This is a genomic window from Serratia sp. A07, assembly GCF_058725505.1.
This window is the reverse complement of the sequence record NZ_JBZXDO010000031.1, coordinates 1-51,038: the sequence shown is the minus strand read 5'-3', so window position 1 is coordinate 51,038 and position 51,038 is coordinate 1. Positions and strand designations below refer to the sequence as shown.

Annotated in this window: 50 protein-coding genes, 1 tRNA gene and 1 pseudogene; 28 read left to right on the top strand and 24 right to left on the bottom strand. The window is 58.3% G+C overall.

All coding sequences use genetic code 11. From position 1 onward, the window contains the following. Positions 1 to 65: 65 nt before the first annotated feature. From AC4PR2_RS22630 to AC4PR2_RS22620, 3 genes are all read right to left on the bottom strand, one after another. Entirely contained in the window at positions 66 to 314 is a 249-nt protein-coding gene (locus AC4PR2_RS22630) for a DinI-like family protein (RefSeq protein ID WP_046687465.1), read from the bottom strand. A 311-nt stretch (positions 315 to 625) separates the two neighbouring features. Beyond that, positions 626 to 814, bottom strand: a complete 189-nt coding sequence (locus AC4PR2_RS22625; protein ID WP_049200522.1) for a DNA polymerase III subunit theta — start codon at positions 812 to 814, stop codon at positions 626 to 628. A 54-nt stretch (positions 815 to 868) separates the two neighbouring features. Further along, on the bottom strand, positions 869 to 1,075 hold the full coding sequence (locus AC4PR2_RS22620) for a hypothetical protein (RefSeq protein WP_038877873.1): 207 nt from the start codon (positions 1,073 to 1,075) through the stop codon (positions 869 to 871). Between the two features lie 258 nt (positions 1,076 to 1,333). On the opposite strand from AC4PR2_RS22620, the gene AC4PR2_RS22615 reads away from it, so the two are divergent. Beyond that, complete coding sequence (locus AC4PR2_RS22615; protein ID WP_070914708.1) at positions 1,334 to 2,443, top strand: SDR family oxidoreductase; 1,110 nt, start codon at positions 1,334 to 1,336, stop codon at positions 2,441 to 2,443. Positions 2,444 to 2,477: 34 nt separating this feature from the next. On the opposite strand, the gene AC4PR2_RS22610 is transcribed toward AC4PR2_RS22615, so the two are convergent. Then, on the bottom strand, positions 2,478 to 3,224 hold the full coding sequence (locus AC4PR2_RS22610) for a S24 family peptidase (RefSeq protein ID WP_019453597.1): 747 nt from the start codon (positions 3,222 to 3,224) through the stop codon (positions 2,478 to 2,480). A gap of 176 nt (positions 3,225 to 3,400) precedes the next feature. On the opposite strand from AC4PR2_RS22610, the gene AC4PR2_RS22605 reads away from it, so the two are divergent. The 3 genes from AC4PR2_RS22605 to tmaR all read left to right on the top strand — a co-directional run bounded on the left by AC4PR2_RS22605 (position 3,401) and on the right by tmaR (position 5,808). Further along, on the top strand, positions 3,401 to 4,168 hold the full coding sequence (locus AC4PR2_RS22605; RefSeq protein WP_443014445.1) for an N-acetylmuramoyl-L-alanine amidase: 768 nt from the start codon (positions 3,401 to 3,403) through the stop codon (positions 4,166 to 4,168). Between the two features lie 94 nt (positions 4,169 to 4,262). Then, positions 4,263 to 5,330, top strand: a complete 1,068-nt coding sequence (locus AC4PR2_RS22600) for an FUSC family protein (RefSeq protein ID WP_033632575.1) — start codon at positions 4,263 to 4,265, stop codon at positions 5,328 to 5,330. 160 nt (positions 5,331 to 5,490) lie between these two features. Beyond that, positions 5,491 to 5,808, top strand: coding sequence for a PTS system regulator TmaR (gene tmaR, locus AC4PR2_RS22595; RefSeq protein WP_004935612.1), 318 nt, complete (start codon positions 5,491 to 5,493; stop codon positions 5,806 to 5,808). A 158-nt stretch (positions 5,809 to 5,966) separates the two neighbouring features. On the opposite strand, the gene AC4PR2_RS22590 is transcribed toward tmaR, so the two are convergent. Together AC4PR2_RS22590 and AC4PR2_RS22585 are read right to left on the bottom strand one after the other, a co-directional pair. Next, positions 5,967 to 6,755 carry an ABC transporter substrate-binding protein gene (locus AC4PR2_RS22590; protein ID WP_038877877.1) on the bottom strand — a complete coding sequence of 263 codons (789 nt, stop codon included), beginning with the start codon at positions 6,753 to 6,755 and terminating at the stop codon, positions 5,967 to 5,969. A 22-nt stretch (positions 6,756 to 6,777) separates the two neighbouring features. Beyond that, positions 6,778 to 7,959, bottom strand: coding sequence for a M20 aminoacylase family protein (locus tag AC4PR2_RS22585; protein ID WP_337046649.1), 1,182 nt, complete (start codon positions 7,957 to 7,959; stop codon positions 6,778 to 6,780). 137 nt (positions 7,960 to 8,096) lie between these two features. Here AC4PR2_RS22585 and AC4PR2_RS22580 point away from each other — a divergent pair, with 137 nt between their 5' ends. The 8 genes from AC4PR2_RS22580 to araD all read left to right on the top strand — a co-directional run bounded on the left by AC4PR2_RS22580 (position 8,097) and on the right by araD (position 17,025). After that, entirely contained in the window at positions 8,097 to 9,050 is a 954-nt protein-coding gene (locus AC4PR2_RS22580; RefSeq protein WP_060420262.1) for a LysR family transcriptional regulator, read from the top strand. Between the two features lie 285 nt (positions 9,051 to 9,335). After that, on the top strand, positions 9,336 to 10,403 hold the full coding sequence (locus AC4PR2_RS22575) for an erythritol/L-threitol dehydrogenase (protein ID WP_019453591.1): 1,068 nt from the start codon (positions 9,336 to 9,338) through the stop codon (positions 10,401 to 10,403). A 135-nt stretch (positions 10,404 to 10,538) separates the two neighbouring features. Then, a complete protein-coding gene (locus AC4PR2_RS22570) occupies positions 10,539 to 11,456 on the top strand; it encodes an ABC transporter substrate-binding protein (RefSeq protein WP_197659120.1) in 918 nt (305 codons plus the stop codon). 54 nt (positions 11,457 to 11,510) lie between these two features. Beyond that, a complete protein-coding gene (locus AC4PR2_RS22565) occupies positions 11,511 to 13,001 on the top strand; it encodes a sugar ABC transporter ATP-binding protein (protein ID WP_337046648.1) in 1,491 nt (496 codons plus the stop codon). Beyond that, complete coding sequence (locus AC4PR2_RS22560) at positions 12,998 to 13,987, top strand: ABC transporter permease (RefSeq protein ID WP_492175498.1); 990 nt, start codon at positions 12,998 to 13,000, stop codon at positions 13,985 to 13,987. The genes AC4PR2_RS22565 and AC4PR2_RS22560 overlap by 4 nt, the downstream gene beginning before the upstream one ends. An 8-nt stretch (positions 13,988 to 13,995) precedes the next feature. Next, entirely contained in the window at positions 13,996 to 15,483 is a 1,488-nt protein-coding gene (locus AC4PR2_RS22555) for an FGGY-family carbohydrate kinase (RefSeq protein WP_346420305.1), read from the top strand. Further along, positions 15,470 to 16,339, top strand: coding sequence for an L-ribulose-5-phosphate 3-epimerase (locus AC4PR2_RS22550; protein WP_197782681.1), 870 nt, complete (start codon positions 15,470 to 15,472; stop codon positions 16,337 to 16,339). The genes AC4PR2_RS22555 and AC4PR2_RS22550 overlap by 14 nt, the downstream gene beginning before the upstream one ends. Beyond that, the gene (gene araD / locus AC4PR2_RS22545) at positions 16,333 to 17,025 is read left to right on the top strand and encodes an L-ribulose-5-phosphate 4-epimerase (protein ID WP_337046646.1); all 693 of its coding nucleotides are present in this window, start codon (positions 16,333 to 16,335) and stop codon (positions 17,023 to 17,025) included. Before AC4PR2_RS22550 ends, araD begins: the two co-directional genes overlap by 7 nt. Positions 17,026 to 17,031: 6 nt before the next feature. Here the strand turns inward: araD and AC4PR2_RS22540 are convergent, their stop codons facing one another. Further along, positions 17,032 to 18,036: a substrate-binding domain-containing protein gene (locus AC4PR2_RS22540; protein WP_197803053.1), complete on the bottom strand. Its 1,005-nt coding sequence runs from the start codon at positions 18,034 to 18,036 to the stop codon at positions 17,032 to 17,034. A 580-nt stretch (positions 18,037 to 18,616) separates the two neighbouring features. On the opposite strand from AC4PR2_RS22540, the gene halA reads away from it, so the two are divergent. Both halA and AC4PR2_RS22530 read left to right on the top strand, forming a co-directional pair. Beyond that, positions 18,617 to 19,735: an anti-phage Hailong system effector protein HalA gene (gene halA / locus AC4PR2_RS22535; RefSeq protein WP_197803055.1), complete on the top strand. Its 1,119-nt coding sequence runs from the start codon at positions 18,617 to 18,619 to the stop codon at positions 19,733 to 19,735. A gap of 1 nt (position 19,736) precedes the next feature. Beyond that, complete coding sequence (locus AC4PR2_RS22530) at positions 19,737 to 20,396, top strand: nucleotidyltransferase domain-containing protein (protein WP_197803057.1); 660 nt, start codon at positions 19,737 to 19,739, stop codon at positions 20,394 to 20,396. Positions 20,397 to 20,791: 395 nt separating this feature from the next. Here AC4PR2_RS22530 and AC4PR2_RS22525 read toward each other — a convergent pair whose 3' ends face one another. Continuing rightward, positions 20,792 to 21,685: a LysR family transcriptional regulator gene (locus tag AC4PR2_RS22525; RefSeq protein WP_197803059.1), complete on the bottom strand. Its 894-nt coding sequence runs from the start codon at positions 21,683 to 21,685 to the stop codon at positions 20,792 to 20,794. A 107-nt stretch (positions 21,686 to 21,792) separates the two neighbouring features. On the opposite strand from AC4PR2_RS22525, the gene AC4PR2_RS22520 reads away from it, so the two are divergent. The 3 genes from AC4PR2_RS22520 (at position 21,793) to AC4PR2_RS22510 (ending at position 24,878) form a co-directional block, all read left to right on the top strand. Further along, positions 21,793 to 23,100 carry a serine hydrolase domain-containing protein gene (locus AC4PR2_RS22520; protein WP_089186200.1) on the top strand — a complete coding sequence of 436 codons (1,308 nt, stop codon included), beginning with the start codon at positions 21,793 to 21,795 and terminating at the stop codon, positions 23,098 to 23,100. A gap of 180 nt (positions 23,101 to 23,280) precedes the next feature. Further along, positions 23,281 to 23,487: a DUF6434 domain-containing protein gene (locus AC4PR2_RS22515; protein WP_060420857.1), complete on the top strand. Its 207-nt coding sequence runs from the start codon at positions 23,281 to 23,283 to the stop codon at positions 23,485 to 23,487. A 404-nt stretch (positions 23,488 to 23,891) separates the two neighbouring features. Beyond that, positions 23,892 to 24,878: a PDDEXK family nuclease gene (locus AC4PR2_RS22510; protein ID WP_141959742.1), complete on the top strand. Its 987-nt coding sequence runs from the start codon at positions 23,892 to 23,894 to the stop codon at positions 24,876 to 24,878. Between the two features lie 137 nt (positions 24,879 to 25,015). Here AC4PR2_RS22510 and lptG read toward each other — a convergent pair whose 3' ends face one another. From lptG to AC4PR2_RS22475, 7 genes are read right to left on the bottom strand one after another with little or no spacing between them, the layout of a single operon-like run. Next, positions 25,016 to 26,095 carry an LPS export ABC transporter permease LptG gene (gene lptG / locus AC4PR2_RS22505; protein ID WP_337046645.1) on the bottom strand — a complete coding sequence of 360 codons (1,080 nt, stop codon included), beginning with the start codon at positions 26,093 to 26,095 and terminating at the stop codon, positions 25,016 to 25,018. Continuing rightward, a complete protein-coding gene (gene lptF / locus AC4PR2_RS22500; RefSeq protein WP_337046644.1) occupies positions 26,092 to 27,162 on the bottom strand; it encodes an LPS export ABC transporter permease LptF in 1,071 nt (356 codons plus the stop codon). Before lptF ends, lptG begins: the two co-directional genes overlap by 4 nt. 28 nt (positions 27,163 to 27,190) lie before the next feature. Further along, positions 27,191 to 27,757, bottom strand: coding sequence for a YtfJ family protein (locus tag AC4PR2_RS22495; protein ID WP_197803222.1), 567 nt, complete (start codon positions 27,755 to 27,757; stop codon positions 27,191 to 27,193). A gap of 20 nt (positions 27,758 to 27,777) precedes the next feature. Beyond that, on the bottom strand, positions 27,778 to 28,647 hold the full coding sequence (locus tag AC4PR2_RS22490) for a hypothetical protein (protein WP_197803065.1): 870 nt from the start codon (positions 28,645 to 28,647) through the stop codon (positions 27,778 to 27,780). Further along, entirely contained in the window at positions 28,647 to 29,981 is a 1,335-nt protein-coding gene (locus AC4PR2_RS22485) for a lipopolysaccharide biosynthesis protein (protein WP_049200021.1), read from the bottom strand. Before AC4PR2_RS22485 ends, AC4PR2_RS22490 begins: the two co-directional genes overlap by 1 nt. Next, entirely contained in the window at positions 29,978 to 30,847 is an 870-nt protein-coding gene (locus AC4PR2_RS22480) for a nucleoside/nucleotide kinase family protein (protein WP_492175497.1), read from the bottom strand. The genes AC4PR2_RS22485 and AC4PR2_RS22480 overlap by 4 nt, the downstream gene beginning before the upstream one ends. Before the next feature lie 30 nt (positions 30,848 to 30,877). After that, entirely contained in the window at positions 30,878 to 31,603 is a 726-nt protein-coding gene (locus AC4PR2_RS22475; protein ID WP_197803224.1) for a nucleoside/nucleotide kinase family protein, read from the bottom strand. Between the two features lie 370 nt (positions 31,604 to 31,973). Here AC4PR2_RS22475 and AC4PR2_RS22470 point away from each other — a divergent pair, with 370 nt between their 5' ends. Further along, positions 31,974 to 32,705, top strand: a complete 732-nt coding sequence (locus tag AC4PR2_RS22470) for a nucleoside/nucleotide kinase family protein (RefSeq protein ID WP_060439468.1) — start codon at positions 31,974 to 31,976, stop codon at positions 32,703 to 32,705. Positions 32,706 to 32,775: 70 nt separating this feature from the next. Here the strand turns inward: AC4PR2_RS22470 and spt are convergent, their stop codons facing one another. Genes spt through AC4PR2_RS22450 form a run of 4 tightly spaced genes read right to left on the bottom strand, consistent with a single transcriptional unit; the run spans position 32,776 to position 36,877 of the window. Next, the gene (gene spt, locus AC4PR2_RS22465; protein ID WP_141959732.1) at positions 32,776 to 33,948 is read right to left on the bottom strand and encodes a serine palmitoyltransferase; all 1,173 of its coding nucleotides are present in this window, start codon (positions 33,946 to 33,948) and stop codon (positions 32,776 to 32,778) included. Then, positions 33,935 to 34,195 carry an acyl carrier protein gene (locus AC4PR2_RS22460; protein ID WP_019453571.1) on the bottom strand — a complete coding sequence of 87 codons (261 nt, stop codon included), beginning with the start codon at positions 34,193 to 34,195 and terminating at the stop codon, positions 33,935 to 33,937. Before AC4PR2_RS22460 ends, spt begins: the two co-directional genes overlap by 14 nt. 31 nt (positions 34,196 to 34,226) lie before the next feature. Further along, positions 34,227 to 35,141 carry an NAD-dependent epimerase/dehydratase family protein gene (locus tag AC4PR2_RS22455; protein WP_197803069.1) on the bottom strand — a complete coding sequence of 305 codons (915 nt, stop codon included), beginning with the start codon at positions 35,139 to 35,141 and terminating at the stop codon, positions 34,227 to 34,229. Next, complete coding sequence (locus tag AC4PR2_RS22450; protein WP_172906261.1) at positions 35,138 to 36,877, bottom strand: fatty acyl-AMP ligase; 1,740 nt, start codon at positions 36,875 to 36,877, stop codon at positions 35,138 to 35,140. The genes AC4PR2_RS22455 and AC4PR2_RS22450 overlap by 4 nt, the downstream gene beginning before the upstream one ends. A gap of 739 nt (positions 36,878 to 37,616) precedes the next feature. Here AC4PR2_RS22450 and AC4PR2_RS22445 point away from each other — a divergent pair. From AC4PR2_RS22445 to psrA, 3 genes are all read left to right on the top strand, one after another. Then, positions 37,617 to 38,741 carry an N-acetyltransferase gene (locus tag AC4PR2_RS22445; protein WP_492175496.1) on the top strand — a complete coding sequence of 375 codons (1,125 nt, stop codon included), beginning with the start codon at positions 37,617 to 37,619 and terminating at the stop codon, positions 38,739 to 38,741. Between the two features lie 218 nt (positions 38,742 to 38,959). Then, positions 38,960 to 39,325 carry a diacylglycerol kinase gene (locus AC4PR2_RS22440; protein WP_492175495.1) on the top strand — a complete coding sequence of 122 codons (366 nt, stop codon included), beginning with the start codon at positions 38,960 to 38,962 and terminating at the stop codon, positions 39,323 to 39,325. 91 nt (positions 39,326 to 39,416) lie between these two features. Further along, on the top strand, positions 39,417 to 40,316 hold the full coding sequence (psrA, locus tag AC4PR2_RS22435; RefSeq protein WP_197803073.1) for an L-proline-binding transcription factor PsrA: 900 nt from the start codon (positions 39,417 to 39,419) through the stop codon (positions 40,314 to 40,316). Here psrA and AC4PR2_RS22430 read toward each other — a convergent pair. Beyond that, on the bottom strand, positions 40,291 to 41,097 hold the full coding sequence (locus AC4PR2_RS22430; RefSeq protein ID WP_197803076.1) for a substrate-binding domain-containing protein: 807 nt from the start codon (positions 41,095 to 41,097) through the stop codon (positions 40,291 to 40,293). The genes psrA and AC4PR2_RS22430 overlap by 26 nt on opposite strands. 26 nt (positions 41,098 to 41,123) lie before the next feature. Next, positions 41,124 to 42,419, bottom strand: a complete 1,296-nt coding sequence (locus AC4PR2_RS22425) for an MFS transporter (RefSeq protein ID WP_084827422.1) — start codon at positions 42,417 to 42,419, stop codon at positions 41,124 to 41,126. 438 nt (positions 42,420 to 42,857) lie between these two features. Here AC4PR2_RS22425 and AC4PR2_RS22420 point away from each other — a divergent pair, with 438 nt between their 5' ends. Together AC4PR2_RS22420 and proR are read left to right on the top strand one after the other, a co-directional pair. Next, positions 42,858 to 43,211 carry a type II toxin-antitoxin system RelE/ParE family toxin gene (locus AC4PR2_RS22420; RefSeq protein WP_100396990.1) on the top strand — a complete coding sequence of 118 codons (354 nt, stop codon included), beginning with the start codon at positions 42,858 to 42,860 and terminating at the stop codon, positions 43,209 to 43,211. Between the two features lie 4 nt (positions 43,212 to 43,215). After that, positions 43,216 to 43,518, top strand: coding sequence for a transcriptional regulator ProR (gene proR, locus AC4PR2_RS22415; RefSeq protein ID WP_049200011.1), 303 nt, complete (start codon positions 43,216 to 43,218; stop codon positions 43,516 to 43,518). Positions 43,519 to 43,589: 71 nt separating this feature from the next. Here the strand turns inward: proR and AC4PR2_RS22410 are convergent. After that, positions 43,590 to 43,665: transfer RNA gene (locus tag AC4PR2_RS22410), tRNA-Asn, on the bottom strand. A 455-nt stretch (positions 43,666 to 44,120) separates the two neighbouring features. Between AC4PR2_RS22410 and AC4PR2_RS22405 the strand changes: the two genes are divergently transcribed. The 5 genes and pseudogenes from AC4PR2_RS22405 (at position 44,121) to AC4PR2_RS22385 (ending at position 48,072) form a co-directional block, all read left to right on the top strand. After that, positions 44,121 to 45,239 (top strand): branched-chain amino acid ABC transporter substrate-binding protein, encoded by a 1,119-nt coding sequence (locus tag AC4PR2_RS22405; protein ID WP_048234441.1) that lies wholly within the window; start codon positions 44,121 to 44,123, stop codon positions 45,237 to 45,239. Between the two features lie 125 nt (positions 45,240 to 45,364). Continuing rightward, positions 45,365 to 46,279: an ABC transporter permease subunit gene (locus tag AC4PR2_RS22400; protein WP_004928592.1), complete on the top strand. Its 915-nt coding sequence runs from the start codon at positions 45,365 to 45,367 to the stop codon at positions 46,277 to 46,279. 10 nt (positions 46,280 to 46,289) lie between these two features. Further along, a pseudogene (locus AC4PR2_RS22395) lies at positions 46,290 to 47,162 on the top strand (ABC transporter permease subunit); the annotation flags it as partial. Positions 47,163 to 47,329: 167 nt separating this feature from the next. Then, entirely contained in the window at positions 47,330 to 47,788 is a 459-nt protein-coding gene (locus AC4PR2_RS22390; protein ID WP_492175494.1) for an STM2901 family protein, read from the top strand. Beyond that, on the top strand, positions 47,782 to 48,072 hold the full coding sequence (locus AC4PR2_RS22385; protein ID WP_492175493.1) for a DUF1493 family protein: 291 nt from the start codon (positions 47,782 to 47,784) through the stop codon (positions 48,070 to 48,072). The genes AC4PR2_RS22390 and AC4PR2_RS22385 overlap by 7 nt, the downstream gene beginning before the upstream one ends. A 45-nt stretch (positions 48,073 to 48,117) precedes the next feature. Here AC4PR2_RS22385 and AC4PR2_RS22380 read toward each other — a convergent pair whose 3' ends face one another. Both AC4PR2_RS22380 and AC4PR2_RS22375 read right to left on the bottom strand, forming a co-directional pair. After that, positions 48,118 to 48,666, bottom strand: a complete 549-nt coding sequence (locus tag AC4PR2_RS22380; protein WP_492175491.1) for a tail fiber assembly protein — start codon at positions 48,664 to 48,666, stop codon at positions 48,118 to 48,120. Continuing rightward, the coding region (locus AC4PR2_RS22375) for a phage tail fiber protein (protein ID WP_492175490.1) at positions 48,663 to 51,038 on the bottom strand (2,376 nt) is incomplete at its 5' end. The genes AC4PR2_RS22380 and AC4PR2_RS22375, both read right to left, overlap by 4 nt.

Below are 51,038 nucleotides of genomic sequence, written 5' to 3'. Positions count from 1 at the left end.
GCTGTGGCTCTGGGTACCTGTCATTCTCATTGAGAACGAAAATCTGCCGCCCGGCTAGTGTAATGCTACCCATAGATGTCACTCATCAGCCATTGTTCTGACTCTTCAAACATATCTTCAAGAAGCCGATTTAACTTTTCTCTGTCGCTCTTGTTAGCGTCGCTAATGAGTCCGTTCGTTTGCATCGGCTTTACTTTCACCTCTGCATCAGGGAACACCCGATGTACCCGCCTTGTCAGTTCTGCTTTGATTATCTCTGCCGCGTCAGGCAAACCTTTAACATTACGTTGGTCAAATATCAGCTCTACGAACATTCGCACCTCTGAATTGCTGTATGTATATACAGTTATGTTGTTCGATGAACTCGTGTACGTCAAGCAATAACCGGTTTCGTGAGGTGAATTGAAGAAAGTGATGCGTACAAAATTGCGTACCACAGGAAATTTATTCAAATAAAAAATTAATAAAATCAGCTTATTGAATTCATTGTTTCGTAATCGTGAATATAAAATGTGGCCGTTGCCTTGCTGCTCAAAATCGCGTCTCTTCAGTGGCGGATACAAGATGCCCCTATTGTAACGGCGTGGGGAGCGATGCCAAGCGGCGGTTAGCGAAATGCGCGCAATTACGCACGGCGATAATAATCCAGCCGTTGATGAAAGTAGGGGAGCAGGTGGTCGGGGATCTGTTGTTCCGTTTCCGCCTGGGTCGAGGCGATGCCGTAGCGCTCGTTGTAGATCACGCTGATGGCCAGCAAATCGGTTTCTATTTTTTCGCGTTGTGCCTGCGGTAAGCTATCCAGCTTTCGAGCCATCGTTATCTCCCTGTTAACCTTAGGGCATAATAGGATCGTTAGCGGGTCTTGTCCCTACCCATTCCGGGGGGCGGTGGACGCCTGGGCGCCTTGCTGCGAGCAGGGGGCCAGGCTGTGGCGCGCGGCGAACTCGCTCTGCGGCTGGTGTGCATTGAGGCGATCCGCCCGGTTATACAGCGAACAGGCGCCGCCGATGACCGCCACCCAAAACAGGGTGCACAGCAGCAAAACCCCCAACCAGGCTTTTTGGTTATAGGTCATAAGTCCTCCACGGACGAGAAGAGAAATAACATTGACCGTTAAATTAAATCAGGGGCTACATCAATGGTATTTAAACAGTAGGGATTAATCGCAATGCGTGCCCGACTCTTTTGTTACGAAATCCATGATGGATGTTTCAAAAGATTCCTTAAGATAATATTAAGAAAATTGAGTAGGGGCGCCGTAATTCTATTTAATATTTGTTTAATTATCCGCAGATACAATCTTCCACATTCAATGCCAATGTGGGTGACAATTATGAAAACGCTACTGTTGACCGGCGCTACCGGCTTTCTCGGTGGTGCAGTTCTCGAAAAATTATTGATTGAAAATCAGTCTATTAATTATCTTTTGCTGGTGCGCGCCGATGATGCGCAGCAAGGGCTGGCCCGTATTCGCACGAATATGGAAAAGTTTAATATCGATGCGAACCTGCTGTCTAAAATTACGATAGAAAATATATTGTTGGGCGACCTTTCCGAGCCGGCCGACTTTTTAACTGACGCACGTATTAACAATGTCACGCACGTTATTAACTGTGCGGCCGTTGCTTCATTTGGTAATAACCCGCTCATTTGGAAGGTAAACGTAGAAGGCACTCTGGCCTTTGCCGAAAGAATGGCGCAGGTGCCGGGATTAAAACGTTTCCTGCACGTCGGTACCGCCATGTCTTGTTCGCCGGAGCCGGGTTCGCTGGTGGCGGAGAGCGGCGAGTTTGAGGAAGACGCCGAGCACCTGGTGGAATATACGCGTTCCAAATCCACCATCGAACAGCTGATGCGCCAACGCTGCCCGCAAATGCCGCTGACCATCGCTCGTCCGTCGATCGTGGTGGGGCACACCCGCCTGGGCTGCCAGCCTTCCAGCAGCATTTTCTGGGTGTTCGGCATGGCGCTGATGCTGCGTAAGTTCATGTGCTCGCTGCAGGACAATATCGACGTGATCCCGGCGGACTACTGCGCGGATGCGCTGGTGATGCTGATGAACAGCGAAACGCTGGAGAACGACGTGTATCACATCTCCGCCGGCGTGGAGAGCAGCGTCAGCTTTGCCGAAATTGACAACGCCATGGCGGCCGCGCTGGAAAAAGCGCCGGTGGGCGATGAGTATGCGCAGGTGACGTATGACGCGCTGGTGAAAATGCGCCGCCAGCTGAAAGACATTTTCGGCCCGTGCAACGAGCGGCTGATGCTGAAAGCGATGCGCCTGTACGGATCGTTCGCCATGCTCAACGTGCGCTTCAGCAACGAGAAGATCCTCAAGCTGGGTATGCCGAAGCCGCCGCGCTTCACCGACTACATCGCCGGCTGCGTGCAGTCGACCCGCGGGCTGTCTATCCAGCAGCAGATGGTGGTGGACTTCAAATAACCGCCGGGCGCAGCGGGCGCCCGAGGTTGTTCCGCTACCAGGACGAAGAGGACCAGAAGACGCGGCCGAGCACTACCAGTTGCTCTTTGCGCTGCTGATAGCTGAGGTGCTCGTCCTGGTACTCTTCCCGGTTGAGGGAGCGGATGATGACGCCGCCGTCCGGCTGCTCGATCAGCACCTTCACCCGCAGCAAATTGCCGTGGCGGATGGCGTAGGTCTTGCCTTCCCGGATGCGCGTGTCGTCGGTGTTGATGCCGACCACGTCGCCGTCCTGCAGGCGCGGCTCCATGCTGGAGCCGGAGATGCGAATAATACGCGCGGCGTTGACCGCCACCCCCATCTTGTGCAGGTAGTAACGGCGGAAGATCAGCGAAAACTCCTCGCGATCGACGATTTCGTAGCAGCCGTCGCCGGCGGAAAAATCAATATCCAGCAGCGGGATCTCCACAAACTCTTCCTTGTCCTGTTCGGTATCTTCCCATACCACCGGTTTCAAACGGGCGGGCTGGAAGTCCGACTCCGCCGCCACGTTGTCAAACGGGCGCACCAGCTGCTTTTCGTGAAACACGTCGAACCAGCCCTTGGGCAAATTCAGCCTGGCCTCGATCCGCCTGGCCAGATTGTCGCCAAGATTGCGGGAGGATTTTTCCCCGATGATTTGGCTCAGCGTCGGCGCGGAAGACTCAACCAGCGTGGCGAACTCATTCTGGTTGACGCCTTGCCGGGCGTAGCGGGCCATCAATTCGCGCAGATTGTTGCGCCTGATTTCTTTAGTTTCCATTGTTCGATGATCGCACTCTTTAGCAAAAAGGTAAATAACGGTTTTGCTAAAAAACGCTTGCGCATAATTTAGCAATTAGCTAAAACAAAAAGGGTGAGCCAAAGGTTCACCTGTGCGGAGCGGCCTGTCATGATGATAGGCCGCTCAGTGAAATCAAACGAGAGAGGGACTTTACGATGTACAAGATTGATTACAATAGCTACCGATCGGTCGCCAGCTTCGGCCACCGCGTGCGCTTTCTGGTGCTGCACTACACGGCGCAAAACTTTGCCGACTCGGTGAAGTCGTTGACCGGAAAATCGGTCAGCGCGCACTATCTGGTGCCGGATCCGACCGAGGCCACCTATCAGGCCGCCGGCTTTAGCGGCGTGCGCATTTTCAACCTGGTGGACGAGAACGAGCGCGCCTGGCATGCCGGTACCAGCCAGTGGGGCACCCGCAGCAATATCAACGACACCTCGATCGGCATCGAGATCGTCAACCTGGCGAGCGGCGACGGTGAAAACATCACCTTCCCGCCGTTTAACCCGCAGCAGATCGAGGCGGTCACCCAGCTGGCACAGAACATCCTGCAGCGTTACCCGGACATCTCGCCGGTGAACGTGGTGGCGCACTCCGACATCGCGCCGGGCCGCAAGAGCGATCCGGGCCCGCAGTTCCCGTGGCAGCAGCTGTATCAGGCCGGCGTCGGCGCCTGGTATGACGAGGCGACCAAGCAGCAGCGCCAGCAGGAATACTGTCACCAGGGGCTGCCGGCGCAGGCCGAGCTGCTGAAGCTGTTCGCCCAATACGGCTACAACACCTCGGCGGCCAATACCGCAGAAGGCTATCGCCAGCTGGTGCGCGCGTTCCAGCTGCACTTCCGCCAGCAGAAGTATGACGGCGTGATGGATGTCGAAACCGCCGCCGTGCTGCGCGCGCTGGTCGACAAGTACGCCGCCTGAGCCTGACCGCGAATGGGGGACGCCTCATTCGCCTTTTCCTTGCCGGGCTTCCTCCGCTAAAATAGCGGCCTGGCTGGTCTTTATCGGAGGCATTGTGCGCCTCGATCGAAAAATCTCTTCCCTTGAATTGCTAACCTACCGCCACTATCGCATTGTCCACGGCGTGCGCATCGGGCTGGCGTTTATTCTGACCTTTCTGCTGATCCGCTTGCTGGCGGTGCCCGAAGGCACCTGGCCGCTGATCACCCTGGTGGTGGTGATGGGGCCGATCTCGTTTTGGGGCAACGTGCTGCAGCGGGCGCTGCAACGCATTGCCGGCACGGTGTTCGGCGCCGCGTCCGGCCTGATCGCCCTGTATCTGGAACTCTATTCGCTGCCGCTGATGCTGGCTTGGTGCGGCGTGGTGATGTTCGTCTGCGGCTACCTGACGCTGGGCAAACGGCCGTATATGGCGCTGCTGGTGGGGATCACGCTGGCGGTAGTGTGCGGCGCGGGCGCCGGCGACATGCATACCGCGCTGTGGCGCAGCGGCGACGTGATCTTCGGCTCGCTGCTGGCGCTGTTGTTCACCAGCATCTACCCACAGCGCGCCTATATTCTGTGGCGCATGCAGATGGCGGACTGCCTGCAAACCGCCGCCCGCCTCTACGGCGCGTATTTTTCGCCGAACGTCATTGAGCGGCCGCGGCTGGAGCCGCAGCTCAAGGATCTGTTGAATCAGGTGGTGAAGCTGCGCAGCCTGATCGTGCCCGCCAGCAAGGAAACCCGCATCCCCAAAGCGGTGTTCGAGGCGGTGCAAACCCTCAGCCGCAATCTGGTGTGCACGCTGGAGCTGATGGCCGACGCCTACTGGGCCTCGCGCGAAACGCACTTCATCATGTTGAACGCCCGCACGCTGCGCAGCACCCAGCTGCTGACGCTGAGCTCGCTGGAATCGTTGGCGGTGCTGATGCGTGAAGGGCCCCAGGCGCAGCGGCAGGCGGCGGCGGGGCAGCTGGCGGAGATCGCCGGCGAGCTGAAAACGCTGATGCAAGAGGTCAGCCTCGGTCAACACGGCGAAGCGCCGATTTACGGCTATGTCTGGCTCAGCATGGAGCTGGCGCAGCAGCTGGAAGAGCTGGGGGATCTGCTCCAGGTCTGCACCGCCGCCGGGCGCGAATAAGGGGTCAGATCATGAAGGCGGCGCTTTGGGTTTTGGCCGCCGGGGCAAAGTGGGTAAGATAAGGCAATCACTGTTGTGCCGGACCGCCACAAACCTGTATCTTGGTGCCATGTGGCCGTAAGCAAATGAATCTGTGTATTACTAAAGCAAGGGTATAAAGATGGATAATGCAAATAAGCCGAGTTTCCAGGACGTGCTGGAGTTTGTGCGTATGTTCCGCCGCAAAAACAAACTGCAACGCGAGATCGTCGACAACGAAAAGAAAATTCGTGATAACCAGAAGCGCGTGCTGCTGCTCGACAACCTGAGTGAGTACATCAAGCCCGGCATGAGCATTGAAGACATTCAGGGCATCATCGCCAACATGCGCAGCGACTACGAAGATCGCGTTGATGACTACATCATCAAAAATGCCGATCTGTCCAAAGAACGCCGCGAGCTGTCCAAAAAGCTGAAAGCGATGGGCGAAGTGAAGTAACCCGCTTTAGCGGGCCGAGCGTCCTGCCTGGCCCGCATCCTTATCCCGCCTGATTTTCCGCTCTTGCCGATACTGCCGTTTCCGTTGGGGCGTTCCCCGGCGGCCGAAGGCGCCTCCCCGTCCTGCAGGATCTGCAGGTGACCGCCGGGGAACGCTTGTTACTGCTCCGCGCCGTACATGTCGAAGTCGAAATACCTGTCGTTGATTTTCTTGTACGTGCCGTTGGCGCGGATCGCCTGCAGCGCGGCGTTGAAGGCGTTCAGCAGCGCGGTATCGTCTTTGCGCACCCCGATGCCGTCGCCGACGCCGAAGTATTTGCTGTCGGTCAGCTCGGCGCCGATAAAGGCGAAATCTTTGCCGCCGGGCGTTTTGAAGAACTCGCTGGCGCTGACGCTGGCCAGCAGCGACGCATCCAGCCGGCCGTTGGCCAGGTCTTCGTTCACTTCCTGTTGGCTTTGGTAAGCCACCACGTTGACGCCGGCCGGGCGCCACAGCGCGTTGGCGTAGGCCTCCTGGCTGGAGCCTTGCTGCACGCCGACCGATTTGCCCTTCAGCGAGGCGACGGTAGGCTGCAGGTTGCTGCCCTTATGCGCCACCAGCCGCGCCGGGGCGTTCGAGACCTTGCTGGAGAAGGCGATCTGCTGCCGGCGCTGCGGCGTGATGGTCATCGACGAGGCGATGGCGTCGAACTTCTTCGCCTGCAGGCCGGGGATCATGCCGTCCCAGCTGCTTTCTACCCACACGCATTTGGCCTGCATCTGGTCGCACAGCGCCTGGGCGATATCGACGCCGAAGCCGGTCAGCTTGCCCTGCGGGGTTTTATATTCCAGCGGTGGAAAGGTGGGATCGATGCCCAGCTTGATCACTTTGCCGCTGAATTCACCGCTCAGCGCGGGAAAGCTCGCGGCCAGCGGCAGCAACAACAACAGCCCTTTGATGGTTTTCATGTCATTTCCTCAGCGTTGGCGATTAAACCGCAGGGCGAGCTAAAAAGCGCTCGACCAATTTGACCCAGTAGGTGGCGCCCAGCGACAGACTGTCGTCGTTGAAGTCATAACCGGGGTTGTGCAGAGAATTGCCCGGCGTGGCGGGGCCGTTGCCGATCGAGATGTAGCTGCCCGGGCACTTCTCCAACATAAAGGCGAAATCTTCGCTGGCGGTAAACGGCCGCAGCGTGGGGATAACCTGGCTCTCTCCGGCCCATTCCAGCGCCACCGCGCGTGCCAGCTCGGTTTCTGCCGGGTGGTTCACCAGCACCGGGTAGCCGTGCTGATAGTCGATCTCCGCGCGGGCGCCGAAGCTGGCGGCCTGCGCCGTGACCAGCTCGGTGATGCGCTGCTCCAGCCGCTCACGCACCGCCGCCGTCAGCGCGCGCACGCTGAGCGTCAGGGTGGCGGTCGCCGGGATCACGTTGGCGGCCTGGCCGGCCTGCATCGCCCCCACGGTGACGATCGCCGTTTCCTGCGGATCGATATTGCGCGCCACGATGGTTTGCAGGCTCATGACGATGGCCGCGCAGGCCACCACCGGATCGACGGTGCTCTGCGGCACCGCGCCGTGGCCGCCGTGGCCGTGCAGGGTGATGTGTACCGTATCGGCCGAGCACATGAAGGGGCCGCTGGCGAAGCCCAGGTGGCCGGTGGGAAAACCGGGCACGTTGTGCATGGCGAACACCGCGTCGCAAGGGAAGCGCTCAAACAGGCCGTCTTCAATCATCACTCTGGCGCCGCCGCCGCCTTCTTCCGCCGGCTGAAAGATCAGGTGCAGCGTGCCGCTGAAGTTCGGCTGCTGCGCCAGATAGCGCGCCGCCGCCAGCAGCATGGCGGTGTGCCCGTCGTGGCCGCAGGCGTGCATCACCCCGGAATGGGTGCTGGCGTGCGGCAAACCGGTCGTTTCGGCAATCGGCAGGGCGTCCATGTCGGCTCGGATGCCGAGCGATTTTCCTGGCCCGCGCTGCAGTGTGGCGACAACGCCGGTTTGTCCTACACCGCGCGTGACGCGGTAACCCCATTCCTCCAGCCGCTGCGCCACCAGATCCGAGGTGGCGAACTCCTGAAAGCCCAGCTCCGGGTGGGCGTGAATGTGGCGGCGAAGCGCGACCATCTCATCATGAACGGCGGCGATCTCAGGCAGTACGAGTGAAGGGCTCATCACGGTCTCCGGCAAAGGGTCCCGGCCAACGGGCGGGAATGGGGCAGAGGGATAGGCATCGAGACTAGCAAACTCCGTTTTTGCCGGGTAGCCGCCGTTCGGTTATGCTGACAACCAATGATTGTCAGGAGGTGAACATGAAACTGCACCAACTGCAGGCGCTGGTGGCCAGCGCCGACAGCGGCAGCATTCGCGCGGCGGCGCGGCATCTTGGGCTGTCGCAGGCGGCGGTGACACGCGCGCTGCGCGAACTGGAGCAGGAACAGGCGCTGCCGCTGCTGATCCGCACCCCGACCGGGCTGGGCTTTACCCCCTACGGCAAAACCCTGTTGGCGCACGCCCGGCTGGTGTTGAATCAGCTGGAGCAGGCGCAGGGGGAAATGGCGGCGCTGCGCGGGCGGGCGGCGGATCTGGTCAAGGCGGCGATCACCCCTTGGCTGATGCTGACGGTGTTGCCGCCGGCGGTGATGGCGTTTCGCAGCAAGGTGCCGGCGGTGCGGCTGGAACTGTCGGAAAGCCTGATGGCCAACGCCCAGTCGCAGCTGCGCGAGGGCACGATGGATTTCGCCATCACACCGCTGCCGGCGTCGTCGGCGCCGCAGGAGTTCCACTGCGAGCCGCTGCTGGAGTATGAAACGGCGTACATGGTGCGGCGCGGCCACCCGCTGGCGCACAGTACCTCGCTGCATCAGCTGCTGGAGCAGGATTGGGTGATGAGCTATACCCCGGAAAGTTTCGATGCGCTGCTCGACGAGGTGTTTCACCGCCACGGCGCGCGCCTGCCGCGCCAGCGCATTATCCAGGCGCATTCGTTCGGCATGCTGCAGGCGCTGGTGGAGTCCGCCGAGATGTGCACCTGGTGCCCGCGGCCGATCGTCGCGCTACCGCAGTTCGCCTCCCGTGTGCAGCCGCTGGCGCTGCGGGAGAGCTGCCAGCCGGCGCAGCTGAATATTGTCACCCGGCGCAACAGCATTCTGAGCGCCGCCGCCCATGCGTTTATCGACACACTGGTGCGCACCCTGCGCCAGCAGGCTCGATCGTCGCGGCCGGAAGATCGCCAGATCTACGATCGCGTGCGCCTGCTGATTTAGCGGATCCCCCCGGATCGCCGATCCCGTAAATGGGATCGCGATCCGCATTTGTAGCATTTTTAGCCGCAATGTTAACGATATGTGATTTCGCTCAAATAATTATTTTTGCAGCTTTGGTTATATGTTGCTCTATGTTCACGTTGTCATTTTGAGTTTTCCTGGGTGTTTGATGATTAATCAATTGAAATTTATCACTTTATAACGTTTGTTGTTTTTTGTTGGATAAAAATGACAACGTCAACATTAAGAAAATTCAAGCGTTTAACGAGTGTATTGGAGGAAAAGATGAGCCAGTTGCCGGAAAAAATGCGTGCGGTCGTTTGCCACGGCCCGCAGGACTATCGTTTCGAACAGGTGCCCACGCCGCTGCCGAAGGCGCGCGAGCTGGTGATCAAGGTGGAAGGCTGCGGCATCTGCGCCGGCGACTGCAAGTGCAAGAACGGCGCGCAGATGTTTTGGGGGGAGAACCCGTGGGTTAAACCGCCGGTGGTGCCGGGCCACGAGTTCTACGGCCGCATTGCCGCGCTGGGCGAGGGCGCGGAAGGCAAATACCAGCTCGGCGAGCGGGTGATCGCCGAGCAGATCGTGCCGTGCTGGGAGTGCCGCTACTGCAAATCCGGCAGCTACTGGATGTGTGAGACGCATAACATTTACGGTTTCCAAAAAGACGTGGCGGAGGGCGGCATGGCGGAGTACATGCGCTTTTCCGAGAACGCCATCGTGCACAAGATCCCGGAAAGCCTAAGCCATGAAGACGCGGTATTGATTGAACCGATGGCCTGCGCCATTCACACCGTGGCGCGCGGCGACATCCAGCTGGACGACGTGGTGGTGCTGGCCGGCGCCGGGCCGCTCGGGCTGTGCATGGTGCAGGTGGCGCGCCTGAAAACGCCGAAGAAACTGATCGTGATCGACGCCATCGACGAGCGGCTGGCGCTGGCGAAGGAATTTGGCGCCGACGTAGTGATCAACCCGCTGAAGGAAGACGCCGACCAGATCGTCAAATCGCTGACCGGCGGCTACGGCTGCGACGTCTACATCGAGGCCACCGGCGCGCCGATCGGCGTCACCCAGGGGCTGCAGATGATCCGCAAGCTGGGCCGCTTCGTGGAGTTCAGCGTGTTCGGCAAGGAAACCACCGTCGATTGGTCCATCATCGGCGATCGCAAAGAGCTGGACATCCGCGGCGCGCACCTGGCGCCCTACAGCTACGAAATCGCCATCGATCTGTTCGAGCGCGGGCTGGTGACTTCCAACGGCGTGGTTACCCACAGCTATTCATTGAACGACTGGGACGAAGCCTTCGCCCTGGCGGACTCGACCGACTCCATCAAGGTGATCCTGGTTCCCTGACCCTCCCGCCGTACCGCTGTTGCAGTCACGATCGCCGGCCCGCTCGCAATGGGGGGCCGGCCGGTCGGCCAAACGTAAAGACATGCTGTTGCTCTGATAACCACAACAAGAAGCTTCCCTACAGGAGAATTGGCTATGTTTTCATTATTCAAAAAGACCCTGCCTTTTATCATCGCCGGTGGAATGTTGGCGGCCAGCCATGGGGCGCTGGCCAAGCAAATCACTATCGGTATGTCGTTCCAGGAAATGAACAACGACTACTTCGTCACCATGAAGCAGGCGCTGGATCAGGCGGCGGCGGATATCGGCGCCAAGGTGTACGTGGCCGATGCGCGCCATGACGTCGCCAAACAGATCGGCGACGTGGAAGACATGCTGCAGAAGAAGGTGGATATCCTGCTGATCAACCCGACCGATTCGGTGGGGGTGCAGTCGGCGGTGATCTCCGCCCATAAGGCCGGCGCGGTGGTGGTGGCGATCGACGCGCAGGCGGAAGGGCCGCTCGATTCGTTCGTCGGCTCGGAAAACTACGACGCCGGCTTCCAGGCGGGTGAATACCTGGCGAAAGCGCTGGGCGGCAAAGGCAAGGTGGCGATCCTCGACGGTATCCCGGTGGTGCCGATTCTGGAGCGCGTGCGCGGCTTTGAAGCGGCGATGAAGAAATACCCCGACATCAAGATCGTCACCAAGCAAAACGGCAAGCAGGAACGCGACACCGCGCTGACCGTGACCGAAAACATGCTGCAGTCGGCGCCGGATCTGGCGGGCATCTTCAGCGTCAACGACGTCGGCGCGCTCGGCGCCCTGGCGGCGATCGAAAGCAACGGCGCCAAGGTCAAGCTGGTGAGCGTCGACGGCCAGCCGGAAGCCATCAAAGAGATCCTCAAGCCGAACTCGCCGTTTATCGCCACCTCGGCGCAGTTCCCGCGCGACCAACTGCGCATCGCGCTCGGCATTGCGCTGGCCCGCTACTGGGGCGCCACGGTGCCGAAAACCGTGCCGGTCAAAGTGAAGCTGATCGACCGCAGCAATGCGGCCGGCTTTAGCTGGTAACAGCGGCCGGGTTCGCCCCGCTGCGGCGGGGCGTTCGGCGTGGAGGGCTATGCGGTGACACCTTTACTGGAACTGAAGCGAATAAAAAAGCGCTTTCCCGGCGTGAAGGCGCTGGACGGCATCGATCTGGCCATTCAACGCGGCGAAGTACACGCCCTGTTGGGCGAAAACGGCGCCGGCAAATCGACGCTGGTGAAAATCATGTGCGGCATCTATCAGCCGGACGAGGGCGATATTTTTATCGACGGCGAGCAGCGCCGCTTTAACAACTATCGCCAGGCGATCGAGGCCGGGGTCGGCATTATTTTTCAGGAATTCTCGTTGATTCCCTACATGAGCGCCATCGACAACATCTTCCTCAACCGGGAGATCAGGAACCGCTGGGGCCTGCTGGATCGGCGGGCGATGCGGCGCAAGGCCGAGGCCATTTTCAAGCGGCTGACGGTGGCTATCGATCTCGATTGCCCGGTGGAACAGCTGAGCGTGGCGCAGCAGCAGTTCGTTGAGATCGCCAAGGCGCTGTCGCTGGAGGCGAGGGTGCTGGTGCTGGATGAGCCGACCGCCACGTTGACGCCGGGCGAGGCCGAGCACCTGTTCAGCGTGATGAACGATCTGCGGTTGCTGGGCGTCGGCATGGTGTTTATCTCGCACCACCTGGACGAGATCTTCACCATCTGCGACCGCATCACCGTGCTGCGCGACGGCACCTACATCGAAACGCTGGCCACCGGCGACACCAACGTGGAAGAGCTGGTGCGGCTGATGGTCGGGCGCAAAATCGAGAACGCCTTCCCGGTGAAACAGCACCCGGTCGATACCGCGACGGTGCTGCTGGAGGCGGAGATCCAGCGCGAGAAGCACGGCGCGACCGACCGTTTCCGGCTGCACAAGGGCGAGATCCTCGGCTTCGCCGGGCTGGTGGGCTCCGGGCGCACCGAGACCGTCTCGGCGCTGATCGGCGCCAGCCGCTGCCACCGCAAACGCGTCAGCCTCGGCGGCCAACCGGCGGCGCTGCGCTCCCCGGCGCAGGCGCTGGCGCAGGGCATCGGCCTGCTGCCGGAGAGCCGCAAAACCGAGGGCCTGGTGCTGCCGTTTTCGGTGGCGCAGAACATTACCCTCAACCGGCACCACCGGCGCGGCAAGATCTTCGTCAGCGCCCGCCAGGATCGCGACGTGGTGCAGCGGCTGATCCGCGCCGTGGGGGTGAAAACCCCGGACGCCGAGACCGCCGTCAGCACCCTGAGCGGCGGCAACCAGCAGAAGGTGGTGATCGCCCGCTGGCTCAACAACGACTGCAACATCCTGATCTTCGACGAGCCGACGCGCGGCATCGACGTGGGCGCCAAGGCCGAGATCTACCAGCTGATGCAGCAACTGACCCAGCAGGGCATCTCCATCATCATGATTTCTTCCGAACTGCCGGAGATCATCGGCGTGTGCGACCGCGTGCTGGTGTTTCGCGGCGGCCACATCGTCGCTGAGCTGACCGGCGACGACATCGAATCCAACCACATCATGCTTCACGCGACCGGGAGTGCCTTATGATCGGAATTGAACAACCCGCCGCGCCGCGCCGCGCCGCCGGCCCCAGCCTCGGCAAGCGCTGGGAAAAACTGCTGCATCACCCGGCGGTCTTGCCGTTTATCGGCTTCGCTGTCCTGTTCGTATTGATGAGCCTGCTGAACGACAGCTTCCTCAGCGTCAACAACCTGACCAACGTGGCGCGCCAGGTGTCGATCAACGCCATCATCGCGGTGGGCATGACCTGCGCCATCCTGACCGGCGGCATCGATCTCTCTGTGGGGCCGGTGATGGCGCTGGCCGGTTCGGTCGCCGCCGGGCTGATGCTGGCGGCGGTGCCCATTCCGCTGGCGATGGTGGCGGCGCTGGCGGTCGGCGCGCTGTTTGGCCTGGCTAACGGCGCCTGCATCGCCTACCTGCGCATGCCGCCGATCATCGTCACCCTGGCGTCGATGGGCATCGCCCGCGGCCTGGCGCTGCTCTATACCGGCGGCTACCCGATCTCCGGCCTGCCCGACGTCTTCTCCTTCTTCGGCCGCGGCACGGTGCTGGGCATCCAGGTGCCGATCCTGATCATGCTCGGCGTATACGTGCTGGCCTGGCTGATGCTTAACCAGCTGCCGTTCGGCCGCTATGTCTACGCGATGGGCGGCAACGAAGAGGCGGCGCGCCTGAGCGGCATCCGCGTGCCGCGCTACAAGATGCTGGTGTACGTGATCAGCGGCCTGACCGCCGCGCTGGCCGGGCTGGTGCTGACTTCGCGCCTGATGAGCGGGCAGCCCAACGCCGGCGAAGGCTTCGAGCTGGACGCCATCGCCGCGGTGGTGCTGGGCGGGGCGGCGATCTCCGGCGGGCGCGGCGCCATAGTCGGCACGCTGGTGGGGGCGATGATGCTCGGGGTGCTCAACAACGGCCTCAATCTGATGAACGTATCGCCGTATATCCAGAACGTGGTGAAGGGCGGCATCATCCTGGCCGCCATCTACCTCAGCTCCGTGCGGCGCAAATAGGAGGCGCGATGGCAGTCTTTCTTGGCATAGACGTCGGCGGCACGGTGATCAAGGCCGGGCTGTACCGGGCAAGCGGCGAAGAGCTGGCGATCGCCGAGCGCGACGGCGCGGCGATTGCCGCCCAGCCGGGCTTCAGCGAACGCAATATGGACGCGCTGTGGGATGACGTTTGCGCGGCGATCCGCCAGACGCTGCACGCGGCGGGGCTGGCGGCCGGCCAGGTGCGTGGCGTCAGCTTTTCGGCGCACGGCAAAGGGTTGTACGCCATCGACCGCCACGGCAAGCCGGTCGGCAACGGCATCCTCTCTTCGGACAACCGCGCGGCGGCCACGGTGGCTGAGCTGCGCCGCGCCGGCGTGGACGCGCAGACCTACCCGCGCAGCCTGCAGCCGCTGTGGCCCAGCCATCCGGCGCTGCTACTGCGCTGGCTGAAGCAGCGGCAACCGGCGCAGTACGCCGCCGTCGATCGCATCCTGATGGCGCACGACTACCTGCGCTTCCGCCTCACCGGCGAGGCGGCGGCCGAGGTGACCAACATCTCCGGCAGCAACCTGTTTAACCAGCACAGCGGCGCTTACGATCCGGCGCTGATGGCGGCCTTCGGCATCGAAGAGGCGCAGGAGAAAACCGCGCCGGTGATCGGCTCGGCGCAGCTGGCCGGGCGGGTGACGGCCGCGGCGGCGGCGCAGTGCGGCCTGCGCGTTGGCACCGCAGTGTACGGCGGCCTGTTCGACGTGGTGGGCGCGGCGCTCAGCTCCGGCGTGGCCGACGATCGCACGCTCAGCGCGGTGGCGGGAACTTGGTCGATCGCCACCTGCGTGACCGAGCGCATCATGCCCGCCGATTACCCCTACGCCTGGGGGCGCTACTGCATCGACGGCCGCTATTTCGTGCACGAAGGCAGCCCGACCTCGGCCGGCAACCTGGCCTGGTTCCTGCGCCAGTTCTGCGCCGACGACCGGCAGCGCTACGCCCAGTTTAACGCCTGGGTGGCCGAGCGCCGCGAGCAGCCGAGCGGGCTGCTGTTCCTGCCTTATCTGTACGGCTCCAACCTCGGCGGCAACACGCCGGGCGGGCTGATCGGCCTGAGCGCCCACCACGAGATGGCGGACGTGGTGCAGGCGATCTACCAGGGCATCGTGTTCTCGCACCTGATCCATCAGGAGCGCATGGTGCAGCTGAACCCGCGCATCGAGCGGGTGCGCATGACCGGCGGGCCGACGCAGTCCGAGGTCTGGATGCAGATGTACGCCGACGCCGGCAACCTGCCGCTCGAGGTGGTGGAAACGCGCCAGAGCGGCTGCCGCGCCGCCGCCCTGTGCGCCGCCGTCGGCGCCGGGGAGTACGCCGGGTTCGCCGAGGCGATCGCCGCCGCGCCGCCCAAACTGCGCTGTTATTATCCCGCGACCGCCGCCCACCGCCGCCTGCGCGCCCAGCAGGCGCGCTATCTGGCGGTCGCCCAGGCTTTGAGTGAGGTGACTGATGCAAACGACTAACGCCGCCTGTCTGGGGCTGTATGAAAAGGCGCTGCCCGCCGATCTGAGCTGGCCGCAGCGGCTGGCCACCGCCGCCGAGCTGGGCTTTGAGTTCGTGGAGATGTCGATCGATGAACAGCCGGCGCGCCAGCAGCGGCTGGACTGGGATCGCCGCCAGCGGCTGGCGTTTATCCAGGCGCGGCTCGACAGCGGGGTGACGGTGCCGAGCCTGTGCCTGTCGGCGCACCGGCGCGATCCGTTCGGCAGCGCCGACGCCGCCACCCGCGAGCGAGCGCGGGTGCTGATGAGCAAGGCGCTGGAACTGGCGACGGATCTCGGCATCCGCAACATCCAGCTGGCGGGCTACGACGTCTATTACGAACCCGCCGATCGCCACAGCCGCGCACGCTTTATCGAGGGCATGCAGTGGGCGGCGGCGCAGGCCGCCAGGGCGCAGGTGATGCTGTCGGTGGAGGTGATGGACACGCCGTTCATCAACAGCATCAGCAAATGGCGCGACATCGCGCGCCACGTCAACAGCCCGTGGTTCACGGTGTATCCCGATCTCGGCAACCTCAGCGCCTGGGGTAACGACGTCGCCGCCGAGCTGGCGCTGGGCATCGGCAGCATCACCGCCGTGCACCTCAAAGACACCGTCGCGGTGGGGCCGGGCAGCGCCGGGCAGTTCCGCGACGTGCCGTTCGGCGAGGGCTGCGTGGATTTCGCCCACGCCTTTGCCGTGCTCAACGCGCTCGGCTATCGCGGCCCCTACCTGCTGGAGATGTGGGCGCGTGAAGACGGGCAGGATAAGCAACGCATCGCCCAGGCCAAGGCCTGGATCGAACAACAGATGAATGAGGGAGGCATCGCATGCTGAACGAACTCAAACGGCAGGTGCTGGCCGCTAACCTCAGCCTGCCGGCATACGGGCTGGTGACCTTTACCTGGGGCAACGTCTCGGCGATCGACCGCCATAGCGGGCTGGTGGTGATCAAGCCTTCGGGCATCGCCTACGAGGTGATGACGCTAGAGGATCTGGTGGTGGTGGATCTGGAGGGCAAGGTGCGCGAAGGGCACCGCAAACCCTCATCCGACACCGCCACCCACCTGGCGCTGTACCGCGCCTTCGCCGATATCGGCGGCGTGGTGCACACCCACAGCCGCAACGCCACCATCTGGGCGCAGGCCGGGCAGCCGATCCCGGCGCTGGGCACCACCCACGCCGACTACTTTTACGGCGACATTCCCTGCACCCGGCCGATGAGCGAGGCGGAGATCGCCGGCGATTACGAGGGGGAAACCGGCAAGGTGATTATCGAGACCTTCAATCAGGCGGGGCGCGATCCGCAGCAGGTGCCGGGAGTGCTGGTCTATTCCCACGGCCCGTTTGCCTGGGGCAAGGACGCGGCGGATGCGGTGCACAACGCGGTGGTGCTGGAAGAGGTGGCGATCATGGCGATGGCGACGCGCCAGCTGGCGCCGGCCATCGCCCCGATGCAGCCGGAGCTATTGGACAAACATTTCCTGCGCAAGCACGGCAAACACGCTTACTACGGGCAATAGCGCCCGTCAGCGATTCAATAGCGAGCCGGTGAAGAACTCTCTGCGCGCCGGCAACTCGCCGCGCGGGCTGTTAATGGCGCTGAACAGCAGCTCCGCGGCAATCTCCCCCAGTTTCTGCGTATCGTGATACACCCCCGGAATGTGCAGGCCGTAAGCGCCGGCGCGCGGCGGTTCGTCTATCGAGAAGAACTTCACCTGCTGATAGAGCCCCATCTCGTGGCAGATGGCGATGGCGCCCAGCGTGATGATGCCGTTCAGGCCGATGATGTAATCCGGGCGGTTCTCCGGCTGCGCCAGATAGGCGCGCACCTCACTTTCCTGCGAGGTGAAATCGTAGTCGCCGTTGATGATGTGAATCTCACGGCCGCTGCCCTGCAGCGCCGCGACGATGCCGGCGGTGCGCGTTAAGGTAATTTCCGAATCCGCCGGGCCGCCGATGATCAGCAGCTTCTGCTCCGGCTGCTCCGCCAGATAGCGCCCGGCCAGCACGCCGATCTCGCGGTTATCGAGGAACACGCCGCTCAGCTGCTGATCGTAAAGATCGCGGTCGATCAGGATCAGCGGCACGCCGTACACCTCGGCCAGCTCGAGATAGGCGGGGCGGTAGCGCTTGTCGTCGCGCACCGCCGACAGCAGGATGCCGCGCGCCTTGTAGCCGAACAGCGCCTGAATGGCGCGCATTTCCGCCTCTTCGCTGCCGTCGGTGTCGAACAGCATGATCTGGTAGCCCTGCAGACGCGCAATGCGCGACACGGTCTTGATCAGGCCGGAATAGAACGGGTTGTACATGCTGCTGGTGACGATGCCGATAATCTGGCTGCTGCTGCTTTTCAGCCCCTGCGCGAACGCGTTGGGCACATAGTTCAGCTCTTTGGCAATGGCGTGAATGCGCTCGCGGGTTTCCGGCTTGACCAGCTCGGGCTTATTGAAGGCGCGGGAAACGGTGATATTGGTCACCCTGGCGCGGCGGGCGATATCCACGATAGTGGCATTGGGATTGGCTTTCGACACCGTCTTTCCTTGCGTTATGCCTCAACAGATCCCTTATTGTAGGGAAAGGGCGGGGGCGGTGCTAGGGGGGAGTTGCTTGGTGCCATACGCATGCCAGTGGGACTTGAAATAGCTGCTGTGATATCAGATATACACCAAGTGTTATTGAATTAAACCATGGCGAAAGATAGTGGTGTTATCTGCGGTGATTCCTTTGTCTGCATTGATCTACGGCTTGGCGCCAGTAGCAGACGTTCATAACCAGTTCCCATCAACTCAGTGCCCAATAACATAGTAACCAAATTCAAGAACGGTCATTTGTATTGCTTGAACATGTAGCAATTCACTTGCTAAAATACTATGAGGTGGTTTTTACTTGGGCATTTGAGGGTAGGTGTGTCGCTAATTATTTACTAAGGAATGTTTTGCGAACGTTCCTTAGTACAATCCAGTGATCAAGTGGCTAGATTACCAATGCGTTGTTACGTTTCAAAAACTGCCCAACCAGAAGGGTTTATCTTTTATGTAGCTGAAGACTGTTCTGGTTAAAATATTAACAAAAGCCTGAGATACACAGCAGAATAACAATGTGGATTGAAAAATGAACAATGGCGTCAGGCAGCATCGGATAAAAAATTATTGGGATGTTACATATGACTCTCAGATCAAATTGGAAGAATTCATTCCATGGGGTTTTGATGACCTTAATATTAATGGAAGAAACAATTCTGGGCCTAGAAAGGTCACGATAGATTTAACAATTCCTGATCAAATAGCTAATTCTCGAAGTCAGGATGGTAAGATAATTCTTACTAAAATTAAGTCGGAAAATTTCAAAAATAAGTTTTTTGAGGGGTATGTATTCACCGAGTGCGATATCTACGGGGATAATAAAGGAGTTAGGATAACCTTCAAGAAGTGTGAGTTTAGAAAAGTTTGCTTTGGTTATGCAAATTTTAAAAATATTAAATTTATAGACTGTATCTTCAACGAGTGTAGTTTTTCAATGGCATCCTTTGAAAATTGCCAATTTAACAACTGTATATATAATGATATATCTTACTCCGGGAATGAAACAAAGTTAAAGAATACCTATATTGAACCCGGTAAATTTATAAATTCACTATTTGTTCGTCAGGATAAAGATATTTTAGAAAAAGAAGGTGCTACACCTGAGTATCAAAAATACCGTTCCTACGGGACCAAAACAAAATGCTCAAAGGTAGTGCTTAATTCTTTATCTACAATTCCAGACGATGAAGCTTACTATCAGGCTGTGGAGGTTCACTTCAAGTGCAAACAAATATCAAAGCAGAAAGCCATTTCTTTTGAGCGTGCAGATTCGAAAATAATAAAAAAGACTTGGTATAGTTTATTATTACTAAAGTCTATGGTTGAAAATTTTATAATAAACACTTCAGGTCTTATAAATGGTTGGGGGGGGAGTTTATTTAGATGTGTATTTGTTGGTTTATTTATAATGATTATGTTCGCTGGTATCTACAGTATAACTTCATCTGGAGATATTATAGGCTCATTAATGAAGTCAGTAGATATAACACTTCTTACCGGTTATACGAAGTATTCAACACAGACTTCCACCACCGGTGCTGAAGAGCTATCTGAAGTGATTCACCTAATTAATATGATGATTGGCGTGTGGTGGTATGGTATATTAATACCAACTTTAATAAATAAAATATGTACATCAAGGACTTAGTATGAATATTAAATCTTTGGCTATTTATGGAAGCACTGCCAGAGGAGAACAAACTGACACGTCTGATGTAGACATGTTTGCTATATATGATGGTTTGCATTACAAAATGGTTGTTAAGGGAAAACTAAATATAGCAATGTACCCTATGGCATTGGCAGAGAAAATAATGGAGGGAGGAAGTTTGTTTGCTTTACATCTGAAAGAGGAGGGAGTGTCAGTATTTAATGAAGAGCTTTTTGAAAAAATAAGCTCATCATTCAGATATAAAGAGAACTATTCAAAAGATATTGATACCGCAACAAAGTTGTTACAATTCATATGTACTGATAACAAAAAAATAAAAAACAAGTTTTTAATGAATAAAAGGGTGTCATGGTGTGTAAGGACAATTCTTATATCTCTTAGTGCAGAAATGCGAAACCCCCTTTTTTCAAAGGAGAGCTTGGCGATGAAATTTTCAACTGAATCAATCACATATCAAGATATATCGACACTTATTGCTTTGAAGTCATCGCAGGTTGACATTAAAAACACTATCTCTATATGTTATAATTTTTTATCAATATATGGCATGAGAATAGATGATTTGATGACGGAGCCATTTCTTAGAAAAAGTATAAAAAACCTTACTAATGGAAATGACACTTTACTAAATTATTAAACACATAGCCCCCATATGAATTTCTGGGGCTATCGATTTTTTATTTTTAATGAAAAACACTTGGCGGTGAAAATACATTCAATTGCTGATTGATCTTAATCGATAATTTTGTGTCTATTCTATCGGGGGATATGGTAATAATAAGGAGTCTAATGTTGCATGATATTGGGTTTTAGTGTCATTGTGAAATATTACGTTTTAGGCTTGGAAGGAACTTTTAATATATCCCATAACGATGGGGCTTTAATTTATGAAAATAGCAACCTCAATTTAATAATGATCTGAAAACAGTTTAGGCAAGTTTCCACGCTAGACTAACAGCGACAACATTAGCTAGTCTGCCCTTCATCTCTCTTTAGCCAAAAACACCACCCACTCAGCTTCGTTTGACAAAACTAACCCACATATTTCCGCCACAACCCCGGTAACAACCCCAACGTCTCATCAATCAGCGCCCGCCGGTCATTGCCCGGTTTCCAGATGGTCACCATGGTTTGGCTGATCCCTTGGCTGCCCACTTCGGTGCGCAGCGTGTTGACGTTTTTCCACTGTTCCGCATGCATGTGCGTCGGCAGGAATCCCCAGCCGCAGCCCTGTTCAAGCAGGGCGCGCAGCATCTCCAGTTCGTTGGTGAAGATAGTGTGCCCTGAAATTTGCAGGCGGCGCGCCACCGGTTCGTCAGAATCCGGGTGCATGATCACCTGCGGCGTGAGCGAAAGTTCCAGCAGCGAGAGCGGCTGTTCCGCGCCGGGGAAAAGCGCTTTAGACGCGTAAAAATCCATCCCTATCGCCCCTAAGGCACGCCACTCCATGGCGTCGCCCACGCTGCGGTGGCGCGCCTGGCAGATGCCCAGATCGGCCTGGCCGCTTGCCAGCAGGCTTTCCGCTTCGTCGCGCGAGGCGTTAATCAGGCTCAGGCGCGTGTTGCGCTGGGCCATGGCGGCAATCAGCGCCTGCAGCAATGCGCGGGGCGTGAAGGGATCGTAGACCAGCGAGATTTCCTGCGCCGCGCTCTTCGGCACGTCTTTGGCAAACGCTTCAAACGCTTTCACCTGGCGCATCAGCAGGTGCGCCTGGCGTTGCAGCTGTTCGCCTTCCGGCGTCAGGTGCAGGCTGCGCCCCTCGCGCAGGAACAGCGCATAGCCCAAGCCATCCTCGAGAAAATCAATCAAATCGCGCAGCGTCGTGCGGTCTTTACCCAGCTTGAGCGCGGCTTTCGCCAGGCTGCCGTGCTCGGCCACGGCGGTGAAGGCTTCCAGTTGGGCAAAGGAATAAATCAGGCTCGGCACGCGGTTCTCCCGTCGATTTTGCGGGGGATTTTCCCCCATCAGGCGTTTTTTATTATAGGCCGCGTTTTTTTAAGCTGAACGCCTTCCTGAGCTAAGCGAGAAAAAATATGAAAAGCAAAGTGTTTAACCGCAGCCTGCTGGCGGGCGTTGTCATCAGTCTCTGCAGCGGCCTGTTGGCGCCCGCCGCGCTGGCCGCCTGTGCGGGCACCGAACTCAGCGCCTGTCCCGCGCCTTTCGATGCGCAATTGCCGGACACGCACAAAATGCTCACCTGGAGCCAGAGCGACCGGGTGATCGGTTTTCGTAACGACTACCGCAACTATGCGGGAGATGTGTTTCACCACGGCAACGCCGCGCCGCTACTTACTGCCGCTAAACCGTTAACGGACGCCACCTATCGGGTGAATGGCAAAACCTACCACCTGCAGGATTACCTGCAGCGCCAGAACGTCAGCGGCATGCTGGTATTGAAAGACGGCAAAATCGCCTGGAAATATCTGGGGGAGGGCAATACCGATGCTACCCTGTGGACATCGCGCTCCGTGGGCAAATCGGTGGTCGCCACGCTGGTGGGCGTGGCGATTAAACAGGGCAAGATCCGCTCGCTCGACGATCTCATCACGCAATACGAACCCGATCTGAAAGGCACCGCGTGGGACGGCGTGACCCTCAGGCAGCTGATCACTCACACCTCCGGCGTGGCGTGGAATGAGGATTACACCAACCCGAAATCGGACTTCGCGCAGCTGACCGAGTGTGAAGCCAAGCCCGGCACCTACGCCTGCGTGCGCAAGCTGGTGGCCGGCCTACGCCGCGCACACCCGGCCGGGCAGAACTGGTCTTATTCCTCCGGCGGGGCGTGGCTGCTGGGCGACGTGCTGGAGCGTGCCACCGGCATGCCGCTGGCGGCCTATCTTGAGCAAAGCATCTGGCAGCCGTACGGCATGGCGAGCGACGGGGTGTGGCATGCCTATGCCAAAGGCCAGCACGACGTGGGCGCGCATGGATTCAACGCCACGCTGGAAGATTGGGGGCGCTTTGGCGAGTTCATCCTGCATAACGGGAGGTTGCCGAACGGCAAACAGATCCTGCCGGAAGATTGGGTAGCCCAGTCGTCCAACTGGACGCGGGCGGCGGGCTCGGTATCGGCGGCGCATCCTGACGGTATTTACGGCTACCAGTGGTGGAACAACGAAGTGCCGACCAATGCGGCCAACGTGGAACCCGCCCCGCAGACTTCCCTCAAGCATTCTCTGTGGGCGCTGGGGATCTTCGGCCAGATGATCATGGTCAATCAGGCGGAGAATCTGGTGATCGTCCAGTGGTCCACCTGGCCGCAGGCGGAGCCTTCTTTCAGCGCGCAACCGCTGGAGGCCTCGCTGATGTTTAGCGCGATAGCCAAGGAACTGCGTTAATTCCACGGAGCGAGCAGGGGCGGTTGCCATTCCGCCCATGCATATAACAGCGCGGAAACGGCGATCTGGGCTATGCTTTTCACCACATCCACTTTGCGCCGAAACGGGCGTGACAAAAGTGCGGCATGGCAGGCCAGGTTGAAGCTCTCTATCGAACGGCTCTTCACAGGAGTGGCTAAATTGAAAATCGATTGGCATAGCGCATTGTTAACACGCGCCACGATCGTGGATAAAAGCTACAAAAATACGCAAAACGTCCGTCGTTTCATGGTTGAGGCGTGCGGAGAGGATTTTCGCTTCGATCGTGAATTCATGGCATGGATACGCAATGACGTGCCAAAGACGCTAGGTGATGTGGTTGATGAGTGGCAGCGTAGGCACTCATAGTCGTTCGTAACCCTAGCCGGTTAGGGTGCAGTTCGGGCAGCGCCTTATCGTTAGGTACTGGAACGGTCGTTCATTTTGCTCAAGTCTTCAAATGTTTCTCTATCATAAAGTTCGGCAAGGTGTGAAATTTCAGGGTGTCTTATTGGAATGAGGCATAGCGGTAAAATCCAGAGGGCGGAATAAGTAAGTGATTGGCCATTAATCCAAAACCAGATATTGACCAGCGGCGACCGCATGAGCTGGTGTTGATTATTTAGCCAATAATAAAATTTCTCCCGTTCGCATCAATACTAGAGGCCTATCAACTGTTTTTCCAAGAGAAAAATCCCTTCCGTCGTGATAGATTAAATTCATGAAACTTTTTTCCAAATTTAAACTATTTCAGATCTAATGATGAGGGAGTCATGGGTTTATTCACTTTGGAAGACCAAGAATTCAAAAAGGTTGCTAAAACTACGTTTATGCGCGAATCGATCCTCGAACGTAGGGATATTCAGTCAGCAATAGCCAAGAACATGAGCGATTTTTTGCCCGATTGCCTGGTAATCCAGGAGGAGTTTAACAATTGGGAAAACAGTCAACGTAGAATTGATTTACTCTGTATCGACAAGGCGTTTAATCTGGTTGTCGTTGAGCTGAAGCGTGATGAACAAGGTGCGCATATGGAACTTCAGGCGGTAAGGTATGCTGCTATGGTTTCACAAATGACGTTTAATGATGCTGCGGAGTGCTACCAAAAACATCTTGATAAAGAAGGCGTTGCTAAGAATGCTGAGCAGGAGATACTCAAGTTTTGTGAGCGAGACGAAGGCGAGATTGCTGACTTCAATACTCAGGTAAGGATTGTACTGATCTCAGCTGATTTCTCTACGGAAGTAACAAATACGGTACTTTGGCTGAACAATAACGGGTTAAATGTCAGCTGTTTCAAGTTAAGCCCTTATTTGCACCTTGATAAGGTACTGGTCAATTTTGAACAGATAATACCACTACCCGAAGCAAAAGATTTCTTGGTTAGACAGAAACGAAAAGAAACGGAAGCCAGGGATGCCAAAGAAAAAGGAGAGAGGGATTACTCGAAATTTATCTATAAGGGTGTGGTTTATAACAAAAGAAATCTGGCCTATGAGCTGATGAGCGAATGGATTATGGATACTAATCCGTATGGTATGCAGGCGATAGCGTCTGTGTTTGGCGATGATATCCATCGCAGCCTTATTAAGGTTGAACAGGATGTGATTGCGTCACGGCGTAAGCGATTTCATGATGAAACCATTGAGCTTGCCTCCGGTGAGATAGTACTAATTACTAATCAATGGAGTATTGGCTCTATTCAAAAGCTGATAAATAAGTTTGCCAGCCTTGGCTATAGCATTGAGATGCACCAGTAAGATTGATCTCAGACGGCCAATCAGATGGTCTCAGCACGCAAAGCGGAACCTTGCCCCTAATGCGATGGCATTGTTCCGCTTAGTACTCTTATTTTCTCGCAAACCTTGCCAAGATCGCCTCTACAGCAGCGCTATCCCTAACCCCGCCGATCAAACCGATAAACCAGCGCCAACGCCAGCGCCAGGATCAAAAGCGGCGGAGCGAGGGCGGTGAAGGCCGCGTTGAGGGCGAACAGCAACCCCAGGTTGAGGACGATCTGGTAAGCGATGTAGGTCAGCAGCCCGACGATCACGCCGAGCGCTAATCGGCTGCCCATGCCGGGGGCGCGCGGGGCGGTAAAGGTAAACGGGATGGCCAACAGAATCATCGCCAGCACCAGCAGGGGCTGGCCGAGTTTTTTCCACAGCGCCAGGCGGTATTCGGTGCTGGGCTGCCCCGAGCCCTGCAGGTAATCGATATAGCGTTCCAGCTGTTGGAGCGAGAAGCTGCCCGCCGGCAGGGTCAGCTCTTTCAGGCTCGGCACGGCGAACAGCGAGCGCCACGGCAGGCTGCTTTGCCGCTCAATCGTCTCCTTTCCGCCTTGCCAGCGTTTCTGCATCACGTTGTGCAGCAGCCAGCTGCCGTCGGCGGCGGTGCTGGCGCTGTCGGCGTAGAGGTAAGATTCCAGCGCGCGGTTGGCCTGATAGCGGAAGATCTCAATGCCGTGGGGCTGGTCGTTCTCATCGACGGTTTTGACCGTCACAAACTCGTTGCCGCGCCGTGCCCACAGCGGGTTTACGGTGACGTCGTTATCGTTCGACTGCGCCAGGGCGTTGTTCTTCATCTGCAGCGCGCGTTGCTGCAGCGGCGAGGCCGCCCACTCATCGAGGGCGCCGAGCGAGAGGTTCATCAGCAGCCCGGCGGCGAGCATTACCAGCGCAATGCGGAATATCGACATCCCGGCGGAGCGGATCGCGGTCAGTTCCAGGGTTTTGGACAGCTGCCCTAGCCCGACGATGCCGCCGAGCAGCGCGATAAACGGCCCCAGATCGACCAGGCTGCGCGGCAGGGTCAGCACGGTCACCAGCAGCGCCTGCTGCCAGCGGTAGCCGCCCGGGGCCACGTCTTCCAGCTCGTTGATCAGCGTAAAGGTGGTGAACAGCGGGATGAGCAGCCCGGCCGCGGCGGCGAAGCCGATGAACACGTTGCGGATCAGGTAACGGCTAAAAATAGTCATCGGGAGGGTGTCCGCAGCAGGGATAAATCGCGCGCCAGCAGCAGGGCGATGCCGACAGCCATCGCCAGCGGCACCAGCCAAACGCCGGGGATCGTCGGCAGAGAGCCGTTGGCCACCAGCGTGCGGCAAATGTTGCCGCCATAGAAAATCACGGTAAACAGTACCGTCAGGGGCAACAGCGCGGCATAGCGCCCCTGCCGCGGCTTGATGCGGCTAAAGGGGATCGCCAGCAGCACCATCAGCACGGTGGTCAGCCCGCGGCTCTCGCGCCATTGCAGTTCGGCGGCGTCACCCGGATCGGCGGAGCGCGCCAGCTCCGCCGGCGAGGCCGACTTGTGCCGGCTCTCGGCGCTGGGCACGAACGGTTTGAGCGCGATATCAAAGCTGTCGTAGTTCTGCCCGTTGTCGTCGGTGCCCTGGCGATCCAGCACATAGGCGGTGCCGGTTTTCAGCCGCACGGCGGGGCTGGCGGGAGAGGCGTCGAGCACCTCCACCGACTGCGCGCGGTACAGGTTGGTGTGATGGCCGCCGCGCACATAAATCAGGGCATCCGTCAGATGATTGGCCGTTTTGTCGACGCGACTGGCGAGGATCATGCGGCCGTTGCCGCTGACGTTGAATTTGTCGGCCTGCAGGTGGCTCACGTCCAGCACCGACTGTGACTCTTGCTGCAGCTGATAGATATTGGCGTACGCCCAAGGCCTGCCATACAGCGACAGCAGCGTGACCGCTATCGCCAGCGGCACGGCCAGTATCAGCACTGCCTTGTACAGCCGCAGCGGGCTGGCGCCGGCGGCCAGCATGGCGGTGATCTCCGCATCGCTGTACAGCTGGCTCAGCGCCACCGCCACCGAGACATACAGCGCGACGGGCAATATCATCTCCAGCGCGATCAGCGATTTATAGAAAACCACCTCGGCCACCACCCGCAGCGCCAGCGTGCCGTTGGCGGCGTCGGTCAGGTAGCGCTGGGCGGAGTAGCTGGCGAACATGAAGATCAGAAACCCGGCGATCATCACCACCAGGCGGCGGATCTCAACCGTGATATAGCGTTCAATCAAAGACATGCGTTATCGGCTCCCGGCGGCGTGCACTTCATGGCGTCTCCCGGTCGATCAGGGTGCGCAGCAGGGCGATCACCTGGTCAACCTCCTGCGGGGTGAGTGCGCCGTCCTTCGCCCACTGCACGCGCCCGGCCTTGTCCAGCACCACGATGGTGGAGCTCTCTTCCGGCAGCCGCCAGGCCATGCGCCCCAGCCCGTCGCTGTCGACGATGAACTGCGCCCAGGGGTAATGCCGCTTGTTTTTCTCGATCTTGCCGCGCACGAAGAAGCCGGAGCCCGGTATCGCGTCGTCGGTGTTGACGATGGTGGTGGGCTGGAAGCGATCGCCCGGCAGGTTCGCGTCTTTGACGGCGTTGATCAGCAGCGAGTTCTTCTTTTTGGCGGAGGTGCGCCCGGCGATGTACTGGATCACCCGCACCTTGCCCGCCAGCTTTGCGCTGTTCCACGGCCGGTAGCTGAAATCGCCGTTGCGCAGCAGCAGCTCGCCGCGATCGGCGATGGCGATCGGCGCCACCGGCCGGCCATGCACGAAGTTATGCGCTGACGCCGCCAGCGGCGACAGCAGCAGCGCGAGGGGCAGCAAGCGGCGTAACGTCATCATGGCTCCGCGCAACGCGCTTATCTGCCCGCCGCGATGGCCGGCTGGGAAAACGACAGCGGAAAGCGCGCCAGCAGCAGCTCCAGGCGCTGGCGGATGTCGATATCCAGGATCGCCGGCCGATCATAGATATCGCCGCCGGCCAGCTTGTCCGCCACCATCACGTCATGCCGGTCGCCCATCAGGCCGTTAATCGCCGCCAGGAAGCGCGAGATCTGCCGGGCTTCGCGGTTGTCGGGAGCGATCGATCTCAACGTGTCGTAAAACGACACCTGGCGGCTGACGATTTTGCGCACGTCGTGGAATTGATGCCCGGTCAGCGCCGGGCTGGCGATCAGCGTCTGCAGCTGGCGCATCTGCTCCTGGCGGTAGGTGATAAAGCCCTGTGCGCTTTCCAGGCGAGTGTGGCGCAGCGCATAGCGCACGGACGACCACACCGGCTTGCTGAGCAGCAGCCGCAGCAGGTTGCCGTACAGCGTCAGGTTCTTCTGGTTGCCGTTGCGAAACGCATCCTGAAAATGGCCGAGCACCACGGTGGTGGTGTGGAACAGGCGGTTGGCGCGGTGGGGCGCGCCGTACAGCTGCTGGGCGAAGCGCAGGTGCTTATAGCGGGCGCGGATATATTTGTAGCGCATGCGGGTGGCCGCCGCCAACTGCGGGTCTTGCAGGAAACCGTTCACCAATTGCAGCAGCTCGCGGCGGGAAAAGCCGTCTTCCCAAAACTGCAGGCACAGCGCGTAGTTGTCCCGAATGCTCTCGGGGGAACACTGCAAATCAATCTGCTGCGGCAGGCTGATATTCGCCTCAACCAGGTCATCCTCTTCCACCGCGACAAACAGCGCCTGGGTGGTTTCGGCGGAGAACTTCTTCCAATTATCGTTAGCGGTCATTAATTACTCTCTTTGGGCACATTCAGCCCCAACATAAAGCGATTGCGGTAGGCGCCGATCGTCGGTATCAGGGATAACAGAACGTCTAAACATTGCCCCAGTAAATAAGCGAAGGCGGCGCCCTGCACGCCGAAGGCATATGCCATCGACACCAGCAGCGCAATGTAGGCCGCCGAGGCCGTCGCCTGCGCGATCAGGAAGGCGCGCTGCTTGCCTGCCATAAACAGTAAGGATTCCTGCGGGAAGCCCATCATGGAAACGATGATCGCGCCCAGCATGATTTGAATCAGGTCATAGGCTTCCAGGTATTGCTGCCCGAAGACGGCGGAAATGAGCGGCTTGCCCACCAGCAGCATCAACACCGCGACGGCCAGGCCGATGCCGCCGGCCAGCAGCGAGGAGCGCAGGCCCAGCAGCCACGGGGTCTTGGTGCGCGGGTCCAGGCGCATGATCTCGGGATAGAAGCTTTTCTCCAGCAGCTTGGCCGGGGTGCCCGTCGCATCGAAGAAGGTCATGGCGATCTTGAACAGCCCGGCGGCGGCCGGCCCGAGCACCACGCCCACCAGCACGGTGGTGCAGGAGTTGCGCGCGGCCCAGATGGTATGGGCGATGTTGGTGGTCCAGACGAAGTTCCAGGCGCCCTCGATGCGGCGTGCGACGTTGAACAGCCGTGGCCTCAGCGCGCCGTGGATATCGCGGCGGCGCAGCTCGCGCGCGGTGAACCACCAAAACAGCGTGCCGCCGATCAGGTTAGAGGCGTACCAGGTGACGATAAAGCCAGGGAATCCCAGATCGAAATAATAGGAAATGACGCTGCCCACCGCCTGCAGGAAAGGCTTGATCGCCTGCTGGATGGCGATGAGATCGAAACGGTTGAAGGCGCGCAGCACGCCGGTCGGCGTGGACGAGGTCATCGACGGGATCAGGGTGCAGTACAGCATGGCAAGCCAGAAACTTTCGCTGTCCAGCCCCAGGGCGTGGGACAAGAACGGCAGCATGATCATGCCGCCCAGTACGGCGATGACGCCGCTGGCGATATCCAGCCCGAAGGAGAAGGCGACGACGTCGCGGAAGCGCCCGGTGTTTTGGTGCTCCAGCGCCGGGGTGCCGAATTGCACCACAAACTGCCAGGTCTGGAATTTGATGAAATCGCTGACCGCTTTGGTATAGGCCTGGATTACCACCAGCACGCCGAACATTTCAGGCGACATGCCTTTACCGGCGCAGGAGAGCGCCAGCAGGCCAAGCAGTGCGCTGGCCACGCTGCCGGAGCCTAGGTAGGCGGCATTACGTAAAATGGAGCGAAACGCACCATCGGAAAACCACCGTTTCATAACCCAAACCAGCCGTTATCGTTTTTTTGCTGCATCTTGTGTTCCGCTGTCATGCGCTTACCCTGTATGCGTTTAATAAACCTGAGTTTCTTCGCCGGCGTTTCGCCGGGTTGCCCGATGTCGCTCTGTGGGCGCTTCGCGGGGGGCACCACGGCCGAAATGGCGTTGAGCGCGTTGCTCAGCACCTCGTCGTAAGGGGCTCTGGCGTCCAGCTCGATGATGCGCGCGCCGTTGTATTGCAGGCGCACCATGGCGGAAATCTTGTCTTTCAGCTCTTCATAGCTGTGATCGGGCTTGCGGGAAAACGCCGTATCGACGTCGATATCGAGGCGAATGATCAGCGCCGGCCGATAGACGGCCATGCGTTGATATAAACGGCGTTCGCGCGCCGCCAGGCGGCTCAATAGCCAGCCTTTTGCGCGCTCCACGCCGATACCGGGCCCGTCGTAGTAAAAACCTGAAATTTCCGCCTGCGGGTAGCGATCGCTGATCACCAGCACGCCGCTCTGCGCCAGCCTCCGCACCTTGCGCAGGTTGGAGGCGCGCCACAGCGAAAAGCCGTACATGATCAGCGCAGCCCACAGCGCCGGCGGCCTGTTGCTCATGCGTTGGGTTTTATCGGATTTGGCCGCCAGGCGCCGTTCCAGCCACACGCCGATGAACGGCAATTTCTTGATTTTGTCGCCGTCTTCGCCGGAGATCAGCCCTAAATAGCGCCGCTGCGTGGGGCGATGCTGCTGCAGGTTCTTGACCAGATCGGCGGTCAGCGTGGACTTGCCGGTGCCGTCGCTGCCCACCACGGCAATCAGCCCGCTAATGCAGGTGGAAGAGGAGTGCTGTTCGGCAGTGAGTTTATTTTTTTTCATCTGTTTCGGTACGAAAAGGTTATTTGTCGGCTAGGCATTGGCGGCCCTCAGCGATATTTTAACGGCGCGCAGCGATTCGTCGAAAATATGGCTGGCCGGTTCGCGGCCGTCTAAATCCAGTATGTTAGCGCCGTTAAACGTCAGGTGCGGGATGACGGCTATCTTTTCACGCAACGCCGCCAGCGAGTGATCGGGTTTGCGTGAATAGGCCGTTTTTTCGTCAATATCCAGCCGAATTAATAATAAGGGCTGATAAGACGCCATCCATTGGTACAGGTGTTGTTCGCGCTTTCTTAGCCAGCGTACCCAGCGATTACCGCCGGCGGTTTTTGCCAGCTGCGGGCCATCGAAACGAAACCCTGCCACTTCGGCCTGCGGATAACGATCGGTAATCAGCAATGCGCCGCTGCGGCTTTTCTTCAGCATGCGACGGAATTTATAAACGCGCCAATAGGAGAGTAAAAAAATCACCAGCGCCGTGGCATTATCCGGCGGCGTGGAAGGGCGCTCATGCACGCGCTCCGACTTCTTCAGCAAATAACGCCCGAAAGGCGCGCCAATAATCGGCAGCGAACTGATCCATTCGCCGATACGCCCGGAGGACTGGCCGAGATAAAGCAGTTCGGCAGGTTCTTGTGGCGATAAGGCGTTGACCAGGCTGGCGGCTAACGTGGATTTTCCCGAGCCGTCACAGCCGGTTATCGCTATTACGCGCACGGGCGAGCGATCAGATGAAGGTCTTATCTGCTGACTCACAATAATTGATCCAATGCGAAAAAAACTATTGTATTCCAATACGCCTTGGGTTCAAGATATTTATTGTGCTTTGCCACGATAAAATAATGAGATGGGTATTTGGGTTCGTTATTTGAATTGATATTCATGGCGTTCGTTCTTGTTATTTTGTGCTAATTGTTCGCGCGCAGGTCAGTTTCGCTTTTTATGTTAATTTCCGGAATGGTCCGCAGCGGAAAAAGAGCAGAGGTTTTTAATTTTCGCTTAATCTTTTGTGCTGTTTGGCACTGCGCTGAGGCAATTTATTTTGCGCGGCTGCCGAGCAAGGTTAAGCGTGATTTCGCTTCAAACATGGCACGCCGTTTCTGGTGTATTGAAAGAGAGTCTTATTATGAGTGCAAAATTTCCGCCGTTGATTGCGGTTATTGGCAGCGACGGATCGGGTAAGTCCACCGTTTGTGAACATCTGATCGAATATGTGAAACATTATGGCCCGGCGGTGCAGGTGCATCTGGGCAAACAGGCGGGCAACGTCGGGCGCGCGGCGGCGAAATTGCCGCTGCTCGGGCGCTCGGTGGGCAAGGCTATCGAGAGCAATACCAAAAAAGTCAAAACGAAAAAATCCCGGATTGGCCTGTTGCCGTCGGCGGTGATCATCGCTTTCGTGGGGCGGCGGCTGCTGCGTTTTCGCCGCATGCTGGCGTTTCGTCGGCAAGGGTTCATCGTGTTGACCGACCGTTTTCCGCAGGCGCAAATCCCCGGCGCTTACGACGGCACGGTATTTCCCGTCGACGTTGAAGGGAGCCGTTTCGTCCGTTGGTTGGCGGCGCGCGAGCGGGCGGCGTTCCAATGGATGGCGGGGCAAAAACCGGATCTGGTGCTCAAGCTGAATGTCAGTCTGGCGGTGGCCTGCGCGCGCAAACCCGATCACCGCAAAGCGGCGCTGGAGAAGAAGATCGCCGTCACGCCGTTATTGACGTTCGAAGGTGCCGACATCGTGGATCTCGATGCCGATCGGCCGATCGAGGAGGTGCTTTCGGCGGCGGAAAAAGCCATCGCGGAATTTATGGCGGCGCAGGGCTATCGCTATTCGGCTGATGGGGCATCAACGGCTGCGCACTGAGGCGCGCAGCGATTCGGCAGGGCGGCGATGCCATTTTCGGCACCGCCGCCGCGGCCGAGAGGGAAAGGCTTTATTTTTTCAGCGCCGCAAAGGCGCGCACGATGGTGTCGATCTCTTCATCGCTGTGCGCGGCATTGACGCTGCAGCGCAGCAGGGTAACGCCCGCCGGCGCGGCGGGTGGCAGCACCAGATTCACATACACGCCGTGGGCGATCAGCTCACGCCAGAAACGCAGCCCTTCTTCCTTCGAGCCGATCATCACCGGCACCACCGGGCTGATGCGCGGCCCCAGGGTATACCCCAGCTCGGCGAGGCCGTGGTACAGGCGGTGCGCATTGCTCCACAGTTTTTCCCGCAGCTCGGGATGGCGCGCGATTTTTTGCAGCGCCGTGCGCACCGACGCGATGCTGGAAGGCGACGGGGACGCGGTAAAGATATACGGCCGGCTGCTGTAGCGCAGCACGTCCATCCCCTTGCCGCCGACGGCGAAACCGCCGATCGAAGCCAGGCTTTTGCTGAAGGTGCCCAGGATGATATCCACGTCTTGCTCGACGCCCAGCGCTTCGGCCAGGCCGCGGCCGTGCTCGCCCATCACGCCGAAGGAGTGCGCTTCGTCCACCAGCAGATAGCCGCCGAGCCGCCGCTTGATGTCGACGATTTCCACCAGCGGGGCGACGTCGCCCAGCATGCTGTAGATGCCTTCCACGATAATGATCGCCTCGCGGGCCCGTTCGCCCAGGCGCAGCATGCGGCGCTCCAGATCGGCGGCGTCGTTGTGGCGGAAGCGAATAATCTCCGCGCCGCCGAGGGCGCAGGCGTCGTAAATGCTCGCGTGGCTGTCCGCGTCGATCAAGACCACGGAGCCCGGCCCCGCCAGGGTGCTGATGACGCCCAGGTTGGCGGTATAGCCGGTGGAGAATACGATGGCGCTGGGGCGATCGAAGAATTCCGCCAGCTCCCGTTCCAGCGTCAGGTGCGATCCGTAGCTGCCGTTCGCCATGCGCGAGCCGGTGGTGCCGGTGCCGAGTGCGGCCAGGGCCGATTGGCCGGCGGCGATCGCCTGCGCATCGAACGTCAGGCCGAGATAATTATTGGTGCCGGCGAGGACAATCTTTTGATCGCCGATGCGGCCCTGGGTGGCGGAATACACTTCGTCGATACAGGTGCCGAACGGATTCAGACCGGACGTTTGAAATTGTTCACGGTCATTGGCGAGCCGTGCAAACTTATCATACAGTCCCATGGCTTTTCTCCAGATAAGGGCGCAGCGCGTCAAGCAGTTGCTCAGGCGTTCTGACATCAAGCAATATATTGATAGGAATGGAGATATCTAATTCATCTTCCAGCATCATCAGCAGATCCAGGACTCTGATGGATTCCAGGCCAAGATCATTGACGAGATCGCTATCAGGTTTTATTTCCACTCCGCCTTCGACGATACCTTGCAAACACGTCAGGATATAATCCATTACAGCATCGCGATTTAGCATAAGAACGTTGACACACCTCTATTTGGAATAATTAAAACAGCCCTTCACGCAGCGCGCGTTCCAAACTCACCTGTGGAAACCAATTAATCTGTTGCGACAGCGCGTGATTGCTGGCGGACCAGTCGTGATGGGTTAACTCGCGTATTTTGCTGCGTGTCAGCATCGGTTCCTGTTTGACCAGGCGGTTCCACACCACGCTGATATCCGCCAGGGCTTTCAGCAGCGGCAGCGGAATGCCTACCAGACGCACCGGCCCGTGCCGCACGGCGGCGCCGATGTCCCGCAGGCGCAGCCAGTTATAGCCTTCGGCCACGCCGTCGCACAGTTCGTAAATATTTGGCTGCGCGGGTTCGGCCTGCACCCATTGGCTGACCGCCTTGGCCAAATCGCTCACGTGCAGAAAAGAGAGCCTGGCGTCAGGCGCGCCCAGCCGGGGCAGCACGCCGCGCAGCAGGCCGTTGAACAGCGGCTTCAGCTCTTTATCGCCGGGCCCGTAAACCGCCGTCGGGCGGAAAATCCCCAGCGCGATGTCGCCCGTGGCGGCGATGAGTTGCTGCTCGGCGGCCTGTTTTGAATGGGCATACCAGGACAGCGCCGGATGGCGGGCCGCCAGCGACGACATGAACAGGAAGCGATGGCAGCGGCCGTTCTGCCTGACGGCCTGCATCAAATTCAGGCTGCCGGTCACGTTGCAGCGGGTGAACACCGCTTCCGAATGCCCGCGCACCTGGCCCGCACAGTGCACCACGCACTCTGCGCCGCGCACCAGCTCGGTGAGCGAGGGCCGATCTTCCAGCGCGCCGGGGATCCACTGCAGGTTGTCGATGGCGGCTTTTCCGGCTTGCCGCGTCAGGGCGCGCACGCTAAACCCTTGCGCCAGCAGTTCCTGGACGATGTGCCGGCCGATAAAGCCGGTCGCGCCCGTCACCGCCACGGTGCCGCTCATTGCGCGAAACCGGCCAGCTGCGGCATTTGCGGGTAGAGCGAGGCGCTCAGCCAGCGTTTCTTGGCCTCGGCGCGGGCGGGTTTGCCCGACGACGTGCGGGGAATGCTGTGCGGCGGCAGCAGCTCGATATCCACCGCGATGCCGAACTCGCTTTGAATGCGCGCGCTCAGCGAATGCACGATTTGCTCCCGGCGTTCTTCCGAGCTGACTCGGCACTGGATTTGCAAAATGATCCTGGCCGCCTCGTCGTGTTCTTCGGTCACGAAGGCAATCGCATCGCCGGAACGGATTTCAGGCTCGGATTCCGCGACGTACTCGATATCCTGCGGCCAGATATTGCGGCCGCGAATGATGATCAGATCCTTCTTGCGGCCGGTGACGTACAGATAGCCGTCCAGCAGATAGCCCAGATCGCCGGTGTCCATCCAGCCGGTCACCTGGATCTGCTGTTGGGATTCGTCGTCGCAGAAATAACCGTTCATCAGGCTGGGGCCGGAAATCGTGATATGACCGACCTGGCGTTCCGGCAGCGGCTGCCCGGTTTCGCTGCGGATCTCGATGCGGTGGCCGGGCAACGCTCGGCCGCAGTTGACGAAGGTCGAGACGGCGCGGGTCTTCTTGCCGGGCGCGACCGCCTTACCCTCGTACTCCAAAATATCGCGGTCGACGGCGTTGGTTTGCGGGCCGGAGCAAGGGTCGGAAAAGCTCACCGCCAGAGTGTTCTCGGCCAGGCCATAGCACGGCATGAAGGCTTTGCTGTCGAAGTTGATGCTGCTGAAGTGTTCGCCGAACTGGCCGAGCAGCTCGGCCGGGATCGGCTCGGCGCCTACACCCGCGACCCGCCAGCTGGAGAGATCCAGATCGGCCAGCTCTTTGGCGTTGCTGCGGCGCAGGCACAGGTCGTAGCCGAACGGCGGGGCGACGGACACCGTGCCGCGATTCTTGGCGATCAGTTTCAGCCACTGCATCGGGCGCATGGCGAAATCTTGCGTGCGCAGGTAATCGACGGACAGCTGGGTCGCCACCGGGGTCAGCAGGAAACCGACCAGGCCCATATCGTGATAGAAGGGCAGCCAGGAGACGCAGCGGTCGCCCGCGCGCAGCTTGATCCCGTCGCGGCTGATCGCGTTCAGGTTCGCCATGGCCGCCCGCTGGGTAATGATCACGCCGCGCGGAAAGCGGGTGCTGCCCGAGGTGTATTGGAGATAGGCGATGTCGTCAGGCGAAGGTGCGGGCAACGCGATTTCCGGCTCCGGCAACGCGTTAAAATCCTCGTCGCTGAGGATGTGCAGCGACGGCGCCTTTTCCGTGGCCGAGGCGATCAGCGGCGTCCACTCTTCGCTGCTGATGATTGCCGCGGGGTTACAGCTGGCGATCAGCCCCTTCAGCTTGGCGGTGTAGGAGTCGCGCTGGCCCACGCCCATCGGGATCGCCAACGGCACCGCCACCAGGCCGGCATATTGGCAGGCGAAAAAGGCTTCGACGAATCCCGCGCTAGTTTCGGCGATCAGCGCCACGCGATCGCCTTTCTTGAGTTTCAGCGACAATAAACGCCGCGCGCCCGAGATCGCTTTTTGCTGCAGCGTGCGGTATTCGAGCACGGTCACAAGTTGATTGCGCCGATCGTAAAAATTCATTCCCGTATTGCCCAGCGCCGCGTAATCCAACGCGTCCACTAAAGTGGGGAAGTCCGCATAGCGCATGGGAAGAGAATGAACGGAACTTGTTTCAGACATAGACAAACTAGCCATAGATTAAAAATCACCAAAAGAGATAAAAGACTCTTGGCGAGGTAATTGATATTTTACTATGAATAGGTTTTGAATAAGTTTATTATTCAACCATCTTCATTCCGCGAGCAGCATATATTACCGCGCTTGAACGGTACGCCGGTTATTACCCGGGCAGAGTGTGAGTTGCCCGTTTTATCAGCCTTGTACGGCACCCTGGCGATATACGGGGGGCTATTGTAAGCTCCGGGTTTCGCCGTTCTTTAGCCTGAATGTGTCGGGCAGGAAATAACTGTCGACTCATGGGTTATGACCTCGTGCATGGCTATCTTAGAACTTAAACACTTCCTAAACAGTATGCCGCAAGAAATCAAAAAGTGAATGGCTCATTTAAGCTGAATCTTAAAAAGAGCATTAAGTGGTAAAAATGGCGATCCCGCTCCTGATTAAAGTCGGTACACTAAATGCGGCAGATTTCTTTTGCCCAAACAGCACGAAATAATAAAAGAGCATCATTAGCGTAGCATGTCAGCGCCGCTTTTTGTTTCCCTTTTTTCGAACAATCACGGAAACCTCAGGGTGAATATCGGGCAATGAGCACGCTGATTCACCGGGGGTAATATTCGGTTTTTCTTATCGTTGAACCGGAGGCAATACACAATCCAATTAAAGAGAACAGCATAAAAAATGCTAAAGGCGTTGTCGCGCGCTTATTTAATTATTTTATTAAAACGTAAGGCTATTTATGATCCGCATTGAGAAAGTTCTGGATAAACGCGAGCTTAAAGAATTTATTGCTTTCCCCTCGTTACTGTTTCGCGATGATCCAAACTGGATTGAGCCGCTGTATTTAGAGCGCGAAGAGCATCTGTCAAAGAAGAATCCCGGCACCGACCATATCGAATGGCAGGCGTGGGTGGCCAAAAAGCAGGGGAAGGTCGTTGGGCGCATCACCGCACAAATTGATTCCCTGCACCGCGAGCTGCATGGCGAGGATACCGGCCACTTCGGCATGATCGACGTCGTTGACGATCCCGCCGTATTCAGCGCGTTGTTCACGGTGGCGGAGGAGTGGTTGAGGTTGAAAGGCGCGCGCAAAATCACCGGGCCGTTCAGCCTCAATATCAATCAGGAAAGCGGCCTGTTGGTCGAGGGGTTCGACACTCCGCCCTCGGCGCTGATGACGCACGCCAAGCCTTATTACGCGCCCCAGATAGCGCAGCAGGGCTATAGCGAAGGGATTGATTTGCTTGCCTATTGGATGAAAAGAACCGATCTGCACTTTTCGCCGTCGTTAACCCGGATGATGGACCAGGTACGCAAAAAGGTGACCGTTCGCCGCCTCAACCGCAAGCGCTTTCGCGAGGAGATGCAGGTGCTGCGCGAGGTGTTCAACTCCGGGTGGCAGCATAACTGGGGGTTTGTCCCGTTCACCGAGCACGAGTTCGCCACCATGGGGGATCAGCTGAAGTTTCTGGTGCCCGACGATATGATCCATATCGCCGAGGTGGATGGCGCCCCCTGCGCCTTTATCGTCGGCTTGCCGAACATTAACGAAGCGATTGCCGATCTGCAGGGGCGGTTATTGCCGTTTGGCTGGGCGAAGTTATTGTGGCGGCTGAAGGTCAGCGGCGTGCGCACCGCGCGCGTGCCGTTGATGGGCGTGCGCCAGGAATATCAATTCAGCCGCATCGGGCCGATTATTGCGCTGTTGCTGATTGAGGCGCTGCGCGAGCCTTTCGCCAAGCGCAATATCGACGCATTGGAAATGTCTTGGATCCTGGAAACCAATACCGGCATGCGGACGATTTTAGAACGCATCGGCGCGGTTCCCTATAAGCGCTACCGCTTGTACGAGAAAACGCTTTAACCGGCTGATAACGTTTCGTCTTTTAACGTCCTCAGGATAATAAGCCCGCCAGGGCATTTTTCGCGCTGGTCGTTTCACTGTTGTGCGGGCATCGCGTGAGCGAATGAATCCTCTCCTGAGGGCAAACGGTTAAGGTCTTTAATTAATAAACCCGAGATAAATTCACGGCGCGTGATTTATTTGCGGGCGTTGTCGTCGTGTTGATGAGAGCAAATGCTATGCCTGGAAATAAGAAAAAGGGAATAAGCCGATTAACCTACAGCATAAGGAACTCATGGGCCGGGGTTATTGACGCGGTGCTTACCGAAGATGCGTTCCGCCAATTATTGGTTATTAACGCCATTTTACTGGTTGTTACATTTGGTTTAGATATTACAAAAATGGAGCCGCTGTTATTAATTATCTGCAGTTTCCTGCTATTGGTGGTGGAGCTGCTGAATACGGCGATTGAAACCGTGGTCGATCGCATTTCGCTGGAATTACATCCGTTATCCAAACGCGCCAAAGATTTGGGCGGCGCAGCGCAGCTGGTGGCGGTGGTGCTGACCATCGTGGTTTGGGCAACGGTGCTGCTGGGGCGATAGGGGTTTGAGTGGTTCAACCACCAGGCGGTTGTCGTGGCGATATAAGCGGTTATCATCGTTGTTTTGCGTTCAGCAAGGAGAGTAGGCCGTTATGCCCGTGAATTTTGATCTCAACGATCTTTATGCCTTCCGCGCGCTGGTGGAGTACGGCAATTTTCGGCTGGCCGCGGAGTCCATCTGCCTGTCGCAGTCGGCGCTGAGCCGCAGGATTGAAAAGCTGGAAAACGCGCTGGGCAGCAAACTGTTCGATCGCACCACCCGGCGCGTGACTTTGACGCTGTACGGGCAGGCTTTTGCCGAGCGTTCGGATCAGCTGCTGATGAATGTCGAAGCGGTGTTGGCCGATATCGATAAGGTCAGCCAGGAGCGTACCGGGCTGGTCACCGTCGCCACGGTGCCGTCGGCGGCCTACTATTTCATGCCCGACGTGATACGCCGTTTCCGGCTTCGCTATCCGCGCGTGCGCGTTAAACTGATCGACGGTAGCGCAGGCAATGTCATTGAGGCGGTCACCGGCGGCCAGGCCGATTTCGGCATCTGCTTTGCCGGGCGGCTGCAGCCTCATCTTGAATTTGTGCCGTTGGTGGAGGACGTTTACGTGGCCGCCTGCCGGCGCGACCATCCGCTCGCCGCTAAAAAGAGCCTCACCTGGCGGGAATTTTATCAGCAGGACTACGTGTCGCTGGATAAAACCTCCGGCAATCGCAATCTGCTCGATCAGCGCCTGGAACACCTCATGCCGGAGCGCCCCAGCGTGTGCGAAACTCGCCATGTGACGACCATGCTGGGCATGGTTGAGGCGGGCATCGGCATTGCCGCCGTGCCCGCCATGTCAATGCCCGCTTCAGAGCATTCGGTGTTGACGTCGGTGCCGCTGGTCGATCCGGTGGTGAAACGCAGCGTGGGCCTCATCAGACGCGGCGGCCGCATGCAGTCTTTCGTCGCCGCCGAGCTGGAAAAGCTGATTACTGAACGGTATCACTCTGCCTGACCGGCTGCTGCGCCGGCACGGTTCGCATGCCGGTCGCGCGAATGGTCGGCTGTGCCTGAGAGGAGGCGAGGAAGTCCAGCAGCGCTTTGCCTTCGCGGCGGTGCTCCGCCCTGGCGGTTACCGCGCCGGCGAAGCGGGTGATGTACTGCACGTTTTCCGGCAGCTCGCCGATAAAGGTGACGCCCGCCACGGGCAGCAATTCGCTGACCTGCTGGAAGCCCAGCGCATATTTCCCTTGCGCCACTTCAGAAGCCACCGGAATGCGCTCAACCACATGCGCTTTTCCTTTCACCTGTTCCTCGATGCCCAGCTTTTTGAACAGTTGGCCGCTGACGTAGCGGCCGCTGGCGCTGTCGGAATAGGCGAAAGAGTTCGCCTGCAGCAAGACATTGCGCAGGTCGGCATCCGTTTTTATCACCGGCTTGGACGCGCCCTGTTTGACCACCATGCCGATCGGCGAATCGGCCAGCTCCACGCGCGAACCCGGCTGGGTCCAGCGCTCTTTTTCCAGTTGGGTGAGCGCGTCGCCCACCATGATCAGCACATCGGCTTGCTCTCCGCGCGCCAGCCGCGCGGGGATCGCCTGCGGCGTTTTGCCCATCGAGGGGCCGGACACCAGAATGATTTTGTCGCCGCTTTGGGCTTCATACTCCGGGGCCAGCTTCTCCAGCGCGGCTTTGAAGCCGCCGGAGATCATGACGGTCACGTCTTTGGCCAGCGCCGCTGTACTGCAGGAGGCGCACATGAGCAGAGTGATGATCGAACGAGTGAGTTTTTGCATGGCATCATTCCTTTTGAGATGGCGGCTTAGCGCGCGGTTTGCAGCGGCATGGCGATGCGGCGATACAGATACAGTGTCGCCAGCAAGGCGCACAGCGCGGCGAAGCTCATCCAGTAGCCCGGTGAAGCCTTGTCGCCGGTGTATTCGATCAACGCGGTGGAGACTACCGGCGTAAAGCCGCCGAATACCGCCGTCGCCAGGCTGTAGGCCAGCGAGAACCCGGCCACCCGCACTTCTGTTGGCATGATCTCGGTTAAGGCCGGGATCATCGCGCCGTTGTAGAGGCCATAAATGAAGGACAGCCACAGCAGCACGGCCAGCATCATGCTGAAGCTGGGGGCGGCGGCGAGCAGGCTGAGCGCCGGGTAGGCGGTGGCCAACGTCAGCAACGTCATGGCGACCAGCACCGGTTTGCGGCCGAAGCGATCCGACAGCGCACCGCCGATGGGCAACCAGATGAAGTTGGAAATCGCGACCAGTAAAGTGACCAGCAAACTGTCGGAGGCGCTGAGCAACAGCACCTTTTTGCCGAAGGTCGGCGCATACACGGTGATCAGGTAAAACGCGGTGGTGGTCATGGCGACCATCAGCATGCCGGCGATCACCACCGGCCAGTTTTTCAGCAGGGTTTTAAACACGTCGCGCATCGCCAGGTGGTGGCGGCGGGCGGTAAATTCCTGCGTTTCTTCCAGCTTGCGGCGCAGGATGAAGATGAAGGGAACGATCAGGCAGCCGAACAGGAAAGGCAGGCGCCATCCCCACTCGCGAATAGCGCTTTCTTCAAGCGCCGCGTTGAGCGCGAAGCCCATGGCCGCCGCCACCATGATAGCCACCTGCTGGCTGCCGGACTGCCAGCTGGTGTAGAAGCCTTTACGGCCCGGCGTGGCGATTTCAGCCAGATAGACGGACACGCCGCCCAGCTCCGCGCCCGCCGAGAAGCCTTGCAACAGACGCCCGCACAGCACCAGCAGCGGCGCCCAAAGCCCGATGCTTTGGTAAGAGGGGATCAGCACGATCAGGAAGGTGCCCGCGGCCATGATCGACAGGGTCACGATCAACCCTTTGCGGCGGCCGACTTTATCGATGTAAGCGCCCAGCACGATGGCGCCGATCGGGCGCATCAGAAAACCTGCGCCGAATACCGCGAAGGTCATCATCAGCGAGGCGAACTCGCTGCTGGCCGGGAAAAAGGTATGTGCGATGTAGGTAGCGTAAAAGCCGAACAGGAAAAAATCGAACTGCTCTAAAAAGTTGCCGGAGGTGACGCGCAGTATCGCGCCGGTTCTGGCCCGGGTGGTCATGGGTGAGGTAGAGGAATGCATCTTTATCTCCAGTTTGTTATTGGCGCTTGACGCCACGCCTGTTGCTGAAGACTCGCTCAGGAAAATAAACTAAATAAGCGCAATAAACGCATGGCGCGATGCGTTTGGCGCATCAATCGGCGTTAACAATGTTGCCTAACCCGATGTAACGTGGCGTTAACAAGTTTGTCGCTCATCGCCCGCTGCGCAGAACGCCGAAAACGTTATGCGCTTTTTGTGACAGGGTTCATAAAGGGGCGGCGGGGAAGCGCCCCGTGCCTCTGAACGATTGTTCGATACCGCTCGTAAAAAGGTGAATGCCTCGCACTGCGTTTGCAAAATGCTCGGATGTACGTTCAGCCTTGCAGTAACAACGCATGCCTTTGCATGTCATCCCTGCACTTCTCTGCTATAGCTTTACATCTATATAGTTGTTGATCTATATTGCAGGGAGGTCCCGTGTGGGAAATTAAAACAACGGATGTGTTTGATGACTGGTTTAGCTCACTCAACGATGCCGATCGGGCCGGCGTACTTGCCGCATTGATGGTCCTACGGGAAAAGGGGCCCGGGCTGCCCAGACCCTATGCCGATACGGTGAAAGGCTCACGTTACAGCAATATGAAAGAGTTGCGCATTCAGAGCCGTGGAGAACCGTTGCGGGCATTCTTCGCTTTCGATCCGTACCGTATTGGCATTGTGCTTTGCGCGGGCAATAAAGCCGGCAATGAAAAACGCTTTTACGATCGAATGCTTCAGATTGCCGATCGGGAATTCACCTGTTGGCTGAACACATTAAACGAGAAGGAGTGACGCGATGGGCAGAACGCTGGAACAGCTTATTGCGGATGAAAAGCCCGAGGTCGTGGCCAACGCGCAGGCGCTGGCGGCGGACATCATGCTGAACATTCACCTTGCCGAGCTGCGCGAAAAAGTACAGAAAACGCAGGTTGAAATGGCGCAGGCGCTGGGGATCCGGCAGCCGACCGTGGCCGTGATGGAAAAACCGGGCCGCGATCTGAAACTGTCTTCGCTAAAACGCTACGTTGAGGCGGCGGGCGGCAAACTGCGGCTGGATGTTGAACTGCCGGACGGCTCTCACTACGAAGTGGTGCTGTAGACGCCGCTGCTCGGTTAACGGTAGAAAGCAAAAAGCCCGCTCGGGTTTCCCTGAGCGGGCTTCTCTAAATATGGCTCCTCTGACTGGACTCGAACCAGTGACATACGGATTAACAGTCCGCCGTTCTACCGACTGAACTACAGAGGAATCGTGTGAACGGGGCGAATAATAGCGGGGCGCCTGGGGTTTGTCAAAGCGCTAAACTGCAAAAAAAGTGCGTTTGCTGAGGGAATGAGCACCTTGCGCTGTTTTTCGGCATCTTTCGCCGGCAGGCGCTGATTTTTCCCGCCTGTTTCGTTGTCATATCGCTTGCACAAGCCCTTGCACGGCGATGGTGCAGGGCCACTCTCCCTCTCATGCCCCCTCTCACGCTAGCCGTACGGCCCTGACCCCGTTATCCCCGCCAAGCGCCGCGCCGCAACTGATATGTAGGATGAATAAGCAAACAATATGTATTCGTCGTCACAATGGCTGGATTTTTGCTTACCCATTTTTGGGGAATGCGACTGCGCTCTCAAGAAAATTATTTTCCCCGTCTACACATAAAGTGACTGATCCGCGCCCCCGGGCGTTTCGCTACAACAGTGCTGAGGAAGATAACAATGTCATCGAAATTGATAAAAAGTCCGCTCGCTGCTTTGCTCATCGGTTGTTTAGGTACGGCTTTTTCCGCGCAGGCCGATATCGTCATCGGCGTCGCCGGGCCGTTCTCCGGGCCGAACGCCACCTATGGCGATCAGTATTGGCGCGGGGCTTCGCAGGCGGCGGCGGACATCAACGCCGCCGGCGGCATCAAAGGGGAAAAAATCAAGCTGGTGCAGGGGGATGACGCCTGCGAACCGAAACAGGCGGTCGCGGTGGCCAACCGGCTGGTGGATCAGGACAAGGTCTCGGCGGTGGTCGGCCACTTCTGCTCCTCTTCCACCATGCCCGCCTCCGAGGTGTATGACGAGGCCGGCATCATCGCCATCACCCCCGGCTCCACCAACCCGCAAATCACCGAGCGCGGCATGAAGACCATGTTCCGCATGTGCGGGCGCGACGATCAGCAGGGCGCGATCGCCACCAACTACATGCTGGATACCCTGAAGGCCAAACGCATCGCGGTGATCCACGATAAAGACACCTACGGCCAGGGGCTGGCGGATGCCGCCAAGGCGGCGATGAACAAGCGCGGAGTCAAAGAAGTGCTGTATGAGGGGTTGTCGCGCGGCGAGAAAGACTTCAACGCGCTGGTGACCAAGATCGCCTCGGTCAAGCCGGACGTGGTCTACTTCGGCGGCTGCCATCCGGAAGCCGGGCCGCTGGTGCGCCAGATGCGCGAGCAGGGCGTGACCGCCAAGTTCTTCTCCGGCGACTGCGTGGTGACCGAAGAGCTGGTGACCGCCGCCGGCGGGCCGCAGTACACCAACGGCGTGCTGATGACCTTCGGCAACGATCCGCGTCTGATCCCGGAAGGCAAGGCGGTGATCGCCAAGTTCCGCGCCAGCGGCTTTGAACCGGAAGGGTACACCCTCTACTCCTACGCCTCGATCCAGGCGATCGCCGCCGCCTTCAACGCCACCGGCGGCAAAGACAGCGCCAAGGCCGCCGAATGGCTGAAGTCGCACGACGTCGATACCGTGATGGGCAAAAAGGCCTGGGACCAGAAGGGCGACCTGAAGGTCTCGGACTACGTGGTCTACCAATGGGATGACAAGGGCAAATATCACCAGCTGTAAACGGTCGAACCTTGAAGTTGTAACCCTATGACCGACGGGCTCGCCGTTCAGGCGAGCCCGTTCCGCGATGACCTTTGGGCCGCGTCGGACTGCGTTGGCGGCCTTACCAGGCGAGACTGCTCATTATGGATGTATTCTTTCTGCAACAGCTGATCAACGGCCTGACCCTTGGCGCAGTGTATGGCCTGATCGCCATCGGCTACACCATGGTTTACGGCATCATCGGCATGATCAACTTCGCCCACGGCGAGGTGTACATGATCTCCGCCTACCTGTGCGCCATCGGCTTGGCGCTGCTGTCGTTCTTCGGGCTGCACTCGTTCCCGCTGCTGATCCTCGGCACGCTGGTGTTCACCATCGTCATCACCGGGGTGTACGGCTGGGTGATCGAGCGCATCGCCTACAAGCCGCTGCGCAACTCCACCCGCCTGGCGCCCTTGATCTCCGCCATCGGCATGTCGTTAATCCTGCAAAACTACGCGCAGATAAGCCAGGGGCCGCGCCAGCAGGGCATCCCGACGCTGCTGAGCGGCGTGTTCCGCCTGGAGTTCGACGGCGGCGTGGTGCAGATCACTTACACCAAGGTGTTTATTCTGGTGGCGTCGCTGCTCGGCATGGCGATCCTCACCTACATCATTCAGCGCACCCGGCTGGGGCGCATCTGCCGCGCCACCCAGCAGGATCGCAAAATGGCTTCGATTCTTGGCATCAATACCGATCGGGTGATCTCGCTGGTGTTCGTGATCGGCGCCGCCATGGCCGGGCTGGCCGGGGTGCTGATCACCATGAACTACGGCACCTTCGATTTTTACGTCGGCTTTATCATCGGCATCAAGGCCTTCACCGCCGCGGTGCTGGGTGGCATTGGCTCGCTGCCGGGGGCCATGCTGGGCGGGCTGCTGCTCGGGGTGGCGGAGGCGCAGTTCGCCGGCATGGTGAACTCGGATTACAAGGACGTGTTCTCCTTCGGGTTGCTGGTGGCGATCCTGATCTTCCGTCCGCAGGGCCTGCTCGGCCGGCCGCTGATCGCCAAGGTTTAAGGAGAATGCCATGTCGCAATCCGTGATCAACGGCGGGCTGGACGTTAAACGCAGCCTGCTGGACGCCGTCTTGGCCGGGCTGATCGCCCTGATCGTGTTCGGGCCGATCGTCGGCATCGTGCTGAACGGCTACAGCTTCAACTTCGAGCCGCACCGGCTGGTGTGGATTATCGTCGCGGTGATGGCCGGGCGGCTGTTGCTGAGCCTGTTCTTGCAAACCGCGCCGGGGCGCAGGGTGCTGGCGCGCTTCGACGGCGGCAACGACGGCGTTTACGTGCGGCCGCTGGGCTATAAATCCAACCTGCGCTGGATCCTGCCGCTGATGGCGGCGATCGCGCTGCTGTTCCCCTTCGTCGCCACCAAATACCTGCTGACGGTGGCGATCCTCGGCCTGATCTACGTGCTGCTCGGCCTGGGGCTGAATATCGTGGTCGGCCTGGCGGGGCTGCTCGATCTTGGGTACGTGGCGTTTTACGCCATCGGCGCTTACGGGCTGGCGCTGGGCTATCAGTACCTCGGGCTGGGATTTTGGGCGATGCTGCCGCTGGGGGCGCTGATGGCGGCGCTGGCCGGTGCGCTGCTGGGCTTTCCGGTGCTGCGCATGCACGGCGACTACCTGGCGATCGTCACGCTGGGGTTTGGGGAGATCATCCGGCTGGTGCTGAACAACTGGATGTCGCTCACCGGCGGGCCGAACGGCGTCTCGGTGCCGGCGCCGACGGTGTTCGGCCTGGAGTTCGGCCGCCGCGCCAAAGACGGCGGGGTGCCGATCCACGAGTTTCTCGGCATCGATTACAACCCCAACCTCAAGTTCATTTTCATCTATGCGGTGCTGTTTTTGGTGGTGCTGCTGGTGCTGTACATCAAGCACCGGCTGACGCGTGATGCGGCGCGCGATATTTGAGATAAAAACTTGCGATAAATGCCCCTCGATTTTTCTTTCACTATATGCAATAAAATTACAGGCGCTCTCCCTCATCTCAGGCTTGGGCGCTAATACTAATTTGCATGTTATCGCGTTGCGGGCATACCCACGGACAAGGACTACTGATGGATACGGTTGAAGAACTTGGTGGCACTTACTTCTACGCTGGACGACCAAACCTGACGGCTGGTGAACTCTTTTTCATGGTCTTCTGTGAAAAAACTGCAGCTCAATTAGGCGTTGATGACTATGGCGCGATCGTCGCAATATTTGCAGGTTTAAATATTTCTCCAACCCGGGAGAAGTTTAGGAATGCGATCCATGATACATCATACGCATCGCGAGCCTCTAGGCGAGTGTTCGGCAAGACGATGTTCCCTATGGGACTCAAGCTCCCCACCGTTATTGGCGGATATCCTCCATCAACTATCAAGATTCGCATGGTGAGAAAGCTCGGAACATTTGTAGGCCGGGCAGTTCCTGTAGTTGGCTGGATCATTCTAGCTGCGGACGTAACGGAAATCTCATTTAAAACCGTCACAACATACAATAGCATTGCACGAGGGGTGGACAAATTATGGTAGACAATATCGAAAAGCGAGTTTTCCAACTCGTCGAACCCTACAATGGTCGCTCCTGGCTTACTTTCAAAAAATCTCACTTAACCAAGGAATCCTCGCTGAACCAATCTATGAAGATGGACGAAGAAGAAGCTAGTGATCTGTTAGATGAAATTTTCACGGAGTTTAACCTTGCGCGTGATGGGTTTGACTTCAGTATTTACTTCCCAGCGACCAAACAACCATCAAAACCTCTAACTATCTATATGCTCATTGAGTCCGCCAAAGCCGGCCGGTGGCTGTATTAGTTAACCCAGCCCTGTCCAGAGCTGGGTGTGAACACGCGATATGCGTTATTCCGGTACTGGTGGCCAGTCGATATCTGGAGCTTTGCAGGTATCAATACGACTGAGATCCACCGAGTAGGCCGCCCACGCCGCCAGTCGCCTGGTTTCTTCTTTGGTTGCCATGCCCAGACGTTCCGCACGCTCCAGCGGCGCTAACGTGCGCTCAGCCGCCGCCATAAGTTCGCCCTTGCGCTGCTCAGCCATCTTTTCCTGTTCTTCCGCAGTGTAGACTCGCGGCACAATACGCTGACCGTTGTATTGCCAGTTTGCACCTGTCAGCGGCAGCGTAAATCCCTTGGGTATTTGCTCTGTAGGAATTTCAGCCACGGAAGCGTTAACTGGCCACAGCGTACTGACATCGTAGCTTGCCTGAATGATGATGCCATTCTCGATGTAGGCGATCTTGAGCGTCTGTCGCATAAAGTTTTTCTGCAGCAGATACCAGTCCTGCTCATCGGGTGTACAGATATACTGCGCCTTGATGCGCCTGGCCAGTTCTCCGGCCGGCGTACCTGGCGTAGGCGTATAAAGCTTAAAAGGGCCGTATTTTTTCATGCGTATGCCACCGTATGCCAGTTACCGTTCACGTTTTTTTGCAGATAGCGGAAAAGCATCACCCCTACCTGATTACCTTCGTTACCGTTACCACCGGTAACTACCGCCCCCCATGGAGCTTCAGTCAAGGCACCATCAGTGATAATTTCACCCCGGCTTGCCAAACGAATATCGCGCACAAAGTTCTGGTTCACATAGTCCCAGGTAGCTCGCGCATTGACATCACGATTGTGCGCCCCCCAATCGACGCGACCACTTACCTGCTCAATAACTGCATCCCAAAGCCATTTATTGCCCCAGCGGCTGCCTAATATGTTGCCGTCGCTGGCGTGGGTGCTATTGCCGACCTTGAGAGTGCCCGTTACCGTGGCGTTGCGGTCAACGTACAAATCCTCACCTACAGATATGTTTTTATCAGCGCGGATATACTTATTGACTGTCAGGCTGTCGTTCATACCCACAAAATGAGCAAACGTGACCTGCCCGGTTTTTATATTAACGCTGAAGGGGCGCAGGTTATTCCAGGTGCCGTAGGGGTCTTTGGCCTTTGTCAGCAGCAGATAAAGGCTGTTGCCATCGTTGCGCCAGAATGTGCCGTAGTCACCCGCAACGATGCGGTAGTTATCTGATGAGGTCGATTGAATTTCACCCGTTACTTTTCCGCCGCGCGTATCAAACTGCTGCTGCCAACCGCTCCAGTTGCCGTTGACATTGGTCGCTACCCAGAGTTTGCGACTGTGACTCAGGAACAGATAGTGATGATACTGCCCGTTACCGGTATCAACCTTGAGGTCCGGGCGGTTTGTGGTGTACATCATCGTGCCCCAGCCCTCTGGTGCCCATTTGCTATTCTCCACGCTCCAGACACCGGGTGCGGTCGGTTTGGCATCGCCGGAGAGCGTGCGGTTAGCGCCCATCTTCGCCGCAAAGTTATTCCTGACGTCTGCCGCCTGCACTTCTGCGGCGGTCGGCCGCTGGCGGTCGGTGTACACTTTTGTCCAGCCGTTTTCGTATCCAAAGCCGTCGCGCGATGAGCGGAAAGCGAGTCCGCCGTTGCCATAGTTGAACCTGAAATCTGCAGCGCGCGTGCTGCCGGTGCCGCCGGCGGCGAAGTGCACCACCATGGTCATGCCATCTGCCTGGGTATTGTAGACCCCGGAAGCAGCGTTCCAGGCCACATCCTTGGTTATCTCGGTCGTGCCTCGGGCAAAGTATCGGCTGTCTGATTCTGACTTGCTGTAAACGTTGATGTCACCCGGCAAGGGTTTGTTCCCCGGCGAGTAGACTCGCCCACTGGCATCAGAGACGGTTTTGCCTTTGATAATGCCCTGGGCTTCCAGGTTGCCCTGGCGTACGTCGATAAACAGGCTTCGCCCCTTGATACCCACCGTGTCACAGGTGTTGTAAAAGCCGATGCCCTGCCAAGATTTGATGTCGACGTTGCAGGTGGCATAGCTTGCGCCGTCACCGTTGCCAGGATATACGCCGCCGCCATTGTCGTTGCGGCCCGGCACCTGAATTTTCACGCCGCCAGATGCGCGAATTTCTTTTTTAAACTCACCACCTTCGCTTGCGGAGACGGCATCAACATCGCCGGCCTTTGGCTTATTGTTCGGCGAATAGACGCGCTTGCCCGCCTCAATCAGTTGACCATCGGCGGTGATGTTGCGTTGCATGCGCAGGTCGCCGGTGCGCACGTCGATAAAGCCGGTGATACCTTGTTCACCAATGGTCTTGTAAAAACCGATGCCGTTCCAGGACTTGAGCAGCAGATTGGCCCCGTTGTAGCTGGCACCATCGGCGCCATTCGTAATGCCGGTGTTCGGGCTGACAAAGTCGATGCCGGCATTGAACTGGGTCTTGCCGGTGACCGTGCCGCCGCTCTTTAGCAGGAAGCGGTTGTCCGATTCGGTTTTGCTGTAGGCATTGACGTCGCCGGCTGTGGGCTTGTTGTCATCCGTGTAAATCCGCGACCAGCGCACGCCGTTCTCGGGTTTGTTGGACGAACCAATCCATGCGGCGCCGTTGGCCGGACTAATCGCCACATACCCCGTGGACGGGCCGCCATCTGCCGGCAGGCTGATAATGCCGGCGGTCGCATTCATGGGCGGTTTGTTGGCCGATTTGGCATCGGCGCGGAAAATTTGCCCGTCATTGGTATAGACGTCATCCCGATGACGCGCGCCCATCAGTAAGCCGCCTGAGCCTACCTCCATGACCTGTCCCTTGGTGGTGCCGACATCGCGCAGGGCCGCCGATTTCAGGCCGAGATTATCACGGGCCCTGGGTTTGTCGGTCAGGTCGGCCAGATTGGCCGCTTTCTTGGCACTCGCATCGTTGACCGCCTTGACGGCTTTGGGCGTGGCAGCGAG

What these genes read in the sequence shown, in the direction of transcription:
- AC4PR2_RS22630 (WP_046687465.1), bottom strand. Translation starts at nt 314, where the DNA reads ATGTTCGTAGAGCTGATATTTGACCAACGTAATGTTAAAGGTTTGCCT.
- AC4PR2_RS22625 (WP_049200522.1), bottom strand. Translation starts at nt 814, where the DNA reads ATGGCTCGAAAGCTGGATAGCTTACCGCAGGCACAACGCGAAAAAATA.
- AC4PR2_RS22620 (WP_038877873.1), bottom strand. Translation starts at nt 1,075, where the DNA reads ATGACCTATAACCAAAAAGCCTGGTTGGGGGTTTTGCTGCTGTGCACC.
- AC4PR2_RS22615 (WP_070914708.1), top strand. Translation starts at nt 1,334, where the DNA reads ATGAAAACGCTACTGTTGACCGGCGCTACCGGCTTTCTCGGTGGTGCA.
- AC4PR2_RS22610 (WP_019453597.1), bottom strand. Translation starts at nt 3,224, where the DNA reads ATGGAAACTAAAGAAATCAGGCGCAACAATCTGCGCGAATTGATGGCC.
- AC4PR2_RS22605 (WP_443014445.1), top strand. Translation starts at nt 3,401, where the DNA reads ATGTACAAGATTGATTACAATAGCTACCGATCGGTCGCCAGCTTCGGC.
- tmaR (WP_004935612.1), top strand. Translation starts at nt 5,491, where the DNA reads ATGGATAATGCAAATAAGCCGAGTTTCCAGGACGTGCTGGAGTTTGTG.
- AC4PR2_RS22590 (WP_038877877.1), bottom strand. Translation starts at nt 6,755, where the DNA reads ATGAAAACCATCAAAGGGCTGTTGTTGTTGCTGCCGCTGGCCGCGAGC.
- AC4PR2_RS22585 (WP_337046649.1), bottom strand. Translation starts at nt 7,959, where the DNA reads ATGAGCCCTTCACTCGTACTGCCTGAGATCGCCGCCGTTCATGATGAG.
- AC4PR2_RS22580 (WP_060420262.1), top strand. Translation starts at nt 8,097, where the DNA reads ATGAAACTGCACCAACTGCAGGCGCTGGTGGCCAGCGCCGACAGCGGC.
- AC4PR2_RS22575 (WP_019453591.1), top strand. Translation starts at nt 9,336, where the DNA reads ATGAGCCAGTTGCCGGAAAAAATGCGTGCGGTCGTTTGCCACGGCCCG.
- AC4PR2_RS22570 (WP_197659120.1), top strand. Translation starts at nt 10,539, where the DNA reads ATGTTTTCATTATTCAAAAAGACCCTGCCTTTTATCATCGCCGGTGGA.
- AC4PR2_RS22560 (WP_492175498.1), top strand. Translation starts at nt 12,998, where the DNA reads ATGATCGGAATTGAACAACCCGCCGCGCCGCGCCGCGCCGCCGGCCCC.
- AC4PR2_RS22555 (WP_346420305.1), top strand. Translation starts at nt 13,996, where the DNA reads ATGGCAGTCTTTCTTGGCATAGACGTCGGCGGCACGGTGATCAAGGCC.
- AC4PR2_RS22550 (WP_197782681.1), top strand. Translation starts at nt 15,470, where the DNA reads ATGCAAACGACTAACGCCGCCTGTCTGGGGCTGTATGAAAAGGCGCTG.
- araD (WP_337046646.1), top strand. Translation starts at nt 16,333, where the DNA reads ATGCTGAACGAACTCAAACGGCAGGTGCTGGCCGCTAACCTCAGCCTG.
- halA (WP_197803055.1), top strand. Translation starts at nt 18,617, where the DNA reads ATGAACAATGGCGTCAGGCAGCATCGGATAAAAAATTATTGGGATGTT.
- AC4PR2_RS22530 (WP_197803057.1), top strand. Translation starts at nt 19,737, where the DNA reads ATGAATATTAAATCTTTGGCTATTTATGGAAGCACTGCCAGAGGAGAA.
- AC4PR2_RS22520 (WP_089186200.1), top strand. Translation starts at nt 21,793, where the DNA reads ATGAAAAGCAAAGTGTTTAACCGCAGCCTGCTGGCGGGCGTTGTCATC.
- AC4PR2_RS22510 (WP_141959742.1), top strand. Translation starts at nt 23,892, where the DNA reads ATGGGTTTATTCACTTTGGAAGACCAAGAATTCAAAAAGGTTGCTAAA.
- lptG (WP_337046645.1), bottom strand. Translation starts at nt 26,095, where the DNA reads ATGACTATTTTTAGCCGTTACCTGATCCGCAACGTGTTCATCGGCTTC.
- lptF (WP_337046644.1), bottom strand. Translation starts at nt 27,162, where the DNA reads ATGTCTTTGATTGAACGCTATATCACGGTTGAGATCCGCCGCCTGGTG.
- AC4PR2_RS22495 (WP_197803222.1), bottom strand. Translation starts at nt 27,757, where the DNA reads ATGACGTTACGCCGCTTGCTGCCCCTCGCGCTGCTGCTGTCGCCGCTG.
- AC4PR2_RS22490 (WP_197803065.1), bottom strand. Translation starts at nt 28,647, where the DNA reads ATGACCGCTAACGATAATTGGAAGAAGTTCTCCGCCGAAACCACCCAG.
- AC4PR2_RS22485 (WP_049200021.1), bottom strand. Translation starts at nt 29,981, where the DNA reads ATGAAACGGTGGTTTTCCGATGGTGCGTTTCGCTCCATTTTACGTAAT.
- AC4PR2_RS22480 (WP_492175497.1), bottom strand. Translation starts at nt 30,847, where the DNA reads ATGAAAAAAAATAAACTCACTGCCGAACAGCACTCCTCTTCCACCTGC.
- AC4PR2_RS22470 (WP_060439468.1), top strand. Translation starts at nt 31,974, where the DNA reads ATGAGTGCAAAATTTCCGCCGTTGATTGCGGTTATTGGCAGCGACGGA.
- spt (WP_141959732.1), bottom strand. Translation starts at nt 33,948, where the DNA reads ATGGGACTGTATGATAAGTTTGCACGGCTCGCCAATGACCGTGAACAA.
- AC4PR2_RS22460 (WP_019453571.1), bottom strand. Translation starts at nt 34,195, where the DNA reads ATGCTAAATCGCGATGCTGTAATGGATTATATCCTGACGTGTTTGCAA.
- AC4PR2_RS22455 (WP_197803069.1), bottom strand. Translation starts at nt 35,141, where the DNA reads ATGAGCGGCACCGTGGCGGTGACGGGCGCGACCGGCTTTATCGGCCGG.
- AC4PR2_RS22450 (WP_172906261.1), bottom strand. Translation starts at nt 36,877, where the DNA reads ATGTCTGAAACAAGTTCCGTTCATTCTCTTCCCATGCGCTATGCGGAC.
- AC4PR2_RS22445 (WP_492175496.1), top strand. Translation starts at nt 37,617, where the DNA reads ATGATCCGCATTGAGAAAGTTCTGGATAAACGCGAGCTTAAAGAATTT.
- AC4PR2_RS22440 (WP_492175495.1), top strand. Translation starts at nt 38,960, where the DNA reads ATGCCTGGAAATAAGAAAAAGGGAATAAGCCGATTAACCTACAGCATA.
- psrA (WP_197803073.1), top strand. Translation starts at nt 39,417, where the DNA reads ATGCCCGTGAATTTTGATCTCAACGATCTTTATGCCTTCCGCGCGCTG.
- AC4PR2_RS22430 (WP_197803076.1), bottom strand. Translation starts at nt 41,097, where the DNA reads ATGCAAAAACTCACTCGTTCGATCATCACTCTGCTCATGTGCGCCTCC.
- AC4PR2_RS22425 (WP_084827422.1), bottom strand. Translation starts at nt 42,419, where the DNA reads ATGCATTCCTCTACCTCACCCATGACCACCCGGGCCAGAACCGGCGCG.
- proR (WP_049200011.1), top strand. Translation starts at nt 43,216, where the DNA reads ATGGGCAGAACGCTGGAACAGCTTATTGCGGATGAAAAGCCCGAGGTC.
- AC4PR2_RS22405 (WP_048234441.1), top strand. Translation starts at nt 44,121, where the DNA reads ATGTCATCGAAATTGATAAAAAGTCCGCTCGCTGCTTTGCTCATCGGT.
- AC4PR2_RS22400 (WP_004928592.1), top strand. Translation starts at nt 45,365, where the DNA reads ATGGATGTATTCTTTCTGCAACAGCTGATCAACGGCCTGACCCTTGGC.
- AC4PR2_RS22390 (WP_492175494.1), top strand. Translation starts at nt 47,330, where the DNA reads ATGGATACGGTTGAAGAACTTGGTGGCACTTACTTCTACGCTGGACGA.
- AC4PR2_RS22385 (WP_492175493.1), top strand. Translation starts at nt 47,782, where the DNA reads ATGGTAGACAATATCGAAAAGCGAGTTTTCCAACTCGTCGAACCCTAC.
- AC4PR2_RS22380 (WP_492175491.1), bottom strand. Translation starts at nt 48,666, where the DNA reads ATGAAAAAATACGGCCCTTTTAAGCTTTATACGCCTACGCCAGGTACG.